Here is a 55,451-nt window from a genome sequence, read left to right on the forward strand (position 1 = left end):
CCGAGATCGACACCTTCTTCACCGAGATCGGTCGTATAGACGTTAAAGCCTTCCGACTTGAGCATCAGTTCGATGCTCTGAGCGGTCGCGCTGTCGTCTTCAATAAGTAGTACGCGCATTTAAGCCCCTCCCGGCTCGTGGGTAACGAAAAATGGCGGAGGCGACATGCCAACGCCCGTTAACCTTCATGCTAAACAGGAAATCCCTTAAGATTCGTTAAGCTTAACAACTCGGTTTAGAAAACTCAGAATCAAGGGGTAAGGTGATTTGCGAATCGGGGGCAAGAGTCGGGAGTCAACGATTCTCTTTATGCACAGGATTTTTACCGGCATTTTCCTCTGGTGAGTCATTTGAATCACACAGTGAAGAGGGAAGTTCCCGCTGAAGCGGGAACTTATAAAATCGAGACTAAATGTCTCGATTTTCCCGATGAACGCCCGGAGCCATGCGAAGGGCCGGAAGGCCGTTTTGGCCATAGCGCAGAACGCAACACACACACCGCTTCCTGCCCACGTCAGCATCTCCAAATGCAAACGCGCCATAAGTTTCGGCCCTTATGAAATCCTGATCAGGCCTCTTCGACCATGTGGTGCAGAATATCGACATAGCGCAGATCGTTCTTTTCAGACGCCAGCGCCGCTTTCACCAGCTTGTGCCGGGCTTCCTTGGGCTCCAGCGTGCCGATATCGACCCGCTCGACGATCCGCATGAGATGGGCATTGAGATCGGCCGCGTCGTGATGGGAAGCGCCCTCGAAGAAACGCGTCAGGGCCTCGCACGCCTGGCTGCGATCCAGAACACCGGATCGGAACATCTCCAGCACCCGGCCGATATTGATATCGAGAGCCTGCTGCGCCGCATCTTTCATAAAGAACATGACAACACTCCTGTACCCCCACCCCGGACAGCCAATATAACACAGCTATTCAGGCATATCCGATCAACTAATCGGGAGCGCCTCAGGCCCTGACATAGACCCAGGCATCGACGCCGGAGCGCAAGCGGACGGAGATGCGTTTATAGTCCGAAACCTCATATTCATCGGCCGCCGCCAGTTCCTGCGGCGTGATCTCGAAGACCATGCCGGCCACCTCATCCGCGGGATTATCGCTGGGCGCCACGATAGGGTGATGGCTCTCGCCGCTCAGCCGCACCACCTCCGGATCGCTGATCGCCACCATCGTTACCGCATAACCGGGAATGGCATCGGCATGGCCGGTCAGTTCGCGGCCGAAATTGGCGATCTGCACCGCTTTGGTTTGCAAGGTGCCGTAGGAAAAGAGCAGGACGGTGTCGGTCATGCGCTTTTCTATAGTCACGCCTCAGCCGAAGGTAAAGGCATAGGCCTGGGCACCGGAATCGAGAAATTCGATCTGGAAGGTGCGATCGGCGGCCTTTTCCTGACGGATCAGCTGATAGAGGCGGTGATCAGTGATCACCCCCATGCCATTGGCATCGGTATCGGCGCCATGATCCTTGCCCGGCGCATGACCATCTATGGTGACGCGGAAGCGCACCGGCTTGTCCCCTGCCCCCAGCACCAGGTGCAGATCACGGGCATGGAAGCGATAGGTGATGCCGGCATTGGGCTTATTGACCACCGCCATCTGGCCGCCGACCGTCCAGTCGCCAGAAAGGCTCCAGTCATTCAGGTTGGCTGTTCCGCGCGCATACTCATGGGGCGCGTCCTTGACGAAGCCGCCCGGTGAGGTGAACTGCGCCGCCCGCCGATAGCCGACATAGGTTTCCGGCGTCTTGACATCGCCGCCGGCCGCCGCCTCGACGCCTGAACCGCTAACCGTGGAAATGCTCGGCACATAGGGCTGGCCCATAAAAACCTGGCCGTGCGCTTCGGCCAGCAGGCGCTGGATCACCTGTTCGGACTCGGCATAGCCGCCTTCGCCATGATGTATGTGGCGGATCTGCCCTTTCGCATCTATAAAATAATGCTGCGGCCAGTACTGGTTGTTGAAGGCCTTCCACACCTTGAAGTCGTTATCGGTGGCCACCGGATAGGTGATGCCGAGATCTTTCAGCGCCTTGCGGACGTTGCGCTCGTCCTTCTCGAAGGCGAATTCCGGCGTATGAATGCCGATGACCACCAGCCCCTGATCGCGGTACTTGGCGTCCCAGGCCTTCACATAAGGCAGAGTACGCAGGCAGTTGATGCAGGAATAGGTCCAGAAATCGACCACGACCACCTTGCCCTTCAGGCTTTCGCGGGTCAGCGGCTTTGAATTGAGCCACAGGCCGGCGCCATCCAGCTCGGGCATCTGACCGAGCACCGGCAAAGGCCCTTCAGGCAGCCCCACGGCCCTGGCCATCGGTTTCTGTGCCGAGAACTTATCGAGCAGGGCCTGCTCGATGCGTGAGGTGCCGGCGAGGGATATCTTCGACAGCAGGCCGGTATCCAGACCCGATGCAATCGCCGCCACACCCAGCAGAACGGCGACACCGAGGGCTTTGCGCACGGTTTCGCCCAGCTTCAGCGAGCCCTTCATGGCGGTAAATACCTTGCCGCCGACCAGCAGGGCGAGCGCCAGCGAGGTGGCCGCGCCCAGGGCATAGGCGAGCAGCAGGAAGGTGGTCGAGACACTGGCGCCATTCAGCGCCGCACCGGTCAGGACAAGGCCAAGGATTGGCCCGGCACACGGCGCCCATAGCAGACCGGTGGCGATGCCGAGCAGCAGGGAAGTGGCAAAACCGGATTGACCGCTGGTTGTCTCAGTCAGACGTGCGCCCAGCGCCACCAGCGGCCGCGTGGCGCGATCAGCCAGTGCGGGAAACAGCAGAAGCAGGCCGAACCCGGCCAGGATAACCAGCGCCACGATCCGGCCGATACCGGAGGCCTGCACCGCCCATCCGCCACCGATCGCCGCCAGGGTCGCCACGCCGGCGAAGGTAAGAGTCAGGCCCAGCAACAGGGGCAAACCGCTTTTGACAAAAGGCTGATCGGCGCGGGCAAACACAAACGGCAGGACCGGCAGGATGCACGGACTGACAATGGTCAGCGCCCCGCCGAGATAGGCCAGTATAAAGAGGATCATGGACGCGCCCTTGTTGCGGATATTCGTTTATACGGCTGCGGAAGCAATTGGGTTACAAGGTGCTTAGCCAAGCTTTGCATCAATATTTTCGCTGTGATGAAATATCTGCGCAATGGCAATACCGCTATCAAGCGGCAGATAGAAGATGGCGTATTGTCCGTGATCGTGGCGGCGATAGGCGCGTACTTTGCGGCCCATCAAAGGTGAATGCGCCAGACGATTAAACGCCTCGTGCAAGTCGGCCAGATATGTGTCGGCCTGCCGCTCGCCGAAATTCAGCAAGGTATATTCGTATATATCCGCGAGTCTGTTTCGAGCCGGAACCGAGAGCTTATAAACGGCCATCGGCCTTTAGCCGCGTTTTGACTTCGCGCATTATATCGGGAATTGTTTGGTTGCTCATACCACTGGCCATGGCCGCATCCAGCTCCGCAATTAGCGCATCCTCATTGTTGAGTCGCTCCTGATCACGGCGCACCAGGTCGCGGATATATTCGCTCTCATTATGATAGTCGCCGGACTCAACGCGCGACTTGATAAAGCCGCGCATCTTGTCGGACAGGGAAACACTCATCGCGGGCATGGCCGGTCTCGTCACCAAATATGATTAGATAATATTAGATCATATTTCAAAAGTCTTCAATCCGCAGCTTTCCAGAAAGGCATAGGTCTCATCGTAAAAGCGCTTTGGCCGCGTCAGGTCGGCGTCATCGCCTTCGGGCACAAAGATTACCATGCCCTGGCGCGCACGGGTGAGCAGCACGCGGTAGGCATTTTTCAGATACAGCCGGCGGAAGTCGTCATTGACCTTTTGCCAGCGCGTGCCCTTGAAACTCCAGGCCTGCCAGCCGCCATCGATATAGCGCCAGTCGGCATCCCAGCAGACACCGGTGAAATCCAGTTCCAGCCCCTGCACATCGAACTCGCTGGCCACCTCCTCCAGATAGTAAGACGAGCGTACATCGCTGCGGTCATTGAGGAACCAGTTGGCCGGATCGAGCGCCAGTTCGAGTTGCACATCACGCGAGGCCACCGCTTTTGTGGCCACCAGTATTGGCACGATCGACAGCCTGTGACTGCCTTCGTGGAAGTTCTTCAGATCGAGGGCATAATCTTCCACCTGCTCGATGGCATGGCGATCGAAGCCTTCGCTGCCAACCTTGAATTCGATAACAAAGATACAGTCGCCGATCACCACCACCGCATCGGCACGCTTGCCCATGCGCAGAATGGCGAACTCGAAATAGAGGGTAAAATCCGACGTGTCCTTCAGCGCGCCACGCAGGATAGCGATCTGCTGAAGCCAGGCGCCCTTTTGTTCGATATCGAGCGTGAAGTGATGACCGCGCGTCAGTTCGCCAAGGATATGTTCCGGGCTGTCGCTGTAAAATTTTGCTCGCTCAGCGGCATAGTAGGCGCGCATTTCTTCCCCCTGGCCCGTTTAGACCAGGTACACGCCCCAGGGTCAAGTTGCCATCAACCACTCAATCAGCGCGCGATTGACCGCTTCGGGCTGCTCAAGGGTCGAGAGGTGCCCGCATTCCGGCACGATAACCAGGCGCGCATTGGGGATGGCTGCCGCCATTTCCTCGGCGCGATCCGGCGGTGTCAGCGGGTCCTTGTCACCCACCAGCACCAGGGTCGGCACCGTGATGCCTGCCAGGTCCGAACGAGAATCGGCGCGTGCGATAATGGCCTCCTGCTGGCGCGCCATGCCATCGACGCCAACCACCAGCCCCATGCGAACCTGAACATCGCGCAGATGCGCATTTCGCCTGTGCGATGGATGCACCAGCGTGACCAGAATCTGCGATAATATCGTCTTGAAACTGGCCTTGCGGCTGAGCGCGATCAAGGCCCGGCGTTGGGCCGTCTGTTCCGGCGTATCCGGTCGGGCCGTGGTATCGAGCAGGGCCAGTTTGATCACGCGTTCCGGCGCCTGCCGCAGGATTTCGAAGCAGATATAGCCACCCATCGAAATACCGGCCAGGGCAAAACGCGGCGGCGCATGGGCCAGGATATGGATGGCGATTTCGGAGATAGTGTTGCCTTCGAGTGTCGAAGCCACCGTCACCGGTCCATAGGGCCAGAGTGCGGATATCTGCGGCGCGAAGATTTCGGCCGTACACAGCAAACCGGGGACGAGGAGAATGGGAGTCATCCACTGATCATGATGAGCGCGTGGGAAGAAAGCAAGATACCCCCCCATCTTCGCTTCGCTCAATGGTCCCCGTCCCCGGCATAGCAGGGAGGTATAGGAAAGAGGAGACCGTTAACCTTTCTTAAGCTCTGATTTACCATACTGAGCCGCATGCAGGATATGGTCGAAGCGGTAAAGAATATCGAGCCCATGCGCGTTTTCGGGCGCGTGGCGGTGGTCAACGGATTGCTGATCGAAGCGCGCGGTGGCCTCTCCTACATGCAGGTCGGCGCGCGCTGCGAAATCATCCGGCGCCATGACAAGCCCCTGCCGGTCGAGGTGGTCGGTTTCCGTGAAGACCGCGCCCTGATGATGCCTTTCGGCCCGGTCGAAGGCATTACCCCCGGCGCCGAAATTCGTATCTCTTCCGAAGGCGCCAAGGTTCACCCGACTACTGCTTGGCTCGGCCGCATCGTCGACAGTTTCGGCGAGTCGATCGATGGCCTCGGCCCCCTGCCGCAAGGCCCGGAAGGCTACCTGCTCAAGGCCTCGCCGCCTTCCGCCCATACGCGCCAGAAGGTCGGCGAACGCCTGAACCTCGGCGTGCGCGCCATGGATGTCTTCACCACCTGCTGCCGGGGGCAGCGCCTCGGCGTCTTCGCCGGCTCCGGCGTCGGCAAGTCGGTCCTGCTCTCCATGCTGGCGCGCGAAGCCACCTGCGACGCCGTCGTGGTGGGGCTGATCGGCGAACGCGGCCGTGAAGTCCGCGAATTCATTGAAGAAACGCTTGGACCTGAGGGTTTGAAGCGCGCCATTGTCGTGGTCGCCACCTCGGATGAACCCGCCCTGAAGCGCCGCCAGGCCGCCTATATGACTCTGGCGCTTTCCGAGTTCCTGCGCGACCAGGGACTGGAAGTGCTGTGCCTGATGGACTCTGTCACCCGCTTCGCCATGGCCCAGCGCGAGATCGGCCTGGCCACCGGCGAGCCGCCGACGACCAAGGGCTACACGCCCACCTGCTTCGCCGAGCTGCCCAAGCTGCTGGAACGCGCCGGCCCCGGTCCGATCCTGGAAGACGGCACCCAGACCGGCCCGATCACCGGGCTCTTCACCGTGCTGGTCGATGGCGACGATCACAACGAACCGATCGCCGACGCCGTGCGCGGCATTCTCGACGGCCACATCGTCATGAGCCGGGGCATTGCCGAACGCGGCCGCTTCCCTGCCATCGACGTACTGAAATCGATCAGCCGGACCATGCCGGACTGCCAGACCATCCCGGAGCGCGAGGTCGTCCGCCAGGCGCGCAAGGTGCTTTCGGCCTACACCAATATGGAAGAACTGATCCGCATCGGGGCCTATCGTTCCGGCGCCGATCCGGACGTCGACCGCGCTATTATCCTTAACCCGGATATCGAACAATTTTTGCGCCAGGGTAAGGAAGAATACACACCTCTTGACGAGTCCTTTACCCTTTTGGCCGATATTCTAGGCAAGGGTTAATTTTACCCGATTCTCCGGAAGCCGCGCTTTCGGCAGGGCCGACCGGTCACCGTCGCCGATGCGACGAGCCATGCGGCGCTTGAGCTGAAAAAATGTAGGAGTTCGTTATGACGAAGTGGGCCAAATCATTAATTCGTTTGTCCACTTTCGAGGTCGAGACCCTGCAGAAACGCCTGGCGGAAGTCGTTACCCGCCGCACCCATGCCGAAATGAAGCTGGCCACGCTCGATGCCGAATTCGAGTTGGAATGCGTGCGCGCCGCCGAAGATCCGATGTTATCGCACAGCCTGACCGCCTACCGCCGCGGTTTCCAGGTCCGCCGCGATAACGCCGTCAGCGAGCTTGACCTGATCGTCCAGGAAGAAGACGGTGTCCGCGATTCGCTGGGCCTGGCCTTCGAAGACCTGAAGAAGTTTGAGCACGTCGCCGAAATGACCCATCTCAAGCGCGTGGCCAATGACAAGCGTATCGAAAACGCCATGCTCGATGAAGTCTCGCTGCGCATGAGCCGCCAGGCCTGATCTCATGTATAGGCGCGGTCTCCTGGGCGGGCTTGCCGCCGGCGCGACCGCAATCGCCCTCAGCCGCATGGCTGGCGCACAGAGTTATGGTGACATCCCGCCATTGAAATCAGTCACGCCCTACCCGCTGGGCGTCGCCGCGACTTTTTCAAAACTCAAGGACCCTGCCTGGTCGAAACTGGCCGCCACCCATTTCTCACGCCTGACGCCGGAGTGGGAAATGAAGATGGAATACATGCTGCAGCCCGATGGCAGCCTGCGCTTCGACCGCGCCGACGCTTTGGCCGCCTTCGCCCGGCAGAATGGCATGAGCCTGCACGGCCACACCCTGATCTGGTATGCTCAGGACGGCGACTATTTCCAGAAGCTGAAAACAAAACCGGACGCCTTCCTGACCGCCTATGCCGGCTATATCCAGTCGGTGATGGGCCGCTACAGGGGCTTTATCAGGGGCTGGGACGTGGTCAATGAGCCCGTCTGGAACGATGGCCGGGGTCTGCGCCCCTGTTTGTGGCGCGAGGTTTTGGGCGATGACTATATCGGCCTGGCGCTGGAGGCGGCGCATCAGGCCGATCCGGCCGCCATCCTGTTCATCAATGATTACAATCTCGAACTGACGCCAGCCAAGCGGGCTACCTTCCTGAAACTGTGCGAAAAACTGCTGAAGGAGGGCGCACCGCTCTCCGGCATCGGCACCCAGACCCATATCGATTCCGGCATCGCCCCCGGCCTGATCAAGGCGGCGATCCGCGATATCGCCTCACTGGGCCTGATGGTGCATGTGTCGGAGGTCGATATTTCGCTGCGTGAGGCGCATCCGGTCAATGTGGTCCAGCCGCGCCTCAATCAGGTGCGGGCGCTGAACGAGCTGCTGGAAGCCTGTCATGAGGTGCCGCAACGCCAGCGTTACGGTCTGACGATGTGGGCCTTGAGGGACTCGGATTCCTGGCTGAATACGGCGCAGGGCGGCAAGAGCCTGATCCCGGACGAGCCGGTGCTGTTCGACAGCCAGGGCCGCCCCAAGCCGCTCGCGCAGGCCTTTGTCAGCGCGGAAAAGTAGTCAGAGATCCTTGCGCTCGAAACGCGGACGGAAGAACGGATCTTCCAGTATGTTGTCCTTTGACCCGGTGGCGGACTTTCCCGGTTCGGCCACGGCGGCTTCCGCGGCAGCGGCCGGTTCCGCCGGACGATCGGCGGCAAAGGCGGCCTGCGATGGCGGCGCGAAACTGGTCGCGGTCAGTTTTTCCTGGAACTGGCGCAGGTAACGCAGGTCTTCGGCAATATTCATCACCGCCATATACACCTCACAGATTGACCGCCAGGCCAGTACGGCGATCAGGAAACCCAGGAACCCAACCACCATCAGGCCGAACGACAAAAGCCAGCCCATGATCGAGGCGTCCTTGATGCCGGTGCCGACCATGATGCCCGCCCAGCCGAGCGCGAAGATGAACAGCAGGCCCAGTCCGCACCAGTAGACGATGTGGATGATCGGCCGGGTCAGGAACTGGTCGAAAGTGAACAGGTTGAGCCAGATATCCCTGGGGCGCGTGGTGCCGAAAACCTGTCTGATGGTAGGCTGCATTATGCCGAATTCCCCGCAAAGACGAGTTTGTCTTCCGTACTCCCGTTAAACGGCGAATGGCCCCGCCTTGTCAAGCTTCGCTTTCAGCTCAGGCGCCGCGTGGCGCTTCGCACGCTGCCACTGGAATGAGCCTTCTCATTGCCAGTGCGCTACCCTCTCGCCGCCCACTTGCCGCCCGAAAGATCGGGCTGCGTCTCGGCCGGATCGAAGCCCGGCTGCCAGGGCAGGAGACCGGCAGAATCCGGCACCACCATCTGCAGGGCCTTGAAATTGTAATCGCCGTGGAACCAGACGCTCCAGCCGAGATAACGATCGTACCAGCGCCGCTCGATCGGCTGGAACCAGACCGCGCAGTCATCGAAAAAGCCGTCATAGGGCTTGCCATATCTCAGCTTCACCCCGTCCGAGATTTGCCGATAGGCTTCAGCCAGCAGATCGCGCGCTACATGCGGCGCCTGGCTGCACACCACGATTTCCGGCGCCTTCAGGCTGTAACCGAGGCCGGTGGTATAGGCGTGATGATCGTCCGGCGCATAGGACCAGCCATGCAGGCGGATGGTGGCCAGCACATCGCGTGCGCCGGGTGGCAGATCGGGTTCGTGACGGTCAAAGGCGTTGGGCATCAGGGCTTTTCAGACTTCTTGTAAGCGATGATCAGGAATATAATTACCAGAAGCGCCATTGCCAGATACCATCGATCGGCATGGGGTGCGGATACACGTTCAGGTGTCTTGATGTGCACAATGAGCACTGTGAACAGCATGAAGAAAAGCGCTGTCCATAACCAGCCCATCAGGCTCCATGGATAAACGCGGCCCCGGACACGACCGAACCACGCGCGCTTTGGCTTTATACCATCCAGTTTTGCCTGGTCCATTTGCATCGCCCGCACCTTAGACTTCAAAACCTGCCACGCAAAAACGGGCTGAGCAAAGCGAGGGCCTTTGTGCGTGAGGTGATTACACCTGTCCAACCACACTGAGCTTCAAACAGAGTCTGCCCATCTCACTCCACCGGAGTGGCACGCAGTTTCCGGTGTACGTGTCCCGAAAAAAATTTCGACATTTTAACACGCGAAAATATCCATGCCCCAAGCAAGGAGAAGACCGAAGTCAGCAGGCAGAGCGTGAGCGAGGGCAGCGGAGCATGAGACAGAAATGCAGGATGTAGGATGTAGAGGAAAAACATGTGACTGACATACATGTAAAGCGTCAGGCGCCCCCAACTCGCCGACTGCGGAATCATCGGTCCCCGATACAGGGTCGCTAAACAAAATATCCCGACACCATAAAAGAGCGTGCCAATACTGAAGTCGACAGAATTGAAGGTGCCAAAGCCGGACTGATAAAGCCACATGCTTTCCGCCATTTGCAAACCAAGTCCGCCAATTGTCATAAGGACCGCCGTAGCCAGCTTGATCGACGGTTTCCTTTCGGCAAGCCATACACCGATTGAAACAAAAAGAAGTGCCGAAAACGGGCGCGAGATAGTCTGCCAGGTCTTGTCTATCAACTGTAAATCCGGCAGGTGCGCAAGATAGTGGTAAGGCGCAATGATCAGTCCGAAAATATAGGCGACAGCGCCAATCGCGAAAATGACGCCGAACCCGTAAGGACGGAGCAGGTACAAAATCCACTGTACCAGAACGAGCGTGGGCAAAAACCAGAGATGGAAAGCCGGACCACCAATGATAAACAGAACGACACGCAGGGGATTGTGAAGATCCGGCCACTGAAACCAGGTCAGCGGCGTGATGGCAATATAGGCTATAAGCGCCAGCACATAGATTGACAGCAGGCGCACCGTTTGCCTCTTGATGGCCTTTATGTCGCTGATTTTACTCGCAAAGAAGAAGCCACTGGCAAGGAAAAAACAAGGCACGGCAAAACGGCAGGCATGTACCAGCAGCGAACGCCAGTCGGGCGCCGGAGAGTCTGATGGCAAGGCATGAATGATGACGATAGCCAGCATGGCTATGAAGCGCATGGCATCAATGGCGACGAGTCTGTGAACGCTCGCAGAATTTGAAACGGCAGACATGTCTATAAAAAGCGGTTATTTTTGTGATGAACCCCGTCGTTTATGAAAACATATTTCAGATAATAAGCAAAAAAAATCTGGCATTTAGCCAACTGAAAATTTTTGCCGTAAAGAGTCCGTGTAAAATTTTACCGACAAAACCTGCCTGTCGCCGTTTAAAAGACGATCATACCTGCCCGACCGTTTTGAGCTTAACCTTCGGATGAATTTCGTTCTGGCTCATAACTACCGTGTTGGCGCGGAAGCGTTCGATGATCGAGCGCACGAACGGCCGGATATTCGGCGAGGTCAGCAACACCGCGACATCGCCATTCATCGACACGCGCTCGAAGGTATCGCGTACGCCGCGGATGAATTCCTGCAGGGAGGAAGGCGCCATGGTCAGCTGGCGGTCCTCGCCCTGCCCCACCAATGAGGACGAGAAGGCGTTTTCCCAGTCCGCCGACAGGGTGACGATCGGCAGCGAACCGTCTTCCGCGCGGTAGGCCCAGCAGAGCTGGCGGGCCAGGCGCGAACGCACATGCTCGACCATCTGGGTGATCGACTTGGTGTGTGTGGCCGCTTCGCCCAGGGATTCGAGGATGGCCGGCAGGTCGCGGATCGAGACGCGTTCCTTGAGCAGGGCCTGCAGCACGCGCTGCAGGGTGGCGGTCGAAACCACCTGCGGAATGAGGTCGTCCACCAGCTTCTTCTCGTCCGAAGGCAGGTCGCGTAGCAGCTTGGAGAGTTCCGAATAGCTGAGCAGGTCGGACATGTTGTCCTTCAGGATTTCCGTCAGATGGGTCGTGATGACGGTCGCCGGATCGACGATGGTGTAGCCCAGGAAGGTCGCTTCCTCGCGCAGGGCATTGTCGATCCAGGTCGCAGGAAGCCCGAACGCCGGCTCCTTCATATGCTCACCGGGCAGTTCAACCTGACGGCCCGAGGGGTCCATGGCCATAAGCGAGCCGATGCGCACCTCGCCAGAACCGGATTCCATCTCCTTGATACGCACGCAATAGCCCTGTGAGGCCAGGCGCATATTATCGAGGATGCGCACGCTCGGCATGATGAAGCCGTACTCCTGCGCCAGGGTGCGGCGCAGGGCCCTGATCTGGTCGGTCAGCTTGCGGCCATCCAGATCGTTGATCAGGCCGAGCAGGCCGAGGCCCAGCTCGATCTTGACGTCATCAATGGCCAGGGCCGCCGAGATCGGCTCCTCTTCCGGCGGCTTGGCGGCCGCCGCCGCGGCATCGAGCTGCGCCTTGGAAGGCGGCGGCGGCTGGCGGCCGATCCGCCACGCCAGCGCCCCGGTGGCCAGCGAGATGGCGCCGAAGAAGATGATCGGCATGCCGGGGATCAGGCCGATGACACCGGATGCGGCCGAGACGACGCCGAGCGCCACAGGATTGCGCGCCAGCTGCGTGACCAGGGCCTTGTCGGCCGAACCGTCGACGCCCGCCTTCGAGACCAGGAAGCCGGCGGCGATCGAGATGATCAGGGCGGGAATCTGGGTGACCAGGCCGTCGCCGATGGTCAGCAGCATGTAGGTCTTGGCGGCCTCGGCGGCATCCATCTGGTGCTGGAAGATGCCGATCAGGATACCGCCGACGATATTGACCACGGTGATGACGATACCGGCCACGGCATCGCCGCGCACGAACTTCGAGGCACCGTCCATGGCGCCGAAGAAGCCCGATTCCTGTTCCACTTCCTTACGGCGGATCTTGGCCTCTTCCTGATCGATCAGGCCGGAGGACAGGTCGGCGTCGATGGCCATCTGCTTGCCGGGCATCGAATCGAGGGTGAAGCGCGCCGCCACTTCGGCGATACGGCCGGAACCCTTGGTGATGACCACAAAGTTCACCAGCACCAGGATAGCGAAGAGGATCGCCCCGATGATGAAATTGCCCTGGGTCATCAGCATGCCGAAGGCGTGGATGACGTTACCCGCCGCCTCCTCGCCATCCTGGCCATGAGTCAGGATGATACGCATCGAGGTGATGTTCAGCGCCAGACGGAATAGGGTCGTCACCAGCAGCACGGTCGGGAACGAGCTGAATTCCAGCGGCTTCTTGATGAAGAGGCCGGTCATCAGGATCAGGATGGCCGAGGTGATGGAGAGCGACAGCAGGATATCGAGCACGAAGCTCGGCATGGGCACGATCAGGATCACGATGATCGAGATCACGCCGACGGCCATGATGACCTCGCCGCGCTTCAGCCAGCCACCGATTTCCGAAGGCTTGAAAGGAATAGGCGCAGCGTTGGCCAAGGAGGTCCTCAAAACACAAAGACGCCTCACCGGTGCGGCAAGACGGAACTAGGCAAAAATTACCCTGCTCGCGGTGAACAAATGGTTAATCGCGGCGTTAACGGATGGCTTAAATCGAGCCCAGGGTGTATGGATTTCTTCTCTTCTGTCGCGAGTGACGTACTCTCCTATGACCTGTTTCTACACGACATTTCCTTCACCTGTTGGCCAACTCACACTTGTGGCCGGGGACAGCGGACTGAGGGCCATCCTGTGGGAAGATGACGATCCTCTGCGCGTGCGCCTGGACGAGAGGGTGGAGGACGCGACGCATCCGGTCCTGCGGCAGACAGTCGACCAGTTGAGCGATTATTTCGCCGGTAAACGCCGTGAGTTTTCCCTGCCGCTCGATTTCCGGGGCACGGATTTCCAGAAAGCCGTCTGGCAGGCGCTGCTCCAAATCCCCTTCGGCGAGACTCGGACCTATGGGCAGCTGGCGGCGCAACTGGGCAACCCTTCGGCCTCGCGCGCGGTCGGCGCCGCCAATGGCAAGAACCCGATCTCGATCATCGCGCCCTGCCATCGCGTTATCGGCGGCAATGGCACCCTGACGGGCTTCGCCGGCGGACTGGAAGCCAAGGCCTACCTGCTATCACTGGAAGGCCATAACCACTTCCAGCCGTCATTGTTTTAAGCCGGCTTGACGCCATCGACCAGCAGGACGCGATAATCGGCGCCCAGCTGGCGATGCTTCATGGCCTCCTGATAGGCGGGCGAACCGTGCCAGTTGCGGGCGTGCGCCATATCGTCGAATTCAAGGATGACGATGCCGTCGGCCTCTTCGCCTTCCAGCGCAGCCTTGTCGCCGTAAAAGGCCAGTGGACGCGGCGGGTTATCGCCGCGCGCCTTGGGCGCCAGCCCGGCATAGATGGCCATTTCTTCCGGATTGGTGATGCGTTCGCGGATCATGATGACATAGGCGGTCATTTGGGCTCTCTTTCAGTTGATGTTTGCCTGAATTACGTTTTCTGGCGCCGCCAGTTGGCATACCAGCGCGCGGCCTCTTCCGGTATACCGCAGCGGCCCTCGATTTCGCGCCGACGGCGCATGGCCCCGCACTGCCGCCAGGTGACCGCCACCGCGCCGAGCGTCAGGGCCTGATCGCGGCGCGGCAGGGGCACATCGTAATGATCGCCCTGATACCATTCGCGTTTCATACCGATCCTGAGCGCCATGGCGTGGAGTTCGGCTTCGCTATCGGCGATCATGTGCGACATTTCCATGCCGCGAAAACGGCCGATGGCGTAACGGTACATGTCGTCGATATAAACGGTCATGCCTGCCAAGATAGGCGCATCTCGATTTATTGCCAGATGACTTGTCAGTTCAAAGGCGACCGCATAGGCTCAGCCCCTGCATGACAAGGGGATAAATCATGAAAATGAAATACGGTGCGACGATGCTCGCCTTTATGGCTGTATTGGCCGGGGGCGCTCAGGCGAAAGATATCGTGATCCATGCGGGCGCCCTGCTCGATGGCGTCTCGGCCATGCCGCAAAAGCAGGTGTCGATCCTGATCCACGATGACCGCATCACCGCCATCCAGCCGGGCTATGTGACGCCCGCAGGCGCCGAGGTGATCGACATGACGACGCAGACCGTCATGCCCGGCTTTATCGACTGCCACGTCCATATCGCCGCCAACCTGCCCAGCCGCACCAACGCCACCGAATACGCTTTCACCCATTCCGATATCGACCGCGCCTTCGATGGCGCGCTCTACAGCCGCCAGATGCTGCAGCAGGGTTTTACCAGCGCACGCGATGTCGGCGGCGGCGATGACACCGTGGCGGTGCGCAACGCCATCGACGGCGGCAAGATTTCCGGCCCGCGCCTGTGGGTGGCGCTGGAGCCGCTGGGCCCGACGGCCGGCCATGGCGACGGCCGCAGCGGCCTCGATCCGGCGCTGAGCCATCCCGGCTGGGACAACGGCATTGTCGATACGGTCGATCAGGCGCGTATTCGTGTGCGCGAACACAAGCGGCGCGGCGCCGACCTGATCAAGATCATGCCGTCGGGCGGCATCGCCTCCACCGGGGACGATCCGCGCCAGCAGCTGATGACCGACGATGAAATGCGCACGGTCGTGACCACCGCGCACAGCCTGGGCATGAAGGTAGCGGCGCATATCTATCCGGCCGGCGCCATAGAGGCCGCCGTTGATGCCGGTGTGGATTCGGTCGAGCACGGGTCCTTCGCCACCGATCAGACCTTCGCCAAGATGAAGGCACACGGCACCTATCTGGTGCCGACCCTGACCGTCTATGAGGTCTTTTACCGTGTGGCGCACGATTATCCGGAACTGCTGACGCCAGGTACGGCGGAAAAGGAACTGGCCAATGACCTGCTGCCGAAGCAGAACTTCCCGAAGGCGGTGAAATCGGGCGTCAAGATCGCCTATGGCACCGATCTCGGCGAAGGCGATCACGCCATGGAATTCGGCCTGATGATCGGCGGCGGCATGAAGCCGGCCGACGCTCTTTTCGCCGCCACGCGCAATGCGGCCGATCTGATCGGCACCTCAGATATCGGCGCGGTCCAGCCCGGCCGCTATGCCGATATCGTGGCCACCAGAGGCGATCCGCTGGCCGATCCGGCACAGTTCGAACAGGTCGATTTCGTCATGAAGGGCGGGGTTGTGTATCGTAAAGATGGCGCGCCGGTCGTGGGGGATTAGTGCGCTTTCGTCTGCCCTACGCACTGGCGGCCGCTCTTGTCTTCGTCACGGAAATCGCCATCGCGCTCTATATGCATGACGCGGTGATCCGGCCCTATATCGGCGACAGTCTGGCGGTCATCCTGCTGTATCTGGGCCTGCGCGCGGTAACGCCTCTGCGCGTTCTGCCGGCGGTATTGATCGCCCTGGCCATCGCCTTCGCCATCGAATTCGGCCAGTTGTTTCACCTGATCGATAAGCTGGGACTACGCGGCAACCGCATCGCCGGCTTTATTCTCGGCGGCTATTTCGATGCGACGGATCTCGGTTGTTATGCGGCAGGCGCCTTCGCGACTCTGATCGTGGAGAGCTTGCGGAAAGAAAAGTTGAGCTAACTTTCTCTTCCCCCGCTGCACAGGGAGGAGGAGAGAGTTTACGCCGCGCTCGCGCCGCTTTGCGGGGCCGGGACGCTGATCCCCGCCGCCGTATATTCGTTCAGCTTGTTGCGCAGGGTGCGGATCGAGATGCCGAGGATATTGGCCGCATGAGTCCGGTTGCCCAGGCAGTGCGACAGGGTATCGAGGATCAGCTTCTGCTCGACCTCGGCCACGGTGGAACCCACGAACGAACGCGCGGCGCTTTGCGCGGCCTCGGCGGCACGGTTGACGTAATCCATGCCGATCGGCGCCACCGGATTGAGCGGCTGGCCGTCCGGCAGGCGGATGGCTTCGGCGTCGATTTCCGCGCCGGCCGAGAGCAGAACGGCGCGGTGCATGGCGTTTTCCAGCTCGCGCACATTGCCCGGCCACGGATGAGCCTGCAGGCGGCGCTTGGCCTCCAGCGAGATCGGCTTCAGCGGAATGGCATTGGCTTCCGAGTACTTCTTGGCGAAGTGTTCCGAGAGCGCCAGGATATCGGCCGGGCGTTCTCTCAATGGAGGAAGGGCCAGGTTGATGACGTTCAGGCGGTAGAGCAGGTCTTCGCGGAAGCTGCCTTCCTTCACCGCCTGGGCCAGGTTGCGGTTGGAGGTGGCCAGCACGCGGATATTGACCGGCACCGGCTTGGCGCCGCCGACGCGATCGATCACGCGTTCCTGCAGGGCGCGCAGCAGCTTGGCTTGCAGACGGGCATCCATTTCCGAGATTTCGTCAAGCAGCAGCGTGCCGCCGTCGGCCTCTTCGAACTTGCCGATACGGCGGGCCATGGCGCCGGTGAAAGCGCCCTTCTCATGGCCGAACAGTTCCGATTCCAGCAGGTTATCGGGGATGGCGGCGCAGTTGACCGAGATAAACGGCTTCTGGGCGCGGCGCGATTTTTCGTGCAGGTAGCGCGCCATCACTTCCTTACCGACGCCGCTTTCGCCAGTGATCAGGATCGAGGCGTCCGAGGCCGCCACCTGATCGGCCAGCTTGAGCACGGCCTGCATCGAGGGATCGACCGTTACCAATGGGCGGGAATCGTCCGATACGGCCGACAGCACGGCCGCGATCAACTCGGCATCCGGCGGCAAGGGAATGAATTCCTTGGCGCCCTGGCTGATGGCGTAAGCCGCCTTGCGCGGATCGGGATTGACGCCGCAGGCGACAACCGTGACGAAGATGTGCTCGCGCTCATTGGCCTCGATCAGCGTCTTGATATCGAGCTCGTAATCGACCATCAGGAGGTCCGCGCCCTGGCCTTTCAGCAGGGCGGCAGTGGCCTGGGTCGGCGTCTCAACATGGGCCACCTTGGCGCCGGTTTCCATGGCCATCTTGACGGCGGCGGAGAGCTGGCCGCTCAGTTTTCCTACAACTAACAGTCTCATTGACCCGAATCCTCGCTCTTGATGATTTCCGTCATGGTCACCCCAAGACGATCATCGACCACCACCACTTCGCCACGGGCGACCAGGCGGTTATTCACATAAATATCGATCGCTTCCCCGACCTTGCGGTCGAGTTCCAGCACGCTGCCCTGGCCCAGCCGCAGAAGCTGGGACACGGACATATAGCTCTTACCCAGCACGGCCGAGATATTGACCGGTACATCGAAGACCGGCGCCAGGTCGACGGCGGACTTGTCGCCTTCGTCATCCGGCCCCGGTCCGGGGATGCCGCTGTCCTCAAAATCTTCCAGACCCAGATCGGCCATGACTTACTCCTTACTCGTGGGTGCGGGATTGGTGATATGCCTCGGCTTCGAGGGCTTCATTCAGGGTGTTTTCGAGGGCCTCGAAAACAGATTGCGGATTGTATTCGGCGCGACCGTCACTCCACATCACCTCGAAGCCGCCCTTGGGCAGGGTCGGATGTTCACGGAACTGCACCGCGCCGGCGAAGCCGGCCAGCATGGCGGCTTCCTCGGCGGCGGCCTTCAGCTCATCGGACGGATTGCTGACCGAGAGCACCAGACGGGTGGCGGGCTCGATCTCCTGGTTGAGCGCGTCCAGCGCGGCGGTGAGCGGCGCTTCGGGGAAGCGTTCCAGGGCCTCGGCGCCGATCTTCTGCGCGCAGACCAGGGCCAGGCGGACGGCCGCCTGCTTGTGGGCGAAAATGGCGTCGTTCAGACCGGAAAGCCCGGCCTGGGCGGCATCGGCAAGTGCTTGCAGGGCGGCCGCCTGCGCCATCTGGGCACGGGCCATCGCCGAGCTTTCACCGGCGGCCTGAGCAGACTTGCGGATCTCCTCGACCTCTTCAGGCGTGTAGAACTTCTTCTCGCGCGGCGGCGGCGCGGAAACGATACGCCCGCCCGCCCCGAAGACGGTGCCGAACTCGAACTTCTTGTGCACGGGCTGGGTCATTGCGACGGCACCTTTATTTTAGTTGCGCTACCGCTTCGCTGCTTGAGCGCGGCGCCAAACTCGAACTTCTTGTGCACGGGCTGGGTCATGCGGCCGCTCCGAAGACAGGCAAAATCTTCGCCTGCCCCATTCATGGGGAAGGTGGCATTCGCGCAGCGAATGACGGAAGGGGCTATTCCATAGTTCGCCCCGCCCACCGCTACGCGGTCCCCCCTCCCCATGAATGGGGAGGGCGAAAGGGTTTCGGCGCAGCCCACCTTAGTAAATAAGCTCATCATCGCCTCCCTGACCGGCCAGCATGATTTCGCCCTTGGCGGCCAGATCCTTGGCCACCTGCACCATCGCCATCTGCGCGGCGTCGACGTCCTTGAGGCGCACCGGCCCCATCGATTCCATGTCGTCGCGCATGATCTTGGCGGCGCGTTCCGACATGTTGGACATGAACATGTCGCGCAGGGAGTCCGAAGCGCCCTTGAGCGCCAGACCCAGCTGGTCCTTCTCGACCGCGCGCAGCAGGGTCTGCACCCCGCCCGGATCGAGCTTGGAGAGGTCCTCGAAGACGAACATCAGGGCCCGGATGCGTTCGGCGGATTCGCGGTTGCGTTCTTCCAGGGCCGCCACGAAACGGCTCTCGGTCTGGCGATCGAAATTGTTGAAAATCTCGGCCATCAGTTCGTGCGAGTCGCGCTTGCTCGTGCGCGCCAGGTTCGACATGAACTCGATGCGCAGGGTCTGCTCGATCTTGTCGAGGATTTCGCGCTGCACCGGCTCCATGCGCAGCATGCGCTGCACGCATTCGAGCGCGAAGTCTTCCGGCAGGGACGATAGGACGCGCGCGGCGTGGTCGGCCTTGATCTTGGAGAGCACGACGGCAACGGTCTGCGGATATTCGTTCTTCAGGTAGTTGGCCAGCACCGCCTCGTTGACGTTGCCGAGCTTGTCCCACATGGTCCGGCCGGCCGGACCGCGGATTTCCTCCATCAGGGCCTCGACCTTGTCGGCCGGCAGGAAGTTGCCGAGCAGGCGCTGGGTCTGTTCGTACGACCCCATGATGGTGCCGGAATTGCTCATGCCGGAGACGAACTCGACCAGCAGATCCTCGACCACATTCGACGTGACCGTGCCGAGCGACGACATGGCCTGAGAGATTTCCTTGATCTCTTCCTCATCCAGCGACTGCCAGAGCTGGACATGCTCCTCGCCCAGGGCCAGCAGGACGACCGCCGCCTTTTCGACCCCGCTCAGCTTCTTGGGGTCATCGATGATATTCTTGCGCGCGCCGACGGCCATCCCTTATCCCTCGTGCAGCCAGGAGCGGAGGATCGACACCGACTCTTCCGGATGGCGATCGACGAATTCCGACACCTTCTTCACCGAGGAGGCGCGGACCTGGCCTTCGATGCGGGCGATATCGATGCCGGCGCTGTCGGTGACAGACGGCGACAGCGCGCCAGCGCCATTGCTCAACTGGGCCAGGCCTGAGTCGGACGGACCGCCGAGGCCCGGTGTGATGCCCGCGCCAGCGCCGGCCAGGGCCACGCCGCCGGGGCCGGTCACCAGTATATTGGTCGGCGAGGAGGTGATGTATTTGAGCAGAGGACGGGCCACCAGGAACAGGGTCAGGAGGGCGACGATGAACAGGACCGCCACCTCGGCGGCGCGCATGATGTCGTTCTTGTCGAAATCGAACATCGAGGCCTTGCCGCCGGTGCCCCCATTGGTATCGATATCGCCGTGGCTGAAGCGGATATTGGTCACCTTGATGACATCGCCACGATTGGCGTCGATACCGACGGCGGCGCGCACCAGATCCTCGATCTTCTGCATGTCCTCCGGCGAACGCGCGGCATAGGCCGGCGGCGCCTTGCCATCCTTGGAAGGCGTCAGTGTGCCATCGACCACGACGGCGACGGCCAGCTTCTTGATCTCGCCCGGGGCGGTGACGGAGGTGGTCTTGGTGGTCGAGATTTCGTAATTGGTGGTCTCGGTCGTCTGGCCGCTCTGCTGGGTGGCGGTCGACGTGCCGGGCTGCTGCGCCCCGCCGGGAATATTGGCCGAGGCCGTCACCGCGCCATTGCTGTTCGGATCGCTGGTGCTGTCCTTCGATTCCGTGGTCGCCGTCGATCGCACGACCTGGCCATCGGGATTGTAATCGACCTTTTCCTGTGTGACGGCGGTCTGGTCGAGATCGGCGGTGACGGTCACTCGTGCGGCGCCCGGACCGACCACGCCCTCGACGATATCGGTGATGCGCTTGCGCAGCTTGTCCTCGACCTCGTCACGGTGCGCCGCGCCCAGGCCATTGGCGGAGTCGTCGCCGCCTGCCGCCAGCAGGTGGTTGCGGTCATCGACGATGGTAACGTCCGCCGGCTTCAGGTTGGGCACGGCCGAGGCCACGAGATTGCGGATCGAATCCACCTGCTCGGCATTGGGATTGCTGCCGGAGAGACCGAGCACGACCGTGGCCTTGGCCTGTTCCGGCGAATCGCTGAACAGCTCGCGCTTGGGCATGACCAGGTGGACGCGTGTGGAGGAAACCCCCTTCAGCGTATTGATGGTGCGCGACAGCTCGCCTTCGAGGGCGCGCTGGTTGTCGAGGTTTTGCACGAACTCGGTCTGGCCGAGCGTGGGGGCATTGTCGAAGATTTCGTAACCAACCGAGGCGGCGGTCGGCAGCCCCTTGCCGGCCAGCATCATCCGCGCCGTGGCCACCTTGTCGCGATCGACCATAATGGTGGAGCCGTCGCCCTTGGCGGTATACTTGATGCCTGCCTGATCGAGGTTCTGGGTGATTTCCCCGGCCTCTTTCAGATCGAGGTTCGAATAGAGCAGCGCCTGGGGCTGGGCGCTGACATGCAGGATGATGGCCGCCAACACGGCCGCTGCCCCCGCCGCGGCACCCAGGATAGCCGTGAGCCGGCCGATACCGAACTTTTGCAAGCCTGCGAAAAAGGATTCCACGCGCCAGACGCCCCATTACCAAAAATGGACGACGGCACGTTTCCTGGACGTGTCGGCATCCCACTAGGCAGTAATTTCCCAGTGGGGAGTTAATTAGGGATTAATTTCAGGGTGGAAATTTATTAATTTAATCAGCCAAATGCGCGGAAACGTTTATTTGGCAAGGCACTTTGCCTTTCACACCCGAATTAACTTTTTTAACACACCTGCCGCCACAAGGCGAGTACCCGCCATTCAAATTCCCGTCATTGGCGAGGCGGTATTTGAATAACATCGATTTACAGCCGCACACACGGATACGCGACATCACAAATCAATCGAACAGGCTTTCAGAAAGGCTTTGATTTGCCGCCACCTTGCGCAATTCCGGCATTGTGTGTGGCAATATAAGCTCCGCCGCGTAGGCAACCCAAGCCGTGCCTGTGAACGCAACGATTAAAATTGACCGATAATCAATGACGTTACGATCATCGATCCCAATTATAATAACACCAAAAAAGAATGCGAAGATCAGGATTAATGCGGTCAAAGCAATATTCAGCGCTCTTTTCGTTTCCGGGAGACTGGCAGCCCATGATTTTACTCCTGTCACCATGCCCGGCTTTCTGATTTTCATCATACCGTAGATATACATCGGCCAACCAATTACCATCGTGGCAATCATCAGACCAATATGCCAATCCGAATAGGCGAAGCTCGGGAAATATCGTTTCCAATCCAGCCATTGGAACCAGATGCCGGTCTGCGCTAGCAGAAGACCTGCTAAATACACACGCAGATAAAAGATATATGTGCGAATGGTTGTGAGAAATTCATGTTCCATACGGCCCCCTCACTTTCCGTTCTCAATGCGCTTTCGAGAAAACAAGTAAAAGTGGTATAGTCACAGGACGCAAAAGGCCAGCGCTTCGTTCAGAAAATCAGCCGAGGCGGGTGAAACGGGTACTTCGGCCATCAGGATCGCACCTTCGAGTTTGAGGAGGTCTATACAGTCTTTGACGCCAATCGCCGGATCAGTGCAGACGATCAGGTCGAAGGCCCCTTCCAGCGCCCGGCGCATCATGGCGTCCGTGGTGGCGAAGTAATGGTCGGCGCCCAGCCACAGGCGGTCGGTACGCGTGATGACCGGCGCCAGCACGCTGACCTCCGCCCCCATGGCGCGGGCTATGCGGATGACCATATGCGCCGCCGCGTTGGTGCCGGCCACCGCCACGCATTTACCGACACCCGACTGCCGGTGACGCAAAAGGGCGCGCAGGCTTTCGGGCGCGCCGGACGACTTCAGGCCATGAAGGGTCATGTCAGGCATAGTGATATCCTTGAATGCGGTGTGATAACCCATCATGCACCGCAAAAAAGTGGCGGCGGTAGAGCAATCCTGCAAGCCTTATGCACGATCCTGCAAACCGGTCCGTAAACCGGCATCCGGGCGTTTCATCCGCGTCCGTCTCTGCTATGCTGGGGCCTTCCACACAGGAAGGTTTTCCGCATGAGCCTGCCCTTTACCCCCTATCGCGAACTGGCCACCCTGATTGCCCGTTTCGCCACGACCGACGGCGATATCCGTACACCGGTCGATGGCCTGTTCATCGGCCGCCGCTCCGCGCCGGGCGATCCGGTGCACAAGGGCCAGCACGCCTGTTTCGCCCTGGTGGCGCAAGGCGCCAAGAGCGTGACGGTGGGCGGCGAGACCCATCATTACGGCGTCGGCACCTGCATGGTCGTCTCGCTCGACCTGCCGGTGATCTCGTGCGTCACCGAGGCCAGCCCGGACGTGCCGCAACTCGGCGTCGGCATGCTGATCAATGGCGAACGGCTGCGCGAGGTCATCGCCCGGCTTCCGGTGCCGCATCCCGCCTTTACCACGCCGGTGCGCGGGGTCGGTGTCAATCAGGCAACCCCCGAATTGCTCGACGCCATGATCCGGCTGCTGCGCCTGCTCGATACCCCGGCGGATATCCCCGCCATGGCGCCGCTGATCGAACAGGAAATCCTCTACCGCTTGCTGACCGGGCCCGATGGCCCACGCCTGCTCAATATCGCGCGCGCCGATACACCGGGCAACCGCATCGCCCGCGCCGTCGCCTGGCTGCGCGAACACTATGCCCGCCCCCTGCGTATCGAAGATCTGGCCGGGGATTGCGGCATGAGCGTCTCGTCCCTGCATCATCACTTCAAGGCGGTGACGGCCCTCACGCCGGTACAATACCAGAAGCAGCTGCGCCTGCATGAGGCACGCCGTCTGATGCTGGTTGAAAGCTGCGATGCCGGCACGGCGGGTCACCGCGTGGGGTACTTAAGCCCATCGCAGTTCAGCCGCGAATACAGCCGCCTCTATGGCTGCCCGCCGGCGCGCGATATCGAAAGCCTGCGCCTGCAGGCCTGATCATCTCCTTTCGACACTTCCTCGAAACTGTATCCACTAGTTGACAGACAGCGGACAATCCCGCGATCATGCCAGCAAAACGGGCGCACAGCCGCCTGTAAAACAGTGAGGATAGATGACCACGCCCGACACCACCGTCACCGGTAAAGCGCACTATGAAGTGCTTGATGGCCTGCGCGGCAGTGCCGCTGTTCTCGTCGTGCTGTTCCATATCATGGGCATGACCGTTTCCTGGGCCGATACCGGCCAGTTGCTGCACCACGCCGCGCTTGCCGTCGATTTCTTCTTCGTGTTGTCGGGCTTTGTCGTCGCCTATGCCTATGACGACCGCTGGAAGACCATGACGACCGGGCAGTTCATCCTGATCCGTCTGGTGCGGCTGCATCCGCTGGTGCTGCTGGGGGCAGTGCTCGGTCTCGTCAGCTTCCTCATCGATCCCTTCGCCACCAATCAGAAGGTCATTCCGCTCGCTACCGTGCTGGTCGATTTCGCCCTGATCAGCCTGATGTTGCCCCACGCGCCCCTGCCCAACCGCTGGACCGACACCCACAGCCTGAACAGTCCCGCCTGGTCATTGCTGCAGGAATATATCGGTAATCTGGCCTACGCTCTGGTGCTGCGCCGGCTGGGCACAAAGACGCTGGGCGTTCTGGTGATGCTGGCCGGCGCGTTGCTGGCCTGGTGCGCCTGGGACAAGAACACGCTCGATCTCGGCTCCTACTGGGAAACCCTGTGGCAGGGCACGGCGCGCATGGCTTTTTCCTTCATGATGGGCCTGTGGCTCTATCGGGTGCGCGATCGCTTTCCGAAAATTCATCTGGGCTGGATCGCGGCGACGATCGTGCTGGTGGCCGTCTTCGCCATACCGCTGATGCCGAAGGCGTGGCCGCACGCCAATGGCCTCTACGAAGTCGCTATGGTGATCGTGGTCTTTCCGCTGCTGATCCTCTGCGGCGCCCACTCGCAGATCGGCAAGCTGGAAATGGCGCTGTGCAAGTTTGCCGGGCGCATCTCCTACCCGATCTATATCCTGCACTACCCCTTCTTGCTGATCTATATGAACTTCGTCACCTTCACCAAGCCACCGTTGCAAACCGCACATATCGCCGGGGCTGCGGCCTTCGTGATCGTGGTGACCTTCGCCTGGCTGGCGGTGAAGTTCTATGATGAGCCGGTTCGCAAATGGCTCAAGCCCCTGACGCGAAGCAAGATATAATATTTTTAGTAAATTCAGTGAGATGCGAAATCTCCCAGACGCGGATGATTTCGCAACCACGCTTCCGCCAACTCACGCTGTTCTTTGATTTCCGCAAGCGTCCAAATCGCCCAATCTGTCTCTTCGTATCCCACACACAACGCTTCAGCTTCAGCCAAATCGAGTAAATCCACTCTCGGGTCATGAATGTAAAATGATGGAAGCTCATGCTGATTATAACTAATGTGGCCAGTAACCCATTCACACAGTTTTGCGCGCGCCCTTTGGCATTTTGGATCGAGTTCCAGGGCTCGCCGAATATGAAACATCTGGTCAATACCCAGAAGACCAAGCCAAAGGTAAGGCTCGGCTTGTAGAGGTTCACGATCTTTCCATTCCCTGAGCGTGGGAATGACCAGACGTTCCTTCAGGGGTTGCACCAAGGCATCATTGTTCAATGCGTTAAGCAGCCAAAGGCTGAAACGAAGCCGCTCGGTGAAAGTCCACAACACCGCATCGTCGATAAATCGATTGAGAGTTACAAGAGCTTTTTTGCGAATACCTTTGCCATGCTGTTCGAGATAATCGGCAAATCCTTGCCAAGTCGCTTCCCTCTTCGCCTCACCAGCAAGAGCAAACAATTTGTCGAGATCGTTATTCCGCATGGCTGTCATCCCCCCCCTTGGAGGGGGTAACATCTGAATTGGCTTGTGCCAATAATTTATGGCTTACCGTCCCAGCGCCAGTGCCAGCCACCCTTGGTCGTTTTCATACAGATGATGATCAGAACAATGGTGGACACCAGTGTGATCGCGATGAAGGCCGGACCGAAAAAAACAGGATTGGAGAGCACGCTCAGCAGGACAAATGGAGCGCCAGACACTATCACAAAATAAGCGGCCAGCACCGCCCATCCTTGCCAGGCAATCGGCAGGCCGGCGCCATAGCCGTAACGCTTCGGAGCAAACCACGCTTTTGAGGGCTTGGTGGACATGACATCACCTCCGTTTCGGCCCTTCAGGATGCTCTTATCGCTTCCTGAAAGGCAATGGCTTTACGTTCCAGACATTTGTCTCTATAAGCGCCGCCATGTCCATGATGATTACCACAAAACCGACAATGACACCGACCCGTATGCGGGGCGGTCCTGTCGTGCTGGCGGTTTAACAGCAGACACTGGACTTCAGCCCTGCGAAAGCGCGGGGCCGGTCTCTATCCACGACCATAAACACCTCGCGTTTCCGCCTTATTCCCAAGGAGACGTGACTAATGAACAAAATTCCCAATATCGGTATTGTCGGCGCCAGCGGCCTGGTCGGCAGCATGATGCTGGCCCTGCTGGCCGAGCGTAATTTCCCGCTTGGAAACCTGCGCCTGTTTGCCTCCAGCCGCTCTGCCGGCAAGCGTGTCGCCTTCCGTGACCGGGAGATCGTCATTGAAGACGCAGCCACAGCAGACTTTAGCGGCCTCGATATCGTCTTCTTCTCGGCCGGCGGTTCCACCTCCAAGGCTCTGGCGCCGAAGGTGGCTGCGGCCGGCGCCATCGTGATCGACAACTCCTCGGCCTGGCGCAGCGATCCTGACGTGCCGCTGGTGGTTTCCGAGGTCAATCCCGAGGCCCTGCGCCATATCCCGAAAGGCATTGTCGCCAATCCCAACTGCACCACCATGGCGGCCATGCCGGTGCTGAAGCCCCTGCACGAGGCGGCGGGTCTGACGCGTATCGTCGCCAGCACCTATCAGGCGGTTTCCGGCGGCGGCATCGAGGGCATCGAGATCCTGCGCGACCAGATCGTGGCGGGGGCAGCGGACTGCGCCGCCCTGGCCAACGACGGGACGGCTGTCGATCTCGGCGAGATTCGCAAGTGGGCCGTGCCGATCGCCTATAATGTCGTGCCGCTCAACTATGTGCTGGGCGAGGACGGCTATACCGAGGAAGAACTGAAGCTGCGCGATGAAAGCCGCAAGATCCTGAACATTCCCGGCCTGAAGGTGGCGGCCACCTGCGTGCGCGTGCCGGTCTTTAGCGGTCACGCCCTGTCGATCAATGTCGAGTTCGAACGTCCGCTTTCGCCCGAGGCCGCGCTGGAGCTGCTGCGCACTGCGCCGGGCGTTGAAATCGCCGAAGTGCCCAATCCGCTGGCCGTCACCGGCCGCGATCCGGTCCAGGTCGGTCGCATTCGCCGCGATCCGTCGGCAGACAATGGCCTGGTGCTGTTCGTGGCGGGCGACAACCTGCGCAAGGGCGCGGCGCTCAATGCCGTGCAGATCGCCGAAGTTTTGCTCCAGCAGGCGTAGCACTCATGGCCCGCGGCCACCCGCCGCGGGCTATTTCCCGCCGGGAGAGACAGCGCGCCAGAAGAAGGCCTGCAGGGTCTCGATCAGGGTTTCGTGGTCCATCATGTCCGGCGACAGCACCACTTCGTCACAGGCGCCATGCAGGGCATTGAACAGCATGACGGCCAGCAGGCGCGGATAATCGGCCTGCCAGGCGCCCGCGGCGGTGCCGGCCTTCAGAAAAGCTTCCATGTAATCGACCACCGGGTTCTGGTTCATCTCGCGGCGGTCGGCGGGCGCGAATTCGTGGAACACCACGTCATGGACGCGCAGCTCTTCGAAAAACAGGTCAATGCCGGTCCGCAGCCAGACATTCATCCGGCCGCGCCAGTCGTCTTCGGGCAGGCGCGACTGGGCCTCGACCAGAATCGCCAGAAACCGGCTGACATAGCGGTCCTGCAAGGCGGTCAGCAGGGCGTCCTTCGAGGCGAAGTGATGATAGAAGCCGCCTTTGGAAACCCCGGCGGCTGTCACGATCTCGTCTATGCTGGTAGCGGCGATACCCTTTTCGACGAACAGGGCGAGCGCGGCATCCATCAGTTCTTCCTGACGGACATCGGCGGGCTTGGTTCGCGAACGGGCAATGTTTGGTGACGGCATGAACCTGCATAGATCGCCATCCAGCGATTGTGAAGCCCCATAACTCACGCCATTTGCGCCGCGATCAGGCGCGCGTAACGGTCATGCCACGCCATCAGTTGATCATGACGACCTTCCTCGACGACCACACCCTGCTCCAGCACAACGATCCAGTCGGCCTGGCGCAGGGTCGATAATCGCCGCGAAATGACGAGCAGGGTCCGGCCCGGCCGTATCTGCATCAGGGCCGCCTGCCAGGCCCTTTCATCCGTCAGGGTCAGGGCGGACAGGGTTTCATCCACGACCAGGACCGGCGTCTTTTTCAGCAGGGCACAGGCCAGGGCGACGCGCTGGCGCTCCCCGGCGCTGAGGCGTTCGTTCCAGGCCTCATAAGGCGTGTCATAGCCCTGCGGCAGGTGCATAATCGCCTCATGCACCTGGGCCTGGCGCGCGGCCGCTTCCAGCTCGGCGACTGACGCATCCGGTCGCGTAAAAGCAAAATTATCGCGCAGGCGCTCATGGCGCAGCATACAGGCCTGCGGCACCACCGCGACCAGATCGTTCAGTGCCGCCAGCGACAGGTTGCGAATATCGCGGCCATCAAGATGAATGGCGCCGCCAGCGATTTCCCACGGATGCCGCAGCAGGTGGGCGCAACAGCTTTTTCCGGCACCGGCAGGACCGGTCAGGGCCACCATCTGCCCCGGCTCGACCTCCAAGCTGATATCCTTAAGCAGCTCGGGACCGGCATGCCCCTGATTAAAACACACCGCTTCAAAGCTGATCGCGGATGCTGCCCTTACGCGGCCATCGATCCGCGGAAAAGAAATGACGGGGATCGCTCCCGTCAGGGCCTGATCGTCGTGCATGTCCGTGCTCCCGTGAGGAAGCCCAAACATTGACCGACCGACGGTCGGTCGTCAAGCGCTTTTTGATGAACGGAAACAACAACGGCCACGCCTGGATTATCAGACGCGGCCGTTTGTTTTCTTTTTAACCGACCTTAGCGGTAGGACTGGATGCGTGTCGTGCGCAGACCGGCCATGCCGTGGTTCTCGATCGCCTTCTGCCACCCCAGGAATTCCTCAGAGGTAATGCTGTAGCGTTCGCAGGCTTCATCGAAGGTCAGCAGACCGCCACGCACGGCAGCCACAACCTCAGCCTTGCGGCGGATCACCCAGCGTTCCGTGCCGGCGGGCGGCAGGTCGGCCAAAGTCAGTTTTGCCCCGGTAGGACCAATCACGTATTTTTCGCCTTTGTTATCGCGGCGTTGCTCTTGAAGCATGGCGTTTTGCCTTTGTTACCATCACATAAGAGCATCCTACACGACCTCCTTAAACATCCGCTTAATCGCCATAGTAAATATGGTATTAATATTGATGGAGGTCACGTTAATGCTTTGTTTATTATGATGTACAGCTCGCCAATCAAGTTTAACGCGTTTTAATGAGTTCGTTACTTAAGTATAAAGAAGAAAGAAGCGATCAATACTCAATCAACCGCCTCCTGCTTCAGGTTTAGCGCTTGCCCTACTAGCGCTTGATCGCCAGCAGTTCCTGCAGCATGTCGTCCGCCGTGGTGACGATCTTCGATGCCGCCGAATAGGCGCGCTGGGTGGTGATCAGGCCGGTGAATTCCTGCGCAATGTCGACGGTCGAGGCTTCCAGCGTGTCCGCCTCGACGCTGCCGGCGCCGTTCTCGCCCGGCACCTTCAGCGAATAGGCGCCGGAGTCGGTCGAAACCTTGTAGGCGTTGCCGCTGACGGCCGTCAGGCCGTTCGGGTTCAGGAAGGTGGCCACGGCGATCTGAGCCAGATCGCGCGTGTGGCCGTTATTGTAGATCGCGGTGACCAGGCCGTCCTTGGAGATTTCGACGTTCGACAGGCTGCCGAATTCAGTGCCGTTGGCCGAGATCGACTTGGTGGTGGTATCACCGGCCAGCTGGGTGATGCTGCTGGTGCCCGAAGTGCCGAAGCCCATGGTGATGGCCTGGGCGTCGGCGCCGACATCGGTGTTCCAGTGGACGCCGGAGGTTTCGGAAGAGGCGCCGATTGAGAAGCCCGAATCCGACAGCAGGTTCGGCAGGGTGCCGCCATAGGTCGAGGCGTCGGTCGACAGGTTGCCGTTCGAGTCAAAATAGAGCGAACCGGTATCGATCTGGTTCAGGCCGTTGTCTGAGGTCACGTCATCGGACGAGACTTCATAATACCACTGGGTCATGCCGTAGGCCGGATCGGAGCTATCGGTGACGACATTGCCCTTCAGCAGGGAGATGGTGACCGTATGTTCCTGACCGAGCGAATCCGAGATGCTGGCCGAAATGGTGCCATCCGGCTTGGTGCCGGCACCGGTGCTGGCGTCATAGATCGACATGGCCTTTGAATAGGTGACCGGCGTGGTCGAGGTATCCGAAGCCGCGACGGCGCTGGTGGCGTCATAATCGCCGCTGCTGACCGCGTCCGAGATCGCCGTATTCGAGTCCAGGTTGGCGGTGAAGGTGACCGCCGTGGTGGCCGAAGCCGCATTGGCCAGATCACTGACATTGATCGGCGCCAGCAGGTTGGCATCGGTCGCCGAGGTGGTGATGTTGCCGCTGGAATCAGCCGGCCAGCCCTGCAGGTAATAGCCGCCGGAATTGACCAGGTTGCCTTCGGTATCGGTCGTGAACGAACCGTCGCGGGTGAATAGCAGCGAGCTGGAAGAATCGACGTTGCCCGCCGCATCCGAAACCGCGAAGAAGCCCTGGCCGTTGATGCCCAGGCTGTAGCCTGAGGTATCGCTGTTCAGTTCGCCCTGGTTGGTATTGCTCTGCCGGTTGACCGAGACCACACCGCCCGACGTATAGGAGTGCTTGTTGCTGGTGCCGCTGACCAGGTCGGTGAAACTGGTGGTGACGCGCTTGTAACCGGTGGTATTTGAATTGGCGATGTTGTTCGAGATGGTGGCAAGGGCCGTGGCGTTCGCCGCGAGCGCGGTAACCCCGGATTGCATGGCGCTGTTGATACTCATGTGTGGTACTCCCGGAAGCGGTAGGGTGGAATGGGGTTTGAAATCAGGAAACGCTGGTGACGCTGTCGATATCGACGGATGAATTGCCGATCTTGAGAATGGTGTTGCCGTCCTCGGTTCCAGCGGAGGTAACGATGCCGGTCAGGCCGACGGAACCATCGACAGCGCCAGCGCTATTGGAAGCGGAAATGCTCAGTGTGTAACTGCCGGCGGCGACGGCATTGCCCGAGCTGTTCTTGCCATCCCAGGTGAAGCTGTGCGTGCCCTCGCTGAGATCGTCGGCGGAGTCCGACCAGACGGTGTTGCCATTGGCGTCCTTGATGGTCAGGGTGGCGCGGGTGGCGTCATCGTCCAGATCGTAGTTCCAGGTGGCCGAGCCGCCGGAAGAGACCGTCGCTGTGTCCTCGTCCGTGCCGATCGTCTTGCCGATATAGCTGACCGCCGAGGTCAGCGATCCCGAGCCGGTGCTGGCATTTGAAGTCAGCGCATTGGCGATGGTTTCGAGATACTGGTTCGACTTCATCTCCTGCTCGACCGAGGAATACTGCACCAGCTGGTTGGTCCACTCGGTAGTGTCCATAGGCGACAGCGGATCCTGGTTCTGGACCTGGGCGGTCAGGAGCTTGAGGAAGGTGGTGTAGTCGGAGGTCAGGGTTGAGGCATCCGACGAAGATGATGACGAGCTGGTCGTCGAAGAGGAGGATGTGGCGCTGGTAGTGGTGACCATGACTCTGTTCCTAAACGCTGAGATCGAGCGCGAGACGCGACGTGGATTGACGATATTTCAGGCGGTCGAGCGAGGCATCGATGGCGCTGTCGAGCGCCGCCTGATCTGCCTCGTCAGCAGCCGCCTGGGTGCTGGCCAGCTGGCGGGCCAGGTGCTGGGCCTGTTGCTGGTTATTGGAGCCCTGCTGCCCCTGCTGCATGTTCGACTGGGCGAAGGCGTTCTGCTGCTGTTGCGAGGACGACTGTGAATTGCCGGAACCGTTATCGTCGGCACTGCGGGCATTGGCATTGACCGCGTGGCCCTGGGCCTGAGCGGCTGCTTCGACCTTCTGGCGAGTCGAGAAGCTTAAGGAATCGTCCGAAAGCTGCAGGCCGGCATCCTTCAGCTGCTGGCGCAGATCGCTCTCGCGGGCGCTGAACTCGCTGGCCGTCACTTCGGAATCGAAGGTCATGTGCGCCGTCGTCTTGCCGTCGCTGCCGATGCTGAGCGACACCTCGACCTTGCCGAGATCGGCCGGATGCAGTTCCATATTGAACTTGGTCACGCCATCGGCATTGCGCTTGTTGATCTGCACGCTGAGGGCATTGAGATTGTCGGCGGCGGTCTGCGACAGCAGGCTGGTATTGGCCGTATCTGTCGTCGAAGCGGTCGTATCGGTCGAGGCGGAATGGCTGACCAGTGAGAAACCGGACGGTGTGGCCGACGGCGTGGATGCAGAACCGGATTCGGTTGTCGTCGCGGTCTCAGCGTTTGCTTTAACGGTCGTCTTGCGGCTGCTGGAAGCGAGCGACGATGGCGTCGTCTGGGCGGCGACTTGGGTGGTGGTATCCTGGGGCGTCGCGCCTTGCGCCTGACTTGAAAGCGAGGTGGAGAGCTTGTGCAGGCTGGTTTCGGCTGTGCCCTTTGCTACGGCAGCATCGGCCGATGTCGCCGAAGTGTCGCTGACAGACGTATCGCTGGTTTCGGCCGCAGTCGCAGACGAAGCGGCGATTGCCTGATCCGGCTTTGACTGGACCTGCCCGGCCTGTGCCAGCTTTGCGCGCATATTCGTCGCCGTGGCCATCTGGTCGCCATTGCCCTGCGCGGAGGCGGCCTGGGTTTTCGACGCTTCGGTCTGGGCAGTTTGGGTTTGGGCAGCTTGGGTTTGCGCGGCCTGAACGGCGGCCTGCTGGGCCGTCGCATCGGTTTGGGCCGCCTGTTGAGCGGCCGCGTCCGCAAGAATCATAGCCGCGGCGTCCGCCGCATCCGTTGCGTCGTCAGAGTCAGCCGACTCTGCCTGTTGCGTTACAGAGGCCTGCTCGATCTTCTTGCTTTTGCCTTGAACCGGCGCCGGCGTTTCGGTCTGCGCGGGAGCAGCCGATGCCTCGCTGGCCATCGTGGTTTCAGCTTTCACGACGGGCGTCGCCACGACCGCAACCGCTACCGTTTCGGCTTGAGATGTCGCGGTCGTCTGATCCTGGCCGCTGGATATCTGGGTTTGCGTGGCGACGGCATCGGCAGCAGGTTTGGCCGCCGGTTGAGCGATCTGCGGCAGGGCAGGCTTTGCTTCGGCAGCAGCCGACGTTTCCACGGCAGCCTGCGTGGTATCGGCGGCAGCGTTCTGGACATCGGTGGTCTTCGTAGCCGCAGGCGTAACGGTCGGCGTGGTGTCGGCAGGCGCGGTCTGCACATCCGCCGAGGCGGGAAGCATCTGCGAAACCGCAGCTGGCGCTTCCGTCAAGGCGGTTTCGGCCGTCGGCTGGGCAGCCGTGGCGGCGCCAGTGCTGGTGGTGCTGTTCGTGTCCGGCGTCTGCATGACCGGCGCCGGGCTCTCCGTTGCCTGAGACTCATCAACCGCAGGCAACTGCGCCTGCACCAGCAGAGTGCTGGCCGACACAAGCCCCGTATCGTTCACCGTATCGCTGTCGGTTTCGCTGTCCGTACCTGACTGATCCGTGCCGGTGGCCGTCACCGCAGCGGGTGCCTGGGTCTGGCCCGAATTCTGGTCCGCTATCTGGGTTTGCGCAGTGCCCGGCGTAGCTTCGTCGTTCGCCGCCGACAACAGGCTGGCGAAATCGGCCCCGGCACCCGAATTGCCCTGAGCCGGCGCAGACGCATCCCCGCCGGTGGAGGCACCGGTCGCGGCCATGGGCAGCAGGGAAAAATCGATAGGCGCAGGCATTTGTAAGCAGGGTCCGCGAAAACATCGGAACAGCCGGTCGCGTCTTGCAGTCGGCGGTCAGGGCGAAGTCAACGCATTTTGCGCATCCAATCCAAAGCCATCCTGCAAACGCCGGGCCAGTCGTTAACCATCTGATTTAAATATGATTATTGTTCTATTAAGGATTGAAAACCGTCACCTTTTGCCGAGGGAAGGTCAAATTTGCCTAGGCCCGCCTTTTTTCGCGTCTCGATCGGCATTTCACGGCCGTTATATACCCGTGAGAAACCCTCCCCTTTTTGGCACGCGAATTGAAAGTGTTAACGCCAGACGCCTTAACACTTGCGACGGAAAAACAGTCAAGTTTATGAAAAACATGACCTTTTTTAAATTCAACCGTAACGGGACCCGGTCATTTTTGCCGGGTTGCCAGCAGGGTTTGCCTAAGGCGACCGGGCAAATTATGTCAATTCCGACATATGATGCCGTCGATGCCACCTTCATGCGCACGCAAAACGCGCCCGCGGGGAGTCCAGAATGTCATCTCTAGCCTCGATCATGAATATCGGCGTGTCCGGCCTGAAAACGGCCCAGGACCAGCTGCACGTCGTTTCCGACAACATTTCCAACGTCAACACGCCGGGCTATATCCGCAAGGTCGCCACTCAGACCGCCACGGTCACCGCCGGTGTCGGCATGGGCGTCCAGTCCGGCCAGGTGACGCTGGCCGCTGACAAGTTCCTGCAGTCCGCATCGCTGAAGGCGACCTCGGCCGCCTCACAATCCGATATCAGCTACGAGCTGCTTGACCAGATCCAGTCGCAGTTCGGCGATATCACCGACAGCAACACCCTGTTCGGCAAGGGCAGCGCGATTCTGTCGTCGATGTCACAGCTGGGCGAAGACGCGACCTCCAGCGCCTCGCGCCAGGAAGCGGTCACCAATGTGTCGAGCTTCCTCTCCGAAGCCGACCGGATCTCCACCAAGATCCAGACCATCCGCAGCGATGCCGATACGCGCATCGGCAGCGATGTCGGCTCGGTCAACGACCTGCTGAAAAGCATTAGCGGCCTGAACAGCACGATCTCTGGCGCCGCCGTTTCCGGCGCCGACACCACCGGTGCCCAGACCTCGCAATCGGGCTATCTCGATGATCTGTCCAAGCTGGTCGATGTGCAGGTCACCCAGGAAGCCAATGGCGGCGTCACGGTTCGCACCCAGTCGGGCACCGTGCTCGTTTCGGGCGGCAAGGCGGCTTCCCTGAGCTATACACCGGCCACCGGCGTCGATGCCACGACCAGCTTCAAACAGATCACCTTCACCGGCGTCAATGGCGAGACACGCGATTTCGCCGACAGCCTCAGCTCGGGTGAAATCAAGGGCCTGCTCGATGTGCGCGACAACACTTCGGTGGCGGTCAACGATCAGCTGAACGAGTATGTCACCCAGTTCACCAACCAGATCAACGCCGCGCACAATGCCTCAAGCGCGGTGCCGGCGCCGACCTCGCTGACTGGCAAAAACACCAGTCTGACCGAGGAAGAGGCCGTGACCGGCTTCACCGGCGAGACCAATATCGTCACCCTGGATTCATCGGGCAACATCACCCATAAGATGACCATCACCTTCGATAGCGATGGCAGCGGCAATGGCAGCTATACGATGGACGGTTCCGGCGGCGGCACCTTCTCGGCCTCAAGCTTCGTCGATGATATCAATAGCGGCCTCGGCGGCGCCGCCACGCTCGATTTCACCGACGGCGTGATGTCGCTGACCTCCGGCGGCTCGGATGGCGTGGCCATTGTCGATTCCGCTGAAGACGATACCAATGGCGTGACGCCGTCCAGCAAGCTTGGCCAGGGCTTCTCGCAATATTTCGGCATGAACGACCTGATCACGTCAGACGTGCCGACCAGCGCCCAGACCGGACTGACCGGCAGCAGCGACCACGGCTTCACGGCGGGCGACAAGGTCAACTTTGCCGTCAAGTCTGCCAATGGCGCCACCATCGCCAATATCGAATACACCATCCCCTCGACCGGCGGCACCATGTCCGACCTGGTCACAGGCGCGGGCGGACTGAACGATACCTCAAGTGGCCTCGGCCGCTACGGCAGTTTCTCGCTCGACAGCAACGGCCAGCTGACCTTCACCGGCTACGGCAGTCCGGCCAATACGCTGGAAGTCACCGGCGACAACACCTCGCGTAACGGCACCGGCGCTTCCTTCACCCAGTTCTTTGGCCTGGCCGACAGTTCCGGCAATGCCGCCACCCACTACAGCGTCGCCACGCGCATCCAGAACAATGTCAGCAACCTGTCCCTCGCCCACGTCAATCTCGACGCGGATAGCGGTGTCAGCGCGCTGAATAGCGGCGACGGCTCCGGCGCCCTGGCCATGTCCAACATCGGCTCGAATGCGGTGACCTTCAATGCCGCGGGCATGAATGCCGGCGGCACCTCGACGCTCGACCGCTACGCCTCCGATCTGGCCGGCCAGGTCGGCAATCTGGCGGCCTCGGCCCAGACCACCAAAGAAACCAATGCCTCCCTGCTTACCGAGGCCAATTCACGGCGCTCCAGCCAGGAGGGCGTCAATCTCGACGAGGAACTTGTCAACCTCACCACCTATCAGCAGGCCTACAGTGCCTCCGGTCGCCTCGTCCAGGCAGCCAAGGACATGTACGACGTCCTGATCAACATGATGGGTTAAGGGAGATATAGATCATGCGCATTTCAACTTCCGAATCCTGGAACAACGCCCTCGGCAACCTGCAAAGCGCCCAGGAACGCCAGCAGACTGCTACCAACCAGGTCGCGACGCAAAAGGTCGCCACCGACCTGGGTGGCTATGGCCGCACGTCCGAAATCATCGCCTCCTATCAGTCGGCCCTGTCACGCACCAATTCCTATCTCGATGTGACGGATACGGTCGCTAACCGCCTGGACAGCCAGGACCAGGCGCTCACCACGACCAGCGACGCCGTTTCCAGTGCCAAGGATTCGCTCATGAGCTCGCTGGCCAGCGCCTCCGGCACCACCCTGATGCTCGATCTGCAGGGCACCTTCTCCTCGGCCATTTCCGGCCTGAACTACCAGCACAACGGCCAGTACCTCTTCAATGGCGGCAATGACAATGCCGCGCCAGTCTCGATCAGCAGCATGTCGCAGCTGGCGAGCGTCACCTCTTCCGATGATGTCTTCACCAACGGCACTGTGAAGAAGACCTCTCAGATCGACACCAACACCACCATCCAGACCGGTATGCTGGCCTCGGATATCGGCGGGCAGCTGATGTCACTTTATAAAGAGATCCAGGACTATAACGACGATCCGACCACCGGCCCGTTCGGCGACACCCTGACCGATGACCAGAAGACCTTCATAACGACTAAGGTCCAGGAATTCGGCGATCTCTATACCAGCATGCTGCAACAGGGGGCGCTTAACGGTTCACTCCAAAAGCAGGTCGAAAACACGCAAAGTTCCCTTCAGGGGCAGTCGACCTCCCTGTCGCAACTGGTGGACGACAAGACCTCGGTGGACATGGCCAAGGCCTATTCCGACCTGACACAGGCCCAGGTGGCGGTACAGGCCTCGGCGCAGGTGCTTTCCACGCTCAATCAGTACAGCCTGCTTAACTTCCTGAAGTAACCCGCCGCCCTTCGGCATCGATCATCAGCTGGCCGTCTTCCCTGGCGAAGGGGCCCGGCGGATAGCGGTCGATCAGGTCGAACACGATTTCGGACGGACGGCACAGCTTCACCCCGCGATCGGTGACGACGAACGGCCGGTTGACCAGGACCGGCGTTTCCAGCATGGCGGCGAAGATCATCTCGTCGCTGACATCCGCCTCCAGCAGCCCCAATGCCTTCGCCGGCGACTTGCTTTCACGCAAGGCCTGGCGTGGGGTCAGGCCGGAGGCGGTCAGCAGGGTCAGCAGCAATTCTCGTGTCCAGCCGACCGTGAGATATTCGACGACTTCCGGCTGGTAGCCGGCCGCTTCGAGCACGGCCAGCACATTGCGCGAGGTGCCGCAATCGGGGTTATGGAAGATGATTGGAGGCATGCGGATATCTCAACCTGTGTCTGCTGTGCATAGCGCTTTTCCGCATCATATCAAGACGCGGGGCAATTTGGCTGCAAGCCCCAATCGGAATAACTCTGTTTTTATTGCGCTTTTGGGGTGGACCTTCCGGTCACGACCGCTATTCTAGTCATCTGCCGTTCATCCGCGACGGCTAAGACGGGGGACCGCGTGGCCTTGGCCGCGCATCCATGAAGGGCCTTTACCGGTTAAGGCTCGTTTCAGGGAGGCTTTGCCCCATGATCAGCCTTTTAGCCAGCCTGCTTATCGCCGCCGAGGCCGTGCCCGCTACCATTCCTGCCGCGGCACCTGATGTCAATGCGCTCACGGGTTTCGACACCGCCGCCTGCGAAGGCGAGGGTGATGCGCGGCAACTGCCCCGCCAAAAAGCGATCGCACAACTTCTGCTGCGCTATCCCATCGTCATGGATATTACCGATTTCAGCGCCCCGCAGACACCGCTGGCGCAGCGTGTCGCCCAGGCCTGCGCCGACGATACCTGCCCGGTGGATGGCAACAGCTATGTGAAGCTCAACAGTACGGTCGCGGCCGTGCTCGCCTCACGTGAAAACAGCCAGCTGCGCCTGAGCTGGACCGGCGAAGGCCCGGAACCCGCCAGCCGCGCCGAACGCATCGCCGCCTTCTTCGACCTGTCGCGCCCGACCTATACCCTGACCTGCCTGGGGGCTGCGCCTCTGCCACCGACACCGGCGACGGTCGTGGCCACCGCACCTGACGCCGCGCCTGGTGACGCCAAGCCCCCCGAAGCGGCCAAACGCGCCACCAGCTCGCAGTGGCGGATCGCCTCGACAATCAGCGAAACGGAAAAAGACGACTACACCAAGCGCGATCCGGCCCGCCTGACCTATACGGACAATGCCTCGGATTCCGCGCCCGTGATTTCCGCCAAGGGCACCCTCGCCGCGCCGGCCATCGTCACCTGGGGCGATGAGGCCGTGGCCACCAAGGGCTTCGGCGATATTCGCCCCTTCACCAGCTACGAACGCATCTCCAATGTCGATGTGTCAAGCGAGGTCAACAATCTCGATGTCGGCCTGCGCGGTCATTTCCGCTTTGCGCGCAATGACGGCAAGGAGGCCTATATCGGCGGCCTGACCGCCGCCTACGAAACCGATGACCGTTTCGATTCCTCGCTCACCCGCTTCGAAGCTTCGCTCACCCTGCCGGTCAAGACCTGGATGGACGCGAGCTTCCCGGCCCTGAGTTCGGCCGCGAACAACGCCCAGTGCGTCATCTGCCAGACCACCAGCATGACCCTGGTCACCGACTATGTCGATGTCGGCGATCCCGGCGCCAAGGCCTCCCTGGTCGACCTGCCGCAATATGCGCGCGCCGGTTTCGACGCCCAGTGGGAGGTCCGCCTCAATCGCGGCGCCGACAAGCCGGGCTTCGGCCTGAACCTGCAGTACAGCCGCCGCGCGGACCTGAGCAACCAGGGGGCCACGGCCGACCGCCTGATCTCACGCGCCGCCTATTACCCGACCCCGCAGAGCCACTATGTCTTCGGTCTGGAATACGACAAGGGCAAGGACCTGACCTCGCTGACCGGCATCGACAGCTGGATGTTCACATGGGGCTACCGCCAGTAAGCTTTAAGCCAGTAAACTTTAAAGAACATAAGTTTTAGGGGCCATACCCTAGCAATTTACTCGGTTTTCCCTTATCTAGCGGCCATGACCGTCTGTGCAGTCCCGCTTATCCAATCGGCCGATCTTGACGCCGCCATCGCCGCCACCCGCCTGAGCGTGGGGCTGCCGGAGGGCGCGCGCGTGGTCGCTGCCATGTCGGGCGGAGTCGATTCCACAGTCGTGGCCGCCCTGCTCCACCAGGCCGGCTATGAGGTCATCGGCGTCACGCTCCAGCTTTACGACCACGGCGCGGCGCTGAAAAAGACTGGCGCCTGCTGCGCCGGCCAGGACATCCACGATGCCCGCATGGCCGCCGAAAAGATCGGCATCCCGCACTATGTGCTCGATTACGAAAGCCGCTTCCGTGACAGCGTGATCGAGGAATTCGCCGACAGCTACCTGCGCGGCGAAACGCCGGTGCCGTGCATCCGCTGCAATCAAAGCGTCAAGTTCCATGACCTGCTCGATGTCGCCAAAGATCTCGGCGCCGAGGCCATGGCCACAGGGCATTATGTCGAACGCTCAACGGACGGCCAGCTGCGTCGCGCCGCCGACACCTCGCGCGACCAGAGCTATTTCCTCTTCGCCACCACGCGCGAACAGCTCGATTTCCTGCGTTTCCCTCTGGCCGGAATCCCCAAGCCGCAGGTGCGCGATATCGCTATGCAACTCGGTCTGAAGATCGCCCACAAGCCCGACAGCCAGGACATCTGCTTCGTGCCGGAGGGCAAGTACACCACCCTGATCGACAAGCTTCGTCCGCAGGGGCGCGAAAAGGGCGATATCCGCCATATCGACGGCCGCGTGCTGGGCAGACACGAAGGCATCACCGGCTATACGATCGGCCAGCGCCGGGGCTTGAACATCGCTGTCGGCGAGCCCTTGTTCGTGACGCGCATCGACCCGGACCAAAAAGCGATCATTGTCGGGCCGCGCGAAGCTCTGCTGACCCGCGCCCTGATCCTGAAGGAAACCAACTGGCTGGGCGACGAAGCCGACCTGCTGGCCGCCGCGAAAGCCCAGAAGCCCGTGCTGGCGCGGGTGCGCTCCACGCGCCCGCCCGTCCCGGCCCGCCTGATCGCCAATGACAGCGGCGTGGAGGTCGAATTCGATGGCGCGGAGGAAGGCGTGGCGCCCGGTCAGGCCTGCGTGCTTTACGACCCCGCCGATGACGGCCGCGTCCTCGGCGGCGGCTTCATTGCGTCGACACGGGCGGCCGCTTTGTAAGATCGCCCTGCGCATGACTTTACGGATTGCAAGAAATAATATACCCGCCCCTTACAAGTAAAAGGCGGGTATATAGGTTTTATCCCGACTAAAGCGCCGATCTGACTCATGTCAATTCAATAGCACTTTAATTCAGCGTAAAAGTCGCGTTGTAAGTATTAGCATCAAATCTGTAAAACGGTGCGAGGTAATAACCTGTAGGGCAATAATCAGGCTTTCCTGAATAGGAAAAATTTTCAGATTTTACGCAATAATTATATACAGTCTCACCTGTAGCCTGAAAATATTGCGCTGGAGAAGTAAACATAACTGCGGCTATATCATGATAAGCCAGTGACGCATCCCCAGTCATAATTTTTGTACAATTACCATTATAGAGCGTATACCAGCCATCCGTTTGATAATACAAGCTGCCTACCGCCCCTACGCCGGTCCGATATGCAAACGATATTGTATAGCCTGTATTATTACAAAGCACAGCGTCCGCTGCGGCTGGTTTAGCCCCCAGAAGGCATACACAAAACACCGAACAAATCGCCAAAGCGATGGTCTTAAATCTAGATAAATTCATAACGCCCCCTCGCATTGGTTATTGGTTAATTCCACTGGTAACAGTCATATGATTGTTTGCAGGCTGCCCTTTATTTTTATTGGCTTCATCCAGATGAGCCAATCTTAACCTCTCGTCATCCGCGCTTAGCGTACTGACCGGGCTCATAACTCTTATACCGGCAACATTCGGGTTCACCCCTGCCGATTCCATGACTGTTGCCGATGTTTTCAGGTATTGATTGAAATCAGCCGCTTGACCTGCAGTCACTTCAGCATCCACAGGCATTTGTGCCTTGGCAATCAGCAGTCCATTGGCAAACGACAAATAACTATTAACGCCATTCCCGACAGTTTTCACGATCCTGACAGTGTTAGCGCCACTACTCAGAGTCATATCATAGCCCGTAAGCTGATTTGCATCTGCTTTATTAGGCTGGGGCTTTTCATCGGCATAACACACAGGCGAGGCCGCCAAGCCCGCGCCCGCAATTGCGACGACACAGGCCGCAATAATTTTACTAGATGGTGTAACGGTCCGGTCGCCGCAGACCCTGTTAAGGGTGGTGGCCTCCCGGTATGATGGTTTTGCGGCGTCAGTGTTTGGACTGCGCCAAGCATCATAGGAGACCACCATGTTGTACTATACGGGTATCGACGTTTCCTTGGAAGCCTCGCATCTATGCGTGGTTGATGAAGCCGGGGTTGTCGTGAAGGAGGCCAAGGTTGCCAGCGAGCCGGAAGCGCTTGTGGTATGGTTTTCGGCGTTGGGCTTTTCGGTGAAGCGGATTGGGCTTGAAGCTGGTCCTTTGTCTCAATGGCTTTACACGGGATTGAAAACGGCGGGACTGGATGTGGCTCTTCTTGAGACACGGCATGTCCGTGATGCCTTTCGCTCGATGCCGGTGAAGACGGATCGCAAGGATGCCCGTGGGATAGCGCAGTTGATGCGCTTGGGTTGGTACCGGCAGGTACACTGCAAATCGGTCGATGCGCAGGACAACCGTACGCTTCTGGCCGCCCGCAAAGTCCTGCAGTGCAAGTGGCATGATCTTGAGATGAGCCTGCGTGGCCTTTTACGTGGCTACGGCTTGAAGGTGGGGGAGACAACCCGCAAAACCTTCGCGCCGAGGGTGCGCGAACTTGCGGCAGATGTCCCGGGGCTGGCGGAGGTCACTGACGCCCTTCTCAAGGCCCGAGCGGTTCTGTTCGAACAGTTCCGCGTGCTTGATGCGCGGATGATTGTACGCGCACGCAAGGACGAACGTGCGGGCTTGTTGATGACGGTTCCCGGTGTCGGCGCGCTGATCTCGCTCACCTTTGTTTCCGCGATCGACGATCCAGGCCGCTTCCGATCTTCGCGATCCGTCGGCGCCCACTTCGGCCTGACGCAACGCAAGTACCAGTCGGGCGAGACCGACATCACCGGTCGCATCTCCAAGTGTGGAGATCAGGAGGTTCGCACTGCCCTCTATGAGGCGGCGAACATTATCCTGACCAGGCCGGTGAAGGGTTCTCAGCTCAAGAGCTGGGCCGCCAAGATTGCGCAGCGATCAGGCATGAAGAAGGCCAAGGTTGCGTTGGCGCGCAAGCTGGCGGTCGTAATGCACAGGATGCTGGTTGACGGCGCCTGCTTTGATCCCGTCCTCGCGGCGGCGTAGGGAGATTTATAAAGAGCTTTCGGGCGGGTAGACCGTCACGCCCGATGGCAAAGTCCCGTCGCCGGGACGCACGGATCAGGTCAGGCCGTTAAGACGGGAGCAGCCCGTTAGGTGACTGCGCGTTACTAGATTGGTCGGCCCGATTCGTTAGGACAACCATCGGGTAGCGCCTCCACGGCGACTACGTACAGAAGCATGAAACCGGCGACGAGATTAAGCCTTATCGGGAGTTGACAGAGGGCCCGTTACAGAAGCCATCTTATGTCTCCACTTTGCAATTAAGCAAAAATTAAGGTTGCATACGCCCCCGACACGCGCAATCAATTGAAGTCGACAAATTCTGCCGAACGCAACTTTTTGACTCACATGTTGCATATAAAGCGCAAATTATTCTGCAAGCATAAGTCATGACAAGGTCTCGCATGTGCCAAAACATTCGAGATTACCCTTTCCTTTCCTCACTTAAAGCTTAAGCGAAACAATAGTCATAAAATTACTTTTCACACTGTTTTTACTACTTATTTTATCCCAAAACCGCATAAAATGACATTGGATCAGAACAATCTGCACACGGAGCGAATGCGATTTTCTGCAGAGCTTTTCCAGACAAGGCGCCTGTGTGGTGGGAAACGACGCCACCAAATCAAATCAGAGTTGCAACAAAGCTCACATAATATATGGTATACAATTATGCCGCAGGAGGGTCGATGAAGACGTTCGTCCGTTTAGCACTTTGTCTGTCACTGTCACTGATGCCAATGCTGGCTTTAGGCCAGGAAACCGCCCCTCCCCCGGTTGAGCCGCCCGAAACCGTTATTACCGTCACGGAAAGCGCCAATCTGCGCGCTCTGGCGGACCAGCAGGGCTATGACGGCCATACGCCGGTCAACTATCTTTTCATCGTGCCTGCAAAGACCAATATCATGGGCAAGCCGGGCGGCGGCACAGGCATAGACACCGGCAAATGGCCTGAAGACGCCTCTGTCGTCCTGCTCGTTCGCGGCAATGTCTATGGCGGCGGCGGCAATGGCAGTGATGGTGGCGACACGCCGATGGTCCGTGATGGTAGCCGTGGTGGCGACGCCATCTTCGTCCAGAGCCAGCTCGGCATCGTCATCTCGCCAGGCGGCTCTGTGAAGGCCGGCGGCGGCGGTGGCGCTGGCGCGGATGGTGTCGGCTCCGGCGGGGGCGGCGGCTTCCCCAATGGGGCTGGCGGACGAGGTGGCAGCGCCCTCCAGGGCGGCGACAGCGTTATCGTGGCCGGCAACCAGGGCTATTACGGCACCCCCGGCGGCGGCGGCAGGGGCGGCCAGCGTGGCAACACCGGTGGTGACGGTGGCAATGCCGCCATGCCGGGTCAATCCCTGAACCGCGTCGGCGGGGGCGAAGGCTTCGCCATCCGCACAAACGGTAATGACGTAGTGCTCGATAACCGCGGCGACCTGCGCGGCCAGATCGGCTAAGTGCCCCGACTAATCTACGTTTGCGCTATACCAGTCACCGCGTGCGGCAACCTCGACCGGCATGCCGAAGAGTTCAGTCAGGTGCGTGCTGTCGAGCAGGCCGGCCTTGGGGCCTTCGTGCAGCACACGGCCATCACGCAGCATGACGATATGGCCGATCTCCGGCAGGATCTCCTCGATATGGTGCGTGACCAGGATCAGGGTGGTGCCGGATTGCGCCAGCCCGCGCAGGCCTTCCAGGAAGACGCGCCGTGACGCCGGATCGAGCCCGGCGCAAGGCTCATCGAGCAACAGGGCCTTCGGCCTGTGCACCAGGGCCCGCGCGATGAGTACGCGCCGCGCTTCGCCGGTCGAGAGCGTCGACATATCGCGTCCGATGAGATGATCGGCGCCGGCCTGAACCAGGGCTGCCCGACTGCGTTCCCGCATCTCTTCCGTGACGGTGTGCTGCTTCCATAATCCCCGCGCCGCGAAGAAACCGGAGACGACGCAATCGAAGACTTCCAGCGGCGGATGGGCGTCGAAATCGAGCTGCATGGACGAGGAGACAATGCCCATCAGGCTTCGCAGCTCGGTGACGTTCCATTTCTCATGCCCGAACAGCGAGACATGCGCGCCGGCCAGCGGGTAGAGCTGGCGCGTGATCAGCTTGACCAGGGTCGATTTGCCGGAACCGTTCGGCCCCAGAATGGCCGTGTGCTGGCCGGGTTCGAGCCGGAGCGTCAGGCCATCGAGCAGATGGCGCTTGCCCCGCACGACACTGGCATCACGAATATCGACCATGGCTTCAGACATAGGACCTACCTTTCGGCGCGGTCCTTAGCAGGTCAACGGACTTAAGTCGCGGTGCAATATGCCCATAACGGCATTCTTGATCCGCCTATTCGTCCGCCAGACTGCGCACCAGTTCCAGCAGTTTGCGGCGGTGCTTCGGCGACCTGATGCGCGGGAAACCGGCGGCCAGTTCAATGCCTTCGGCCGTGGTCAGGAAGTAATGGACCAGCCTCCCGGTCTCGGATTCATTGAAGCCCTCGGCCAGTTCGCTCTCCGAACAGCCATCGAAGAAATATTCGACCGGCACCTGCAGCGCTGTCGATATTTCGAACAGTTTCGAAGCGCTGATCCGGTTGGCGCCGCGTTCATATTTCTGAACCTGTTGAAACGTCAGGCCGATCCGGTCCGCCAGCCCCTCCTGGCTGAGCCCCATATGCCTGCGCCGCAGACGGACTCGTTCGCCCACATGCAGATCGATCGGATTGGGACGCTTCTCTTCAGGGGTCATCGGGCGCTCATTCAAAAAATGCTCGATCGCCACGAAAAACGGAGACCGTTATGGCGAAGCCGTGCAGGGATGTGATTCAGGCCGGCAGCATTGTATGTTTTTCAAAGCAAAGATAGCAAAATATGAGATTCTTGCGCTGGTTCAGCCGGCTGACTTCGAGGCACATCGTTTTATGAAACCTCTTGGTAATATTATCAAAACCTTTACAATAAGAACGAGCGCGGAAATCAGTTGCAGGGCGCCGACCAGATAAAATGGACAAAAGTTCGCAGATTGCCGCCTTGTCGGTCCGACAAAAAGAGATCCTCCGCCTGATCGCCCAGCACATGCAGGCGAAGGAGGTCGGGCTTCTGCTGCATATCAGCGAGCATACGGTCAGAACCCACACCGACAGCGCCCGCCGCAAGCTGGGGGTGGCCACCAGCCGCGATGCCGCGCGCCTTCTGGCGGCGTTCGAAATCGGCAATGGCCCGGCGCCCCCCCTAGTCGATGATGAACGACCCTCATCAATGAGGATAGTCGCCCTCCCCGATCCGGTGCCAGGATCGGACCATGAACAGCAAACAGACATCGACCAAACAATTCCTTCCCGACGCGGATTACCTGATCATGAGTTGGAAGGACCTGGAATCAGCCCTTTGCCTGACAGCCAATCCGGAGCGGTATTCAAAGATATCCGAAACGGTACAGACGCTGCAGGTACTGAACAACGAGGTGGGACCACAGCGTACCGTGCTCACCATGGTTACGGCGATAGCCTGGTTAACGGACGATGGCTGCAGTTCAAAGTCTCGCTGAAGGGTCTGACGACCTTCCAGTGGCTGGGGCTCACCCTGCTGGTGTCCGCCACCATGGGCATACTGATGGGCGCGTTCCTGGCAATCAGCCTGGGTTTCCTCGAAACTTTTGAAAACATAGTCCGTCACGTTGGCTGATCCGGGGCTGATCCGGGGCGCCGCCTGACGGCGCACACCTGGAGAACAAGATGAGAAGAGTTGATATGGTTCGTGCCGGCGCAGGACAGCTGGTGTCCGCCGAGACCGCGATTGAAAAGGCCATGGGCGAAGTCGCCCTGCTGGTCCATTCGCTGGGCGCCATGCGCATGGATGCCCGCCTGGCCATGGAGGTCGGCCACGAGGCCATGGGATCGATCGTCGATACCATGTCGGCCCTGTCTACGGCGCGCTCCACCATCGTCAAGGCGCACCTGCAACTGGCCGAAGTAAAGTCCGACCTGGGCCTTGGCGCGGTGGCCGCGGGCACCAACGAAGACAAGACCAGCAAGCCCGCCACGACGGGGGCTCTGCGCGTAGTGGGTGACGAATAGGTTTTCCCCTGATACTCTCGCTCCATGGTCAGATTTCTTTGGGTATGGGGCGGTAATGGGCTGATTTTCCTGGTCAGCGCCTGGGCCTTTTGGCGGGGAGGCAGAACCGAGCGTCTCGGGGCTGCCTTCATTGCTTTGGCGTGGATCGTCACGCCGTTTGTGCAGACCCACGGGATTGTCGGGCTCGACCTGGGCACAACGGGGGTCGACCTGCTGCTGCTCATCGGCCTGACATGGCTGTCACTGAGTTCACGTGAGCTTTGGGCACTGCTGGCTTCCGCCTCGCAGCTGCTGTGCGTGATCGGCCATTTTGCCTCTGCCCTGTCGAACAATATCGGCATGTTCACCTATGTCACCGGCAATGGCTTCTGGGGCGGCTATATGCTGATCCTGGCCCTGGCCATCGGCATGATCGGCGCCGAACGCCGCCGGCGCGAAGAGAAGATCGCATCGACTGCCGCCGGTCATGGCTGATCGGGCCGTTACGGGGTGATCAGGGCGGCGCTATCGGATCGCCGGCCTTGCGGGCGTGAGCGAGGGCGAAGCGGTCCGCCGGGACCAGGGCATCGAGCGGATCGAAGCCCGGAATCGCAAAGTTCTGATAGATACAGCCATAGTCCGGATCGGCGGGATCGTAAGGGTGGCCATCATTCCAGAAGCCGCTTTGTTTGGCGCGACTGCGCACCAGATGATCGATACGGAAGGCCAGGACCGCCTTATAGTCATCGCCGGTCGGTTCGCGGTCCTCGTCATCCTCGTTGTCATCGAAATGGCCTGCGACGGATTTGGCGGCGGGTTTGGCCGCCTTCAAACCGGCAATACCGGGTAATGGCACGCGGGATGCTTCCGGCCGCGGGGCTTCATAGAGCTGGGACAACATACGGTCGGTGGCCAGCACGCAGCGGCCGGCGCGTTCGCCTTCGAGGAAGGTCTTTGGCAAGGGGAGCTTTTCGATGGCATCGAGCAGCCGATGGGCATAGACGCGCAGGCGCTTGCGGGCGGGCGCGATAATCGGGGTGGCCTCCGCCTCCAAAATTTCCGCAACCGGCAGGCTGGTCACCATGCGATCAGCGGCGATGACGGCCCGGGCGGCCCGTTCGCCCTCCAGAAAGCTTTCGGGCATGTCGATGGATTCGACGGCCTCGGCCACCAGACCCGCAAAGGCACGCAACCGCGCGCGAGCCGCTTTCAGCTCCGCCAGATCGTTGTCGACTTCGCTGTCATAGGTCTGGGCCGCATCCATCCGGTGATTATGCGGGCGGTTGGAGGAGCGGGGAGAAGTAGATGTTGTCTACTATTGGCCCTTAAGAGACATTACCGCCCTTGTTTTAAGTGCAAAAGCGGACTTGTTTAATTTGCCGCCTTGGCGGTCGAATGACCTCAAATGAGCGAACTTTGCGACCACGTGACATCCGCTCACTTGACTTGGGTGGGGCGGAAAGAGGAGAACTGGACCGCATCGGCAGTTCAAAGGTAGGCTAAATCGAGATGACACTGGATATCCGGGGCAGTTCGAAAACGACTAAGTTAAGCTCGAATGCCTATGTCGTATTCGAAGAGCTGATTTCGAATGCCATCGACTCTTATCTTATACGCAAGCATTCCGAATCCGACGCGCCTCCGCTTCGAGTCACGGTGGAAGTGGATTTCGCGGCCGCCGATATACTAGGCGATCGAGAAGTCATGAGCGTGACCTGCACGGACAATGGGTGTGGTCTGGGTGATGATCAGCTCAAGGCCTTTCTCACTAAGGATACGTCATATAAGGACGATCTATCGATTTCTGGAATTGGCAAATGTAAGGGTTCTGGCCGTATTCAGTATTTCCTTCATTTCGCCGAAGTGTCCATCGAGAGCACCTACCGCAAAGATGAGGACGTTTTCAAACGCATCTTGCGATTCGCTGAGCCTCAGAAGCAAATTGAGGCGGAGGATTTCCAACAAAATGCCGGTCTCCAAAGTGAGATAGGTAGTCGTTTTCGCTTGGATAGGTTCAAAGAGGAGGTTCGTGCACGCGTTTTCAAAACGGATGCCTTGCACCCGTTGTTTGGAGCGGCGGTACTGAAGCGCCAGATGCTAATGACGTTCCTTCAGCGCCTTGTCAGCCTTGACGACCGTTTAGGTGATTTTGAAATTTGCTTCCTCTCGCGTCATTGGAAATATGAGCCCCAGACCGAGCTTCTCAAACGTGATGATTTGCCCAAAGTTACGGAAGCGCCTGAGGTTCGTGTTGAAGAGCTCGAACCACTTACAGGCAAAGGACTAGGCACTTTTGTTACATTCACGCTATCGCACTATCGGCTGGATGCGACGCTGTTTGACCTGCCCAGGAGTACGATCGCCCTTTGCGCAAAGGCGTCACCGGTAAAAGACATCACAGGCCGCTACTTGCGCACGCGTACCGAACAGAACAACGCCGTTGACGGTTTCCACCATTTGGTACTGATTGAGAGCGATTACCTGGACCTGCACGTAAATGAGGTTCGCGACGATTTTGATGACATTCCTGAAGACTCATCTCAATCCGAGTTGTTTGGTGCTGCAACCCTGTCCTATGCCGACATTTATAACGTTATCGACCCGGTGATTATCCAGATGGTCGTACCGGGGAACTGGACCAAAGCCGACGTACTGAAGGACGTTGCCGATAACTTCGGAATAAACGAAGCCATGGTGATTGAGACTGGGACACGGGTCGTCTATGGCGAACCGCCACGCTCACTGGCTGAGCGGGTTCTAAAAAAGTATCAGGCGCAAGTTCTCGACGAGACCGCGCAAATCATCAATTTGAAGGAAGAAATTCTCAAGGTAGAACCAGACACTGAAGAGTTTCGGATCAAGATTAATGAACTAGCATGGAAATACGCCTCATCTCTTAATGCTTTCGATAAGGCAAACCTGTCGCAACTGATCGTACGGCGTACAGCAATCGTTGAAATTCTCGATCTTGCAACACGTCGTCAACTCACTATGCAAAACCTTGATGACGGAAAGAGGCGTAAGGATGAGGCCATCATACACAGCATTTTCTTCCCGATGCGCAAAGATTCGACAGAGGTCGCCGACCACGATGTCTGGTTGTTGAGCGAGGAGTATCACTATTTCGATTACATCGCTTCCGACGTGCCGTTAGCCAACCTGAAATGGAAGGATAATGAGCCTCTTTTCGACGCTGATATTGACGATACGTTCGCTCAACGTCTGAGTGCGCGTGCGGAAGAGAACAAAGGCAAGCGGCCCGATATAGCAATTTTCAATGCCGAAGGTGCGGCGATCATTCTGGAGTTTAAAGCACCGGGGGTTTCGACGGACGATCATGTCGGTGATCTATCCGAATATGCGCATCTGCTGGCGGCCAAGTCGGGGGGCAAACTTAAAAAGTTTTATTGTTATTTGATCGGCGATACTGTGAACAGGTTGCGTTTGTCCGGCACTTGGACGCCCTTTGCGACAGGCAAGGGGTGGTTTCAAACCGGTTACTTGACCGATCCTGACACGCGACAAAACCTTGGAGAGGTTTACTTCGAAATATTGCACTACAGCGATGTGGTGGATCGCGCCAAAAAACGGATCAGCATTTATCAGGAAAAACTGAAGATCGATCTGCACCAAAACTAGAAATCATACGACGTCATTTCACACATCGGTATGAACACGGTTGGCAGGCATGGCAATCGTGACGTCCGATTTCGGGCGCGCCATGCAATCCAGCAGCATGTCTCCTTAGGGGCGCTAAGCGGTCATATTGTTGTTTAATCAAAAAGAGCGGGTCTTGCGACCCGCTCTTTCCATTTTCAGTCGGTGGTTGGGATGGATTAGAAATCCATGCCGCCCATACCGCCCATACCGCCGCCGGGCATGGCGGGAGCAGCGGCTTCTTTTTTCGGCGCGTCGGTCACGGCGGCTTCCGTCGTGATCAGCAGGCCAGCCACCGAAGCGGCGTCTTGCAGGGCCGTGCGGACAACCTTGGCCGGGTCGATAACGCCATCGGCCACCAGATCGACGTACTTTTCGGTCTGGGCGTTGAAGCCGTAGGTGGCGCTGTCCGAAGCCAGGATGGCGTTGACAACGACCGAACCTTCGACGCCGGCGTTTTCAGCGATCTGGCGCAGCGGCGCCTGGATGGCCTTGCGCACGATGGCGATACCGGCGGTCTGGTCGGAGTTGATGCCTTCCAGGCCGGCCAGGGCCTTGGAGGCCTTCAGCAGGGCGGTGCCGCCGCCGGGGACGATGCCTTCTTCCACGGCCGCGCGGGTCGCGTTCAGGGCGTCGTCGACGCGGTCCTTCTTTTCCTTCACTTCGACTTCGGTCGAGCCGCCGACGCGGATGACGGCAACGCCGCCGGCCAGCTTGGCCAGACGTTCCTGCAGCTTTTCCTTGTCGTAGTCCGAGGTGGTTTCCTCGATCTGCTTCTTGATCTGGCCGATGCGGGCTTCGATGTCCGACTTTTCGCCAACGCCATCGACGATGGTGGTGGTTTCCTTGGTGATGGTCACCTTCTTGGCGCGGCCGAGCTGGTCGAGCGAGACGGTTTCCAGCTTGATGCCGAGGTCTTCGGAGATCACTTCGCCCTTGGTCAGGACGGCGATGTCTTCCAGCATGGCCTTGCGGCGGTCGCCGAAGCCAGGGGCCTTGACGGCAGCGACGCGCAGGCCGCCACGCAGACGGTTGACGACCAGGGTGGCCAGGGCTTCGCCTTCGACGTCCTCGGCGATGATCAGCAGCGGACGGCCCGATTGCACAACGGCTTCGAGGATCGGCAGCATGGGCTGGAGCGACGAGATCTTCTTGTCGAACACCAGGATGTACGGGTCTTCGAGGACCGCTTCCATCTTGTCCGGGTTGGTGATGAAGTAGGGCGACAGGTAGCCGCGGTCGAACTGCATGCCTTCGACGACGTCGAGTTCAGTTTCGGCGGTCTTGGCTTCTTCAACCGTGATGACGCCTTCATTGCCGACCTTTTCCATCGCCTTGGCGATCATTTCGCCGACTTCGAGGTCGCCGTTGGCCGAGATGGTGCCGACCTGGGCGATTTCGCCGTTGGTGGTGACCTTCTTGGAGGACGCCTTGATCTGCTCGACGACGACGCCGACAGCCTTGTCGATGCCGCGCTTCAGGTCCATCGGGTTCATGCCGGCGGCCACGGCCTTGAGGCCTTCCTGGACGATGGCTTGAGCGAGCACGGTGGCGGTGGTGGTGCCGTCACCGGCCTTGTCGTTGGTCTTGGAGGCGACTTCGCGGATCATCTGCGCGCCCATGTTTTCGAACTTGTCTTCCAGTTCGATTTCCTTGGCGACGGAGACGCCGTCCTTGGTCGAGCGCGGGGCGCCGAAGGACTTGTCGAGCACGACGTTGCGGCCCTTGGGGCCCAGGGTCACTTTAACAGCGTTGGCGAGGATGTTCACGCCGCGCAGCATCTTTTCGCGCGCGTCGGAACCAAAGAGAACTTGTTTGGCAGCCATTGTAATGGTTTCCTAGTCTTTGAATTTATGGATTGCGGGGACGCAATGCGTCTTAGCGGGTCACGATGCCCAGGATGTCGGATTCCTTCAGGATCAGCAGGTCTTCGCCGTCGATCTTGACTTCCGTGCCGCCCCACTTGCCGAACAGGACGCGGTCACCGGCCTTGACGTCGAGGGCGACGACATCGCCCTTGTCATTGCGGGCGCCGGGGCCGACAGCGACGACTTCGCCTTCCTGCGGCTTTTCCTTGGCGGTGTCCGGGATGATGATGCCGCCCTTGGTCTTGGCTTCTTCTTCGACGCGCTTGACCAGGACTCGGTCGCCTAACGGGCGAAAGCTCATGGGATGTCTCCGTTTTTCATTTTGATAAGGCTTGTTAGCACTCACGCGTGGCGAGTGCCAAGGCGTTCGGGAGATAGGCGCGGGGCGCAAACGAGTCAAGGGCGGCGCCTCACAAAAAAATTATAAAACCGCCTGAAATCCGAACGGTTTAATCACTATATTCTTATTAGGTTTGACCTAACTGCAATTCTGAGGAGCCCGTTATGTTGTCTGCCAAGGCCAAAGCCGCCGCCAAGAAGATCGAGTCGCTGAATGAAGGCGATGTCCAGTCGATTTCCGAGATGATCAAGCACGAGGTCGAGCACGCCACGCATGTGGTGTCCGAACGCGCCAAGGAGGCCGAGGCGAAGGTGCGCGATTTCGCCGACCACGCCTCGGACGATATCAAACGCTACACCGGCCAGGCCAAGCACAAGATCGAGGAAAACCCCCTGCCCTCGGTCGCCATTGCGCTCGGGGTCGGGTTCATTCTCGGTGCCCTGCTGATCCGCGGCGAGCGCCGCTAAAACTGAAAAGCCCGCACGGTATGGTCCGCGCGGGCTTTTCTTTATGGCAGAACCACATCCGCGACGATCGGGAAGTGATCTGAAATCACCCGGCCGCCGAAGCTGTCGGTCAGGACGCCAAAACGCGAGACGGTCAGGGTCCGTCCGACAAAGATATGGTCGATCGCCTCGCCATTGGTCTGGCGGATATCGAAATCATTGAAGGTGCCCTGGGGACCGAAATCGATGACAGCGCCCGTGCGCGCGTCCTTCAGGTTCAGGCCGCTCTCGCCGGTCAGGATGCGATAGGGCGCACTGTCCGTGCCGGAATTGAAATCGCCCATGACCAGCACGATTGCGTCCTGATAGGGCGCCAGGTTTTCGATCTGGCGGGCGCAGTTTTCCCGCGCCACCACGCCGATATGATCGAAATGGGCATTGCGGACATCGAAGAGGCGGCCGCTCCTGCGGTCACGCAGGATCAGGCGGGTAAAGGTGCGCGGCAGGGCAGCATCGGCGTCCTTGCCGGGCACATCCGGCGTCTTCGAGCACCACTGCGTGCTGGCCGCGACGCGGAAGAAACGCGTACGATCATAGAACAGGGTGGTCGTCTCGCCATTGACCCCATCGTCGCGGCCGATGCCGTAATGGTCGTAGGTCGGCAGGCGGTCGGAAAGATCGGCGACGGCGGTCTGCTTGGCCTCCTGGACGCCGAAAATATCCGGCGCAGTAAAGGCGATCTGTTTCGCCATCGGATCACGACGTTCGGCCCAGCGCGGATTATCGCCTTCGACATCGACGCGGATATTGTAGCTCATCACCCGCAACGTTTCCGCGCCGACGGGAAAAGCGGCTACGCAGAGCGCCGCAACAAGGCTGAATAACCGCATGTCTAATTCTCCACCGGGAAACGATCTCTACCGGCTGTATCGGACAACAGCCGCCTGTCAGTCAATCTCTTCGGCGACAAAACGGGCCTTGGCCAGTTCGCCAATCGACTTGGCGGCGGGATTTTCCTGGGCGGAAAGATCCGTCATATGTACGCGCTGTTCACAGTGGGCGCAGTGCGCCACCGGGCTCAGGGCATGACCGCAGGTTTCGTGGATCAGTTCGGTGATCGGCTTTTCCTCGCCATAGACATGGCGGGCGCCCCAGTCGTTCATGAAAACAATCATGGGGCGAAGTTCGCGGCCTTTGTCCGTCAGCACATATTCATAGCGGCGCGGGCGTTCGCAATAGAGTCGCTGCTCGAAAATACCGTGGGCGACCAGGTGCTTGAGGCGGGCCGCCAGCACATTGCGCGCCAGCCCCAGGGCCTCTTGCCACTGTTCGAACCGGCACAGGCCGGCGAAGGCATCGCGTATGATTAATAGCGTCCAGGGCTCGCCCACGATCTCGAGGCTGGCCGCGATGGCACACCTCTGCTTACTGTAATCTGCGGAACGGCCCATGCGAAACTCATACTTTATAGGTTGTTTGCCAGCATTGTTGCCATGCTTGCAGCGCACAACCAAGCAAAATTATTCTAACAATATATGTATGATGAAAGATAATGAAAAAATAACAAGCCGTATACGGTCGCAAATTATACAAAAAACGCAGGGTCGCCAGGCAGCCCGGTGACGGATATTAGATATCCGGCAGGTGTATACCAACCACTTTAATACATATGGGTGTCATTATTGCCCCGGCACACCCGGCGCCGCGGTATCATAGGAAGCGATTTTTGCTTAACGATTCAAAGCGTAAAGCGCAGAGAGGGCGCGCGCCAGACGCGCTTCGTCATTGCGGATGAAGTCCTGCTCGAAATGATTGCCCTGCCAGTGCAGCAGCACGGTGGTATCGCCATCGAGGCCGAGCATCAGGCTGTCCTGAAGGGTACGGATACCATTGGCGGCGCAATCGGTGGTATAGCTGCCGCAATCCGCCTGATAAAAGCCAGGGGCGGCGACATGCAGGTTCGGCGCCGCATTGCCGCTGTCGAGACTGGTGACGCGGAGATCCTGCGGACCGTCGGCGC

The 55,451-nt window shown here is 59.8% G+C and carries 61 protein-coding genes (2 of these 61 cut by a window edge); 20 read left to right on the forward strand and 41 right to left on the reverse strand.

Annotation, left to right across the window (positions count from 1 at the left end; all coding sequences use genetic code 11):
- The 8 genes from ctrA to QM647_RS02185 all read right to left on the reverse strand — a co-directional run.
- Positions 1-119: the 5' portion of a response regulator transcription factor CtrA gene (ctrA, locus tag QM647_RS02150; RefSeq protein WP_414993821.1), read on the reverse strand. Its footprint begins 583 nt before the window's first position; 119 of the gene's 702 nt are visible here — the first part of the coding sequence; it begins with the start codon at positions 117-119; its stop codon lies off the left edge, out of view.
- Positions 120-568: 449 nt separating this feature from the next.
- Positions 569-877 (reverse strand): hypothetical protein, encoded by a 309-nt coding sequence (locus QM647_RS02155; protein WP_414993822.1) that lies wholly within the window; start codon positions 875-877, stop codon positions 569-571.
- Between the two features lie 82 nt (positions 878-959).
- Positions 960-1,301, reverse strand: a complete 342-nt coding sequence (locus QM647_RS02160; RefSeq protein ID WP_414993823.1) for a gamma-glutamylcyclotransferase family protein — start codon at positions 1,299-1,301, stop codon at positions 960-962.
- Positions 1,302-1,322: 21 nt separating this feature from the next.
- Positions 1,323-3,047 (reverse strand): cytochrome c biogenesis protein DipZ, encoded by a 1,725-nt coding sequence (locus QM647_RS02165; RefSeq protein WP_414993824.1) that lies wholly within the window; start codon positions 3,045-3,047, stop codon positions 1,323-1,325.
- A gap of 63 nt (positions 3,048-3,110) precedes the next feature.
- Positions 3,111-3,392: a type II toxin-antitoxin system RelE/ParE family toxin gene (locus QM647_RS02170; protein WP_414993825.1), complete on the reverse strand. Its 282-nt coding sequence runs from the start codon at positions 3,390-3,392 to the stop codon at positions 3,111-3,113.
- Positions 3,379-3,630: a type II toxin-antitoxin system ParD family antitoxin gene (locus QM647_RS02175; protein WP_414993826.1), complete on the reverse strand. Its 252-nt coding sequence runs from the start codon at positions 3,628-3,630 to the stop codon at positions 3,379-3,381. Before QM647_RS02175 ends, QM647_RS02170 begins: the two co-directional genes overlap by 14 nt.
- 39 nt (positions 3,631-3,669) lie before the next feature.
- Positions 3,670-4,470 carry a DNA/RNA helicase domain-containing protein gene (locus tag QM647_RS02180; RefSeq protein ID WP_414993827.1) on the reverse strand — a complete coding sequence of 267 codons (801 nt, stop codon included), beginning with the start codon at positions 4,468-4,470 and terminating at the stop codon, positions 3,670-3,672.
- Between the two features lie 42 nt (positions 4,471-4,512).
- Positions 4,513-5,208 carry an alpha/beta fold hydrolase gene (locus QM647_RS02185; RefSeq protein ID WP_414993828.1) on the reverse strand — a complete coding sequence of 232 codons (696 nt, stop codon included), beginning with the start codon at positions 5,206-5,208 and terminating at the stop codon, positions 4,513-4,515.
- Positions 5,209-5,358: 150 nt separating this feature from the next.
- Between QM647_RS02185 and fliI the strand changes: the two genes are divergently transcribed.
- The 3 genes from fliI (at position 5,359) to QM647_RS02200 (ending at position 8,271) form a co-directional block, all read left to right on the forward strand.
- Positions 5,359-6,690: a flagellar protein export ATPase FliI gene (gene fliI, locus QM647_RS02190; protein WP_414993829.1), complete on the forward strand. Its 1,332-nt coding sequence runs from the start codon at positions 5,359-5,361 to the stop codon at positions 6,688-6,690.
- Between the two features lie 107 nt (positions 6,691-6,797).
- On the forward strand, positions 6,798-7,211 hold the full coding sequence (locus QM647_RS02195) for a flagellar export protein FliJ (RefSeq protein ID WP_414993830.1): 414 nt from the start codon (positions 6,798-6,800) through the stop codon (positions 7,209-7,211).
- Positions 7,212-7,215: 4 nt separating this feature from the next.
- Positions 7,216-8,271 (forward strand): endo-1,4-beta-xylanase, encoded by a 1,056-nt coding sequence (locus QM647_RS02200; protein ID WP_414993831.1) that lies wholly within the window; start codon positions 7,216-7,218, stop codon positions 8,269-8,271.
- Here QM647_RS02200 and QM647_RS02205 read toward each other — a convergent pair whose 3' ends face one another.
- From QM647_RS02205 to flhA, 5 genes are all read right to left on the reverse strand, one after another.
- Positions 8,272-8,796, reverse strand: a complete 525-nt coding sequence (locus QM647_RS02205) for a DUF4282 domain-containing protein (protein WP_414993832.1) — start codon at positions 8,794-8,796, stop codon at positions 8,272-8,274.
- Between the two features lie 149 nt (positions 8,797-8,945).
- A complete protein-coding gene (locus QM647_RS02210; RefSeq protein WP_414993833.1) occupies positions 8,946-9,419 on the reverse strand; it encodes a DUF4262 domain-containing protein in 474 nt (157 codons plus the stop codon).
- Positions 9,419-9,679, reverse strand: a complete 261-nt coding sequence (locus QM647_RS02215) for a hypothetical protein (RefSeq protein WP_414993834.1) — start codon at positions 9,677-9,679, stop codon at positions 9,419-9,421. Before QM647_RS02215 ends, QM647_RS02210 begins: the two co-directional genes overlap by 1 nt.
- A 122-nt stretch (positions 9,680-9,801) precedes the next feature.
- The gene (locus QM647_RS02220) at positions 9,802-10,836 is read right to left on the reverse strand and encodes an acyltransferase (protein WP_414993835.1); all 1,035 of its coding nucleotides are present in this window, start codon (positions 10,834-10,836) and stop codon (positions 9,802-9,804) included.
- Positions 10,837-11,002: 166 nt separating this feature from the next.
- Complete coding sequence (flhA, locus tag QM647_RS02225) at positions 11,003-13,090, reverse strand: flagellar biosynthesis protein FlhA (protein WP_414993836.1); 2,088 nt, start codon at positions 13,088-13,090, stop codon at positions 11,003-11,005.
- Positions 13,091-13,259: 169 nt separating this feature from the next.
- Between flhA and QM647_RS02230 the strand changes: the two genes are divergently transcribed.
- The gene (locus QM647_RS02230) at positions 13,260-13,763 is read left to right on the forward strand and encodes a methylated-DNA--[protein]-cysteine S-methyltransferase (protein WP_414993837.1); all 504 of its coding nucleotides are present in this window, start codon (positions 13,260-13,262) and stop codon (positions 13,761-13,763) included.
- Here the strand turns inward: QM647_RS02230 and QM647_RS02235 are convergent.
- Together QM647_RS02235 and QM647_RS02240 are read right to left on the reverse strand one after the other, a co-directional pair.
- Positions 13,760-14,056 (reverse strand): DUF1330 domain-containing protein, encoded by a 297-nt coding sequence (locus QM647_RS02235; protein ID WP_414993838.1) that lies wholly within the window; start codon positions 14,054-14,056, stop codon positions 13,760-13,762. The two genes, QM647_RS02230 and QM647_RS02235, sit on opposite strands and share 4 nt — an antisense overlap.
- 32 nt (positions 14,057-14,088) lie before the next feature.
- A complete protein-coding gene (locus QM647_RS02240; RefSeq protein WP_414993839.1) occupies positions 14,089-14,406 on the reverse strand; it encodes a DUF4031 domain-containing protein in 318 nt (105 codons plus the stop codon).
- Between the two features lie 98 nt (positions 14,407-14,504).
- Here QM647_RS02240 and QM647_RS02245 point away from each other — a divergent pair, with 98 nt between their 5' ends.
- Together QM647_RS02245 and QM647_RS02250 are read left to right on the forward strand one after the other, a co-directional pair.
- Positions 14,505-15,806: an amidohydrolase family protein gene (locus QM647_RS02245; RefSeq protein ID WP_414993840.1), complete on the forward strand. Its 1,302-nt coding sequence runs from the start codon at positions 14,505-14,507 to the stop codon at positions 15,804-15,806.
- Positions 15,806-16,180, forward strand: coding sequence for a DUF2809 domain-containing protein (locus QM647_RS02250; RefSeq protein WP_414993841.1), 375 nt, complete (start codon positions 15,806-15,808; stop codon positions 16,178-16,180). Before QM647_RS02245 ends, QM647_RS02250 begins: the two co-directional genes overlap by 1 nt.
- Positions 16,181-16,218: 38 nt before the next feature.
- On the opposite strand, the gene QM647_RS02255 is transcribed toward QM647_RS02250, so the two are convergent.
- From QM647_RS02255 to QM647_RS02285, 7 genes are all read right to left on the reverse strand, one after another.
- Positions 16,219-17,589 carry a sigma-54-dependent transcriptional regulator gene (locus QM647_RS02255; RefSeq protein ID WP_414993842.1) on the reverse strand — a complete coding sequence of 457 codons (1,371 nt, stop codon included), beginning with the start codon at positions 17,587-17,589 and terminating at the stop codon, positions 16,219-16,221.
- Positions 17,586-17,915 carry a flagellar motor switch protein FliN gene (gene fliN / locus QM647_RS02260; protein WP_414993843.1) on the reverse strand — a complete coding sequence of 110 codons (330 nt, stop codon included), beginning with the start codon at positions 17,913-17,915 and terminating at the stop codon, positions 17,586-17,588. The genes QM647_RS02255 and fliN overlap by 4 nt, the downstream gene beginning before the upstream one ends.
- A 10-nt stretch (positions 17,916-17,925) precedes the next feature.
- Entirely contained in the window at positions 17,926-18,564 is a 639-nt protein-coding gene (locus tag QM647_RS02265; RefSeq protein WP_414993844.1) for a flagellar assembly protein FliH, read from the reverse strand.
- A 258-nt stretch (positions 18,565-18,822) separates the two neighbouring features.
- The gene (fliG, locus tag QM647_RS02270) at positions 18,823-19,854 is read right to left on the reverse strand and encodes a flagellar motor switch protein FliG (protein ID WP_414993845.1); all 1,032 of its coding nucleotides are present in this window, start codon (positions 19,852-19,854) and stop codon (positions 18,823-18,825) included.
- A 3-nt stretch (positions 19,855-19,857) separates the two neighbouring features.
- Positions 19,858-21,525 carry a flagellar basal-body MS-ring/collar protein FliF gene (gene fliF, locus QM647_RS02275; RefSeq protein WP_414993846.1) on the reverse strand — a complete coding sequence of 556 codons (1,668 nt, stop codon included), beginning with the start codon at positions 21,523-21,525 and terminating at the stop codon, positions 19,858-19,860.
- A gap of 313 nt (positions 21,526-21,838) precedes the next feature.
- Positions 21,839-22,348 (reverse strand): hypothetical protein, encoded by a 510-nt coding sequence (locus tag QM647_RS02280; RefSeq protein WP_414993847.1) that lies wholly within the window; start codon positions 22,346-22,348, stop codon positions 21,839-21,841.
- 60 nt (positions 22,349-22,408) lie between these two features.
- Positions 22,409-22,834: a hypothetical protein gene (locus QM647_RS02285; RefSeq protein WP_414993848.1), complete on the reverse strand. Its 426-nt coding sequence runs from the start codon at positions 22,832-22,834 to the stop codon at positions 22,409-22,411.
- A 180-nt stretch (positions 22,835-23,014) separates the two neighbouring features.
- Here QM647_RS02285 and QM647_RS02290 point away from each other — a divergent pair, with 180 nt between their 5' ends.
- Complete coding sequence (locus QM647_RS02290; protein WP_414993849.1) at positions 23,015-23,911, forward strand: AraC family transcriptional regulator; 897 nt, start codon at positions 23,015-23,017, stop codon at positions 23,909-23,911.
- A gap of 115 nt (positions 23,912-24,026) precedes the next feature.
- Entirely contained in the window at positions 24,027-25,127 is a 1,101-nt protein-coding gene (locus QM647_RS02295; protein ID WP_414993850.1) for an acyltransferase family protein, read from the forward strand.
- A 14-nt stretch (positions 25,128-25,141) separates the two neighbouring features.
- On the opposite strand, the gene QM647_RS02300 is transcribed toward QM647_RS02295, so the two are convergent.
- Together QM647_RS02300 and QM647_RS02305 are read right to left on the reverse strand one after the other, a co-directional pair.
- Complete coding sequence (locus QM647_RS02300; protein ID WP_414993851.1) at positions 25,142-25,771, reverse strand: hypothetical protein; 630 nt, start codon at positions 25,769-25,771, stop codon at positions 25,142-25,144.
- A gap of 56 nt (positions 25,772-25,827) precedes the next feature.
- Positions 25,828-26,100 (reverse strand): hypothetical protein, encoded by a 273-nt coding sequence (locus tag QM647_RS02305; protein ID WP_414993852.1) that lies wholly within the window; start codon positions 26,098-26,100, stop codon positions 25,828-25,830.
- A 275-nt stretch (positions 26,101-26,375) separates the two neighbouring features.
- On the opposite strand from QM647_RS02305, the gene QM647_RS02310 reads away from it, so the two are divergent.
- Entirely contained in the window at positions 26,376-27,404 is a 1,029-nt protein-coding gene (locus QM647_RS02310; RefSeq protein ID WP_414993853.1) for an aspartate-semialdehyde dehydrogenase, read from the forward strand.
- 30 nt (positions 27,405-27,434) lie between these two features.
- On the opposite strand, the gene QM647_RS02315 is transcribed toward QM647_RS02310, so the two are convergent.
- The 6 genes from QM647_RS02315 to QM647_RS02340 form a co-directional block, all read right to left on the reverse strand.
- Positions 27,435-28,043 (reverse strand): TetR/AcrR family transcriptional regulator, encoded by a 609-nt coding sequence (locus QM647_RS02315; protein WP_414993854.1) that lies wholly within the window; start codon positions 28,041-28,043, stop codon positions 27,435-27,437.
- A gap of 44 nt (positions 28,044-28,087) precedes the next feature.
- Entirely contained in the window at positions 28,088-28,891 is an 804-nt protein-coding gene (locus QM647_RS02320; RefSeq protein WP_414993855.1) for an ATP-binding cassette domain-containing protein, read from the reverse strand.
- Between the two features lie 134 nt (positions 28,892-29,025).
- The gene (locus QM647_RS02325) at positions 29,026-29,307 is read right to left on the reverse strand and encodes a DUF1153 domain-containing protein (RefSeq protein WP_414993856.1); all 282 of its coding nucleotides are present in this window, start codon (positions 29,305-29,307) and stop codon (positions 29,026-29,028) included.
- Between the two features lie 247 nt (positions 29,308-29,554).
- Positions 29,555-31,030: a flagellar hook protein FlgE gene (locus QM647_RS02330; RefSeq protein ID WP_414993857.1), complete on the reverse strand. Its 1,476-nt coding sequence runs from the start codon at positions 31,028-31,030 to the stop codon at positions 29,555-29,557.
- A 43-nt stretch (positions 31,031-31,073) separates the two neighbouring features.
- A complete protein-coding gene (locus tag QM647_RS02335; RefSeq protein ID WP_414993858.1) occupies positions 31,074-31,757 on the reverse strand; it encodes a flagellar hook assembly protein FlgD in 684 nt (227 codons plus the stop codon).
- 10 nt (positions 31,758-31,767) lie between these two features.
- Positions 31,768-33,918, reverse strand: coding sequence for a flagellar hook-length control protein FliK (locus QM647_RS02340; protein ID WP_414993859.1), 2,151 nt, complete (start codon positions 33,916-33,918; stop codon positions 31,768-31,770).
- Positions 33,919-34,434: 516 nt separating this feature from the next.
- On the opposite strand from QM647_RS02340, the gene flgK reads away from it, so the two are divergent.
- Entirely contained in the window at positions 34,435-36,609 is a 2,175-nt protein-coding gene (flgK, locus tag QM647_RS02345; RefSeq protein WP_414993860.1) for a flagellar hook-associated protein FlgK, read from the forward strand.
- Positions 36,610-36,623: 14 nt separating this feature from the next.
- On the forward strand, positions 36,624-37,550 hold the full coding sequence (locus tag QM647_RS02350; protein ID WP_414993861.1) for a flagellin: 927 nt from the start codon (positions 36,624-36,626) through the stop codon (positions 37,548-37,550).
- Here QM647_RS02350 and QM647_RS02355 read toward each other — a convergent pair.
- On the reverse strand, positions 37,534-37,965 hold the full coding sequence (locus QM647_RS02355) for an arsenate reductase family protein (RefSeq protein ID WP_414993862.1): 432 nt from the start codon (positions 37,963-37,965) through the stop codon (positions 37,534-37,536). The two genes, QM647_RS02350 and QM647_RS02355, sit on opposite strands and share 17 nt — an antisense overlap.
- 257 nt (positions 37,966-38,222) lie before the next feature.
- Between QM647_RS02355 and QM647_RS02360 the strand changes: the two genes are divergently transcribed.
- Together QM647_RS02360 and mnmA are read left to right on the forward strand one after the other, a co-directional pair.
- Positions 38,223-39,593 (forward strand): hypothetical protein, encoded by a 1,371-nt coding sequence (locus QM647_RS02360; RefSeq protein WP_414993863.1) that lies wholly within the window; start codon positions 38,223-38,225, stop codon positions 39,591-39,593.
- An 84-nt stretch (positions 39,594-39,677) separates the two neighbouring features.
- Positions 39,678-40,859: a tRNA 2-thiouridine(34) synthase MnmA gene (gene mnmA / locus QM647_RS02365; protein WP_414993864.1), complete on the forward strand. Its 1,182-nt coding sequence runs from the start codon at positions 39,678-39,680 to the stop codon at positions 40,857-40,859.
- Between the two features lie 127 nt (positions 40,860-40,986).
- Here the strand turns inward: mnmA and QM647_RS02370 are convergent, their stop codons facing one another.
- Positions 40,987-41,430 (reverse strand): DUF1036 domain-containing protein, encoded by a 444-nt coding sequence (locus tag QM647_RS02370; RefSeq protein ID WP_414993865.1) that lies wholly within the window; start codon positions 41,428-41,430, stop codon positions 40,987-40,989.
- 18 nt (positions 41,431-41,448) lie between these two features.
- Entirely contained in the window at positions 41,449-41,886 is a 438-nt protein-coding gene (locus tag QM647_RS02375; RefSeq protein ID WP_414993866.1) for a hypothetical protein, read from the reverse strand.
- 157 nt (positions 41,887-42,043) lie between these two features.
- Here QM647_RS02375 and QM647_RS02380 point away from each other — a divergent pair, with 157 nt between their 5' ends.
- Both QM647_RS02380 and QM647_RS02385 read left to right on the forward strand, forming a co-directional pair.
- Positions 42,044-43,069 carry an IS110 family transposase gene (locus QM647_RS02380; RefSeq protein ID WP_414993867.1) on the forward strand — a complete coding sequence of 342 codons (1,026 nt, stop codon included), beginning with the start codon at positions 42,044-42,046 and terminating at the stop codon, positions 43,067-43,069.
- A gap of 707 nt (positions 43,070-43,776) precedes the next feature.
- On the forward strand, positions 43,777-44,532 hold the full coding sequence (locus QM647_RS02385) for a hypothetical protein (protein ID WP_414993868.1): 756 nt from the start codon (positions 43,777-43,779) through the stop codon (positions 44,530-44,532).
- 9 nt (positions 44,533-44,541) lie between these two features.
- Here QM647_RS02385 and QM647_RS02390 read toward each other — a convergent pair whose 3' ends face one another.
- Positions 44,542-45,327, reverse strand: coding sequence for an ABC transporter ATP-binding protein (locus QM647_RS02390; RefSeq protein ID WP_414993869.1), 786 nt, complete (start codon positions 45,325-45,327; stop codon positions 44,542-44,544).
- 85 nt (positions 45,328-45,412) lie between these two features.
- Entirely contained in the window at positions 45,413-45,814 is a 402-nt protein-coding gene (locus tag QM647_RS02395) for a helix-turn-helix domain-containing protein (protein WP_414993870.1), read from the reverse strand.
- Between the two features lie 254 nt (positions 45,815-46,068).
- Between QM647_RS02395 and QM647_RS02400 the strand changes: the two genes are divergently transcribed.
- The 3 genes from QM647_RS02400 to QM647_RS02410 are packed head-to-tail and all read left to right on the forward strand — an operon-like array spanning position 46,069 to position 47,615.
- The gene (locus tag QM647_RS02400) at positions 46,069-46,749 is read left to right on the forward strand and encodes a helix-turn-helix domain-containing protein (protein WP_414993871.1); all 681 of its coding nucleotides are present in this window, start codon (positions 46,069-46,071) and stop codon (positions 46,747-46,749) included.
- A 50-nt stretch (positions 46,750-46,799) separates the two neighbouring features.
- A complete protein-coding gene (locus QM647_RS02405; RefSeq protein WP_414993872.1) occupies positions 46,800-47,141 on the forward strand; it encodes a hypothetical protein in 342 nt (113 codons plus the stop codon).
- A gap of 24 nt (positions 47,142-47,165) precedes the next feature.
- Positions 47,166-47,615, forward strand: coding sequence for a hypothetical protein (locus QM647_RS02410; protein WP_414993873.1), 450 nt, complete (start codon positions 47,166-47,168; stop codon positions 47,613-47,615).
- Positions 47,616-47,634: 19 nt separating this feature from the next.
- Here the strand turns inward: QM647_RS02410 and QM647_RS02415 are convergent, their stop codons facing one another.
- Positions 47,635-48,384, reverse strand: coding sequence for a hypothetical protein (locus QM647_RS02415; protein ID WP_414993874.1), 750 nt, complete (start codon positions 48,382-48,384; stop codon positions 47,635-47,637).
- A 245-nt stretch (positions 48,385-48,629) separates the two neighbouring features.
- Here QM647_RS02415 and QM647_RS02420 point away from each other — a divergent pair, with 245 nt between their 5' ends.
- Positions 48,630-50,759, forward strand: a complete 2,130-nt coding sequence (locus QM647_RS02420; protein WP_414993875.1) for a hypothetical protein — start codon at positions 48,630-48,632, stop codon at positions 50,757-50,759.
- Between the two features lie 197 nt (positions 50,760-50,956).
- Here the strand turns inward: QM647_RS02420 and groL are convergent, their stop codons facing one another.
- Positions 50,957-52,603 carry a chaperonin GroEL gene (gene groL / locus QM647_RS02425; protein WP_414993876.1) on the reverse strand — a complete coding sequence of 549 codons (1,647 nt, stop codon included), beginning with the start codon at positions 52,601-52,603 and terminating at the stop codon, positions 50,957-50,959.
- A gap of 52 nt (positions 52,604-52,655) precedes the next feature.
- Positions 52,656-52,946 (reverse strand): co-chaperone GroES, encoded by a 291-nt coding sequence (gene groES / locus QM647_RS02430; protein ID WP_414993877.1) that lies wholly within the window; start codon positions 52,944-52,946, stop codon positions 52,656-52,658.
- A gap of 203 nt (positions 52,947-53,149) precedes the next feature.
- Between groES and QM647_RS02435 the strand changes: the two genes are divergently transcribed.
- Positions 53,150-53,452 carry a DUF883 family protein gene (locus tag QM647_RS02435; protein ID WP_414993878.1) on the forward strand — a complete coding sequence of 101 codons (303 nt, stop codon included), beginning with the start codon at positions 53,150-53,152 and terminating at the stop codon, positions 53,450-53,452.
- Positions 53,453-53,493: 41 nt separating this feature from the next.
- On the opposite strand, the gene QM647_RS02440 is transcribed toward QM647_RS02435, so the two are convergent.
- From QM647_RS02440 to QM647_RS02450, 3 genes are all read right to left on the reverse strand, one after another.
- Entirely contained in the window at positions 53,494-54,321 is an 828-nt protein-coding gene (locus QM647_RS02440; RefSeq protein WP_414993879.1) for an endonuclease/exonuclease/phosphatase family protein, read from the reverse strand.
- 57 nt (positions 54,322-54,378) lie between these two features.
- Complete coding sequence (locus QM647_RS02445; protein ID WP_414993880.1) at positions 54,379-54,882, reverse strand: winged helix-turn-helix transcriptional regulator; 504 nt, start codon at positions 54,880-54,882, stop codon at positions 54,379-54,381.
- A 279-nt stretch (positions 54,883-55,161) separates the two neighbouring features.
- A protein-coding gene (locus QM647_RS02450) for a hypothetical protein (RefSeq protein WP_414993881.1) crosses the window boundary here: on the reverse strand, positions 55,162-55,451 show its 3' portion. The gene runs 235 nt beyond the window's last position; the window shows 290 of its 525 coding nt (coding positions 236-525); its start codon lies beyond the right edge, outside the window; the stop codon is at positions 55,162-55,164.

It is taken from the genome of Asticcacaulis sp., assembly GCF_047605585.1.
Taxonomy (GTDB): Bacteria; Pseudomonadota; Alphaproteobacteria; order Caulobacterales; family Caulobacteraceae; genus Asticcacaulis.

Bases quoted from the DNA above. Each gene is read 5' to 3' on its own strand.
- QM647_RS02155 (WP_414993822.1), bottom strand. From the start codon at position 877: ATGTTCTTTATGAAAGATGCGGCGCAGCAGGCTCTCGATATCAATATC.
- QM647_RS02160 (WP_414993823.1), bottom strand. From the start codon at position 1,301: ATGACCGACACCGTCCTGCTCTTTTCCTACGGCACCTTGCAAACCAAA.
- QM647_RS02165 (WP_414993824.1), bottom strand. From the start codon at position 3,047: ATGATCCTCTTTATACTGGCCTATCTCGGCGGGGCGCTGACCATTGTC.
- QM647_RS02170 (WP_414993825.1), bottom strand. From the start codon at position 3,392: ATGGCCGTTTATAAGCTCTCGGTTCCGGCTCGAAACAGACTCGCGGAT.
- QM647_RS02175 (WP_414993826.1), bottom strand. From the start codon at position 3,630: ATGCCCGCGATGAGTGTTTCCCTGTCCGACAAGATGCGCGGCTTTATC.
- QM647_RS02180 (WP_414993827.1), bottom strand. From the start codon at position 4,470: ATGCGCGCCTACTATGCCGCTGAGCGAGCAAAATTTTACAGCGACAGC.
- QM647_RS02185 (WP_414993828.1), bottom strand. From the start codon at position 5,208: ATGACTCCCATTCTCCTCGTCCCCGGTTTGCTGTGTACGGCCGAAATC.
- fliI (WP_414993829.1), top strand. From the start codon at position 5,359: ATGCAGGATATGGTCGAAGCGGTAAAGAATATCGAGCCCATGCGCGTT.
- QM647_RS02195 (WP_414993830.1), top strand. From the start codon at position 6,798: ATGACGAAGTGGGCCAAATCATTAATTCGTTTGTCCACTTTCGAGGTC.
- QM647_RS02200 (WP_414993831.1), top strand. From the start codon at position 7,216: ATGTATAGGCGCGGTCTCCTGGGCGGGCTTGCCGCCGGCGCGACCGCA.
- QM647_RS02205 (WP_414993832.1), bottom strand. From the start codon at position 8,796: ATGCAGCCTACCATCAGACAGGTTTTCGGCACCACGCGCCCCAGGGAT.
- QM647_RS02210 (WP_414993833.1), bottom strand. From the start codon at position 9,419: ATGCCCAACGCCTTTGACCGTCACGAACCCGATCTGCCACCCGGCGCA.
- QM647_RS02215 (WP_414993834.1), bottom strand. From the start codon at position 9,679: ATGCAAATGGACCAGGCAAAACTGGATGGTATAAAGCCAAAGCGCGCG.
- QM647_RS02220 (WP_414993835.1), bottom strand. From the start codon at position 10,836: ATGTCTGCCGTTTCAAATTCTGCGAGCGTTCACAGACTCGTCGCCATT.
- QM647_RS02230 (WP_414993837.1), top strand. From the start codon at position 13,260: ATGACCTGTTTCTACACGACATTTCCTTCACCTGTTGGCCAACTCACA.
- QM647_RS02235 (WP_414993838.1), bottom strand. From the start codon at position 14,056: ATGACCGCCTATGTCATCATGATCCGCGAACGCATCACCAATCCGGAA.
- QM647_RS02240 (WP_414993839.1), bottom strand. From the start codon at position 14,406: ATGACCGTTTATATCGACGACATGTACCGTTACGCCATCGGCCGTTTT.
- QM647_RS02245 (WP_414993840.1), top strand. From the start codon at position 14,505: ATGAAAATGAAATACGGTGCGACGATGCTCGCCTTTATGGCTGTATTG.
- QM647_RS02255 (WP_414993842.1), bottom strand. From the start codon at position 17,589: ATGAGACTGTTAGTTGTAGGAAAACTGAGCGGCCAGCTCTCCGCCGCC.
- fliN (WP_414993843.1), bottom strand. From the start codon at position 17,915: ATGGCCGATCTGGGTCTGGAAGATTTTGAGGACAGCGGCATCCCCGGA.
- QM647_RS02265 (WP_414993844.1), bottom strand. From the start codon at position 18,564: ATGACCCAGCCCGTGCACAAGAAGTTCGAGTTCGGCACCGTCTTCGGG.
- fliG (WP_414993845.1), bottom strand. From the start codon at position 19,854: ATGGCCGTCGGCGCGCGCAAGAATATCATCGATGACCCCAAGAAGCTG.
- QM647_RS02280 (WP_414993847.1), bottom strand. From the start codon at position 22,348: ATGGAACATGAATTTCTCACAACCATTCGCACATATATCTTTTATCTG.
- QM647_RS02285 (WP_414993848.1), bottom strand. From the start codon at position 22,834: ATGCCTGACATGACCCTTCATGGCCTGAAGTCGTCCGGCGCGCCCGAA.
- QM647_RS02290 (WP_414993849.1), top strand. From the start codon at position 23,015: ATGAGCCTGCCCTTTACCCCCTATCGCGAACTGGCCACCCTGATTGCC.
- QM647_RS02295 (WP_414993850.1), top strand. From the start codon at position 24,027: ATGACCACGCCCGACACCACCGTCACCGGTAAAGCGCACTATGAAGTG.
- QM647_RS02300 (WP_414993851.1), bottom strand. From the start codon at position 25,771: ATGCGGAATAACGATCTCGACAAATTGTTTGCTCTTGCTGGTGAGGCG.
- QM647_RS02305 (WP_414993852.1), bottom strand. From the start codon at position 26,100: ATGTCCACCAAGCCCTCAAAAGCGTGGTTTGCTCCGAAGCGTTACGGC.
- QM647_RS02310 (WP_414993853.1), top strand. From the start codon at position 26,376: ATGAACAAAATTCCCAATATCGGTATTGTCGGCGCCAGCGGCCTGGTC.
- QM647_RS02315 (WP_414993854.1), bottom strand. From the start codon at position 28,043: ATGCCGTCACCAAACATTGCCCGTTCGCGAACCAAGCCCGCCGATGTC.
- QM647_RS02320 (WP_414993855.1), bottom strand. From the start codon at position 28,891: ATGCACGACGATCAGGCCCTGACGGGAGCGATCCCCGTCATTTCTTTT.
- QM647_RS02325 (WP_414993856.1), bottom strand. From the start codon at position 29,307: ATGCTTCAAGAGCAACGCCGCGATAACAAAGGCGAAAAATACGTGATT.
- QM647_RS02330 (WP_414993857.1), bottom strand. From the start codon at position 31,030: ATGAGTATCAACAGCGCCATGCAATCCGGGGTTACCGCGCTCGCGGCG.
- QM647_RS02335 (WP_414993858.1), bottom strand. From the start codon at position 31,757: ATGGTCACCACTACCAGCGCCACATCCTCCTCTTCGACGACCAGCTCG.
- QM647_RS02340 (WP_414993859.1), bottom strand. From the start codon at position 33,918: ATGCCTGCGCCTATCGATTTTTCCCTGCTGCCCATGGCCGCGACCGGT.
- flgK (WP_414993860.1), top strand. From the start codon at position 34,435: ATGTCATCTCTAGCCTCGATCATGAATATCGGCGTGTCCGGCCTGAAA.
- QM647_RS02350 (WP_414993861.1), top strand. From the start codon at position 36,624: ATGCGCATTTCAACTTCCGAATCCTGGAACAACGCCCTCGGCAACCTG.
- QM647_RS02355 (WP_414993862.1), bottom strand. From the start codon at position 37,965: ATGCCTCCAATCATCTTCCATAACCCCGATTGCGGCACCTCGCGCAAT.
- QM647_RS02360 (WP_414993863.1), top strand. From the start codon at position 38,223: ATGATCAGCCTTTTAGCCAGCCTGCTTATCGCCGCCGAGGCCGTGCCC.
- mnmA (WP_414993864.1), top strand. From the start codon at position 39,678: ATGACCGTCTGTGCAGTCCCGCTTATCCAATCGGCCGATCTTGACGCC.
- QM647_RS02370 (WP_414993865.1), bottom strand. From the start codon at position 41,430: ATGAATTTATCTAGATTTAAGACCATCGCTTTGGCGATTTGTTCGGTG.
- QM647_RS02380 (WP_414993867.1), top strand. From the start codon at position 42,044: ATGTTGTACTATACGGGTATCGACGTTTCCTTGGAAGCCTCGCATCTA.
- QM647_RS02385 (WP_414993868.1), top strand. From the start codon at position 43,777: ATGAAGACGTTCGTCCGTTTAGCACTTTGTCTGTCACTGTCACTGATG.
- QM647_RS02390 (WP_414993869.1), bottom strand. From the start codon at position 45,327: ATGTCTGAAGCCATGGTCGATATTCGTGATGCCAGTGTCGTGCGGGGC.
- QM647_RS02395 (WP_414993870.1), bottom strand. From the start codon at position 45,814: ATGACCCCTGAAGAGAAGCGTCCCAATCCGATCGATCTGCATGTGGGC.
- QM647_RS02400 (WP_414993871.1), top strand. From the start codon at position 46,069: ATGGACAAAAGTTCGCAGATTGCCGCCTTGTCGGTCCGACAAAAAGAG.
- QM647_RS02405 (WP_414993872.1), top strand. From the start codon at position 46,800: ATGAGAAGAGTTGATATGGTTCGTGCCGGCGCAGGACAGCTGGTGTCC.
- QM647_RS02410 (WP_414993873.1), top strand. From the start codon at position 47,166: ATGGTCAGATTTCTTTGGGTATGGGGCGGTAATGGGCTGATTTTCCTG.
- QM647_RS02415 (WP_414993874.1), bottom strand. From the start codon at position 48,384: ATGGATGCGGCCCAGACCTATGACAGCGAAGTCGACAACGATCTGGCG.
- QM647_RS02420 (WP_414993875.1), top strand. From the start codon at position 48,630: ATGACACTGGATATCCGGGGCAGTTCGAAAACGACTAAGTTAAGCTCG.
- groL (WP_414993876.1), bottom strand. From the start codon at position 52,603: ATGGCTGCCAAACAAGTTCTCTTTGGTTCCGACGCGCGCGAAAAGATG.
- groES (WP_414993877.1), bottom strand. From the start codon at position 52,946: ATGAGCTTTCGCCCGTTAGGCGACCGAGTCCTGGTCAAGCGCGTCGAA.
- QM647_RS02435 (WP_414993878.1), top strand. From the start codon at position 53,150: ATGTTGTCTGCCAAGGCCAAAGCCGCCGCCAAGAAGATCGAGTCGCTG.
- QM647_RS02440 (WP_414993879.1), bottom strand. From the start codon at position 54,321: ATGCGGTTATTCAGCCTTGTTGCGGCGCTCTGCGTAGCCGCTTTTCCC.
- QM647_RS02445 (WP_414993880.1), bottom strand. From the start codon at position 54,882: ATGGGCCGTTCCGCAGATTACAGTAAGCAGAGGTGTGCCATCGCGGCC.